General features: G+C 56.3%; 29 protein-coding genes and 4 pseudogenes. 15 read left to right on the top strand and 18 right to left on the bottom strand.

The features are described 5' to 3' along the window. Positions 1 to 15: 15 nt before the first annotated feature. The gene (locus tag MA07_RS02110) at positions 16 to 882 is read left to right on the top strand and encodes a UTP--glucose-1-phosphate uridylyltransferase (RefSeq protein ID WP_036346368.1); all 867 of its coding nucleotides are present in this window, start codon (positions 16 to 18) and stop codon (positions 880 to 882) included. Between the two features lie 345 nt (positions 883 to 1227). On the opposite strand, the gene MA07_RS31125 is transcribed toward MA07_RS02110, so the two are convergent. Continuing rightward, positions 1228 to 1713, bottom strand: coding sequence for a hypothetical protein (locus MA07_RS31125; RefSeq protein ID WP_152568689.1), 486 nt, complete (start codon positions 1711 to 1713; stop codon positions 1228 to 1230). Positions 1714 to 2311: 598 nt separating this feature from the next. Here MA07_RS31125 and MA07_RS28470 point away from each other — a divergent pair. Next, positions 2312 to 3269: pseudogene (locus tag MA07_RS28470) on the top strand (IS630 family transposase). 12 nt (positions 3270 to 3281) lie between these two features. Here MA07_RS28470 and MA07_RS28465 read toward each other — a convergent pair. The 4 genes from MA07_RS28465 to MA07_RS30395 form a co-directional block, all read right to left on the bottom strand. After that, positions 3282 to 4301: an acyltransferase gene (locus tag MA07_RS28465; protein ID WP_036346360.1), complete on the bottom strand. Its 1020-nt coding sequence runs from the start codon at positions 4299 to 4301 to the stop codon at positions 3282 to 3284. A gap of 725 nt (positions 4302 to 5026) precedes the next feature. Next, positions 5027 to 5194: a transposase gene (locus MA07_RS30405; protein ID WP_200879313.1), complete on the bottom strand. Its 168-nt coding sequence runs from the start codon at positions 5192 to 5194 to the stop codon at positions 5027 to 5029. Positions 5195 to 5350: 156 nt separating this feature from the next. Next, a complete protein-coding gene (locus MA07_RS30640; RefSeq protein ID WP_244445130.1) occupies positions 5351 to 5476 on the bottom strand; it encodes a transposase in 126 nt (41 codons plus the stop codon). Continuing rightward, positions 5425 to 5970 carry a transposase gene (locus MA07_RS30395; RefSeq protein ID WP_200879312.1) on the bottom strand — a complete coding sequence of 182 codons (546 nt, stop codon included), beginning with the start codon at positions 5968 to 5970 and terminating at the stop codon, positions 5425 to 5427. The genes MA07_RS30640 and MA07_RS30395 overlap by 52 nt, the downstream gene beginning before the upstream one ends. Before the next feature lie 326 nt (positions 5971 to 6296). Between MA07_RS30395 and MA07_RS30390 the strand changes: the two genes are divergently transcribed. From MA07_RS30390 to MA07_RS28440, 7 genes and pseudogenes are all read left to right on the top strand, one after another. Beyond that, positions 6297 to 9080, top strand: coding sequence for a family 16 glycosylhydrolase (locus MA07_RS30390; RefSeq protein WP_081928722.1), 2784 nt, complete (start codon positions 6297 to 6299; stop codon positions 9078 to 9080). A 759-nt stretch (positions 9081 to 9839) separates the two neighbouring features. Then, positions 9840 to 11054 (top strand): IS256 family transposase, encoded by a 1215-nt coding sequence (locus tag MA07_RS02075; RefSeq protein WP_036346358.1) that lies wholly within the window; start codon positions 9840 to 9842, stop codon positions 11052 to 11054. Positions 11055 to 11163: 109 nt separating this feature from the next. Then, complete coding sequence (locus MA07_RS28450; protein ID WP_280114225.1) at positions 11164 to 12333, top strand: sulfatase; 1170 nt, start codon at positions 11164 to 11166, stop codon at positions 12331 to 12333. A 176-nt stretch (positions 12334 to 12509) separates the two neighbouring features. Next, positions 12510 to 13076 (top strand): annotated as a pseudogene (locus tag MA07_RS30635) (transposase); the annotation flags it as partial. A gap of 688 nt (positions 13077 to 13764) precedes the next feature. Continuing rightward, entirely contained in the window at positions 13765 to 14541 is a 777-nt protein-coding gene (locus tag MA07_RS28445; RefSeq protein WP_081928719.1) for a response regulator transcription factor, read from the top strand. A gap of 526 nt (positions 14542 to 15067) precedes the next feature. Beyond that, entirely contained in the window at positions 15068 to 15649 is a 582-nt protein-coding gene (locus MA07_RS02055; RefSeq protein ID WP_036346350.1) for a histidine phosphatase family protein, read from the top strand. 1761 nt (positions 15650 to 17410) lie between these two features. Beyond that, on the top strand, positions 17411 to 18196 hold the full coding sequence (locus MA07_RS28440) for a response regulator transcription factor (RefSeq protein WP_244445129.1): 786 nt from the start codon (positions 17411 to 17413) through the stop codon (positions 18194 to 18196). Between the two features lie 431 nt (positions 18197 to 18627). On the opposite strand, the gene MA07_RS02035 is transcribed toward MA07_RS28440, so the two are convergent. From MA07_RS02035 to MA07_RS02015, 5 genes are all read right to left on the bottom strand, one after another. Then, entirely contained in the window at positions 18628 to 19110 is a 483-nt protein-coding gene (locus MA07_RS02035; protein WP_036346344.1) for a TadE family protein, read from the bottom strand. 124 nt (positions 19111 to 19234) lie between these two features. Further along, positions 19235 to 20602, bottom strand: a complete 1368-nt coding sequence (locus MA07_RS02030) for a TadE/TadG family type IV pilus assembly protein (RefSeq protein WP_081928716.1) — start codon at positions 20600 to 20602, stop codon at positions 19235 to 19237. An 11-nt stretch (positions 20603 to 20613) separates the two neighbouring features. Next, positions 20614 to 21585: a type II secretion system F family protein gene (locus MA07_RS02025; RefSeq protein ID WP_036346340.1), complete on the bottom strand. Its 972-nt coding sequence runs from the start codon at positions 21583 to 21585 to the stop codon at positions 20614 to 20616. A gap of 8 nt (positions 21586 to 21593) precedes the next feature. After that, positions 21594 to 22589 (bottom strand): type II secretion system F family protein, encoded by a 996-nt coding sequence (locus tag MA07_RS02020; RefSeq protein ID WP_036346380.1) that lies wholly within the window; start codon positions 22587 to 22589, stop codon positions 21594 to 21596. Between the two features lie 20 nt (positions 22590 to 22609). Next, on the bottom strand, positions 22610 to 24091 hold the full coding sequence (locus MA07_RS02015) for a CpaF family protein (protein WP_036346338.1): 1482 nt from the start codon (positions 24089 to 24091) through the stop codon (positions 22610 to 22612). A gap of 244 nt (positions 24092 to 24335) precedes the next feature. Between MA07_RS02015 and MA07_RS02010 the strand changes: the two genes are divergently transcribed. Continuing rightward, complete coding sequence (locus MA07_RS02010; RefSeq protein ID WP_052002743.1) at positions 24336 to 24866, top strand: pilus assembly protein N-terminal domain-containing protein; 531 nt, start codon at positions 24336 to 24338, stop codon at positions 24864 to 24866. A 33-nt stretch (positions 24867 to 24899) separates the two neighbouring features. Here MA07_RS02010 and MA07_RS02005 read toward each other — a convergent pair whose 3' ends face one another. The 5 genes from MA07_RS02005 to MA07_RS01990 all read right to left on the bottom strand — a co-directional run bounded on the left by MA07_RS02005 (position 24900) and on the right by MA07_RS01990 (position 28831). Then, positions 24900 to 26255, bottom strand: coding sequence for an AAA family ATPase (locus MA07_RS02005; protein ID WP_052002742.1), 1356 nt, complete (start codon positions 26253 to 26255; stop codon positions 24900 to 24902). Positions 26256 to 26300: 45 nt separating this feature from the next. Continuing rightward, positions 26301 to 27068, bottom strand: a complete 768-nt coding sequence (cpaB, locus tag MA07_RS02000; RefSeq protein WP_036346336.1) for a Flp pilus assembly protein CpaB — start codon at positions 27066 to 27068, stop codon at positions 26301 to 26303. Between the two features lie 55 nt (positions 27069 to 27123). Next, complete coding sequence (locus MA07_RS01995; protein WP_036346334.1) at positions 27124 to 27636, bottom strand: prepilin peptidase; 513 nt, start codon at positions 27634 to 27636, stop codon at positions 27124 to 27126. A gap of 133 nt (positions 27637 to 27769) precedes the next feature. Next, complete coding sequence (locus MA07_RS28435; RefSeq protein ID WP_081928714.1) at positions 27770 to 27943, bottom strand: Flp family type IVb pilin; 174 nt, start codon at positions 27941 to 27943, stop codon at positions 27770 to 27772. A 360-nt stretch (positions 27944 to 28303) separates the two neighbouring features. Then, entirely contained in the window at positions 28304 to 28831 is a 528-nt protein-coding gene (locus MA07_RS01990; protein WP_036346332.1) for a tetratricopeptide repeat protein, read from the bottom strand. 224 nt (positions 28832 to 29055) lie between these two features. Between MA07_RS01990 and MA07_RS01985 the strand changes: the two genes are divergently transcribed. After that, positions 29056 to 30555 (top strand): type II and III secretion system protein family protein, encoded by a 1500-nt coding sequence (locus MA07_RS01985; protein ID WP_200879311.1) that lies wholly within the window; start codon positions 29056 to 29058, stop codon positions 30553 to 30555. A 965-nt stretch (positions 30556 to 31520) separates the two neighbouring features. Here the strand turns inward: MA07_RS01985 and MA07_RS28425 are convergent. The 3 genes and pseudogenes from MA07_RS28425 to MA07_RS28415 form a co-directional block, all read right to left on the bottom strand. After that, a pseudogene (locus MA07_RS28425) lies at positions 31521 to 31754 on the bottom strand (transposase); the annotation flags it as partial. A gap of 71 nt (positions 31755 to 31825) precedes the next feature. Further along, positions 31826 to 32659 carry a hypothetical protein gene (locus MA07_RS01980; RefSeq protein WP_152568688.1) on the bottom strand — a complete coding sequence of 278 codons (834 nt, stop codon included), beginning with the start codon at positions 32657 to 32659 and terminating at the stop codon, positions 31826 to 31828. A gap of 2020 nt (positions 32660 to 34679) precedes the next feature. Beyond that, the gene (locus MA07_RS28415) at positions 34680 to 34832 is read right to left on the bottom strand and encodes a hypothetical protein (protein ID WP_200879310.1); all 153 of its coding nucleotides are present in this window, start codon (positions 34830 to 34832) and stop codon (positions 34680 to 34682) included. 1295 nt (positions 34833 to 36127) lie between these two features. Between MA07_RS28415 and MA07_RS31120 the strand changes: the two genes are divergently transcribed. From MA07_RS31120 to MA07_RS01930, 4 genes and pseudogenes are all read left to right on the top strand, one after another. Then, positions 36128 to 36250, top strand: a complete 123-nt coding sequence (locus MA07_RS31120; protein WP_280114224.1) for a hypothetical protein — start codon at positions 36128 to 36130, stop codon at positions 36248 to 36250. 919 nt (positions 36251 to 37169) lie between these two features. Then, positions 37170 to 37589: a hypothetical protein gene (locus MA07_RS01965; protein ID WP_036346324.1), complete on the top strand. Its 420-nt coding sequence runs from the start codon at positions 37170 to 37172 to the stop codon at positions 37587 to 37589. 4879 nt (positions 37590 to 42468) lie between these two features. Further along, positions 42469 to 42945 carry a hypothetical protein gene (locus MA07_RS01935; RefSeq protein WP_152568687.1) on the top strand — a complete coding sequence of 159 codons (477 nt, stop codon included), beginning with the start codon at positions 42469 to 42471 and terminating at the stop codon, positions 42943 to 42945. Positions 42946 to 43037: 92 nt separating this feature from the next. After that, positions 43038 to 43222, top strand: a pseudogene (locus MA07_RS01930) (IS110 family transposase); the annotation flags it as partial.

Genomic DNA, 43222 nt, shown 5'->3' with positions numbered 1-43222 from the left:
TCTATGGCTCATTCAATGAAGCGTATCCGCAAAGCAGTCCTGCCCGTCGCCGGTCTCGGCACCCGGTTCCTGCCCGCCACCAAGGCTGTGCCCAAGGAGATGCTGTGCGTCGTCGACCGTCCCGTGGTGCAGCACGTGGTTGACGAGGCCCGCGCCGCCGGGATCGAGCATTTCATCTTCGTCACCGGGCGCAACAAGGCCGTGATCGAGGACCATTTCGACATTGCCTACGAGCTCAACCGCACCCTCGAGGGCCGCGGCAAGACCAAGGAGCTGGAGATCCTGGCCAAGGATCAGCCCCAGGCCGGCCAGACGAGCTTCACCCGCCAGCAGGAGCCCTTGGGCCTCGGCCACGCGGTGTGGTGCGCCCGGGAGCTGGTGGGCGACGAGCCCTTCGCGGTGATCCTGCCCGACATGCTCAGCCGCGGCTCCATGGAGCAGATGATCGCAGCCTATGAGAAGCACGGCGGCAATATCATCGCCGTGGAGGAAGTGCCCGAGGACCAGACCCACCAGTACGGCATCGTCTCGGTCGGCCAGGAATTCGGCCAGACCTTCGAGATCACCGGCATGGTGGAGAAGCCCCCGAAGGGCACCGCGCCGTCGAACTACATCATCTCCGGCCGCTACATCCTGCAGCCCCAGGTCTTCGACCTGCTCTCGAACCAGGAGCGCGGCGCCGGCAACGAGATCCAGCTGACCGATTCCATGATCCGCCTCATGAAGGAGCAGCCCTTCTTCGGCATGAAGTACCAGGGCAGGACCTACGATACCGGCTCGAAGATCGGCTTCCTCATGGCCAACGTGGCCTATGCCCTTGAGCGCGAGGAGCTCTCGGCGGAATTCCGCCGCGAACTCGAAGCGCTGCTGCGGCAGAAGTAGGCGGGTTCAAATCTGAACGCGCCGCTGTCTGTAGCCGTTGCGTGCCACGCCGTGTCCAGTAGCAGTGGAGTGGGTGCTGGAATCCGATCTCAAAAAATGCCGGCGCTCCCGATTGTCATGGGCTGTTGCAGGCAGCCAGCGACTTCTCGCCGAACGGCAGCTTCACCAATTTTCTTTTGAGCACGTCTGGTCTGATGAGTCAGGACCTGATCGCCTGGGCCAGCAATTGCTGGCCCAGGCGATCTGATGAGGCAACTTGATACGTACCGCTACCCGAAGAAGTAGCGGACTGGACAAGTCTCCTCACGGTTCATATCAAGTGCTACAACGTTTTGACAAACGCACTCATGCAAGGAAGTAGTCAACCCCGAGCCTGAGTTGGTCTGCAGTCGTGTCAGTCGTATGGATTTGGAAGCTGCCGTAGTATTTTGTTCCGGAGTAAAGGCTATAGTAGCCCTTAGAGGTGTCTTCAGTAAAGCTACCATCGGCAGCGTAGACGCGGTGAAAACCAGCAAACTGCAGCGATGCGTTTTCACCAACGAAACCAAAGCTAATAGTATCTCCCCCCGCTTTCCCAGCTCCCTGGAAATCAGCGATCTGATCCACTACTCCCCCGGCGGGCTGCAGATCCCAACTGTAAAAGCGGAACTCATCAGAGCCGGCGCCTCCCCATAGAAAATCCGCTCCCTTACCACCCTCGATGATGTCGTTTCCCGAACCGCCAATGACAACATCATTGCCGTCCCAACCATACAAGTGATTACTTGAAGTGCTGTGCCTAAAATCCAGAATGTCTGACTGTTGTGTGCCAGCTACCCACTTTGTTGCCACGTGAAGCTCCTGTTGAGGGTTAGAATGTTTGCCTTCGGATTTATTATGCGGCCCTGGTAAAAGGCAGCTGTTGGTGGAAATACCCAAGTTTGCCGAGATGCTGTATAGCACTGTTAGGCATATGTAAGGTTCTTTGTAGGTAGGAATTCTTACTTGCAAACTAAATCGCTCGATTATAGAACGCATCGCCCTTGTGCCCCAGTGATTCGGGAGCGGTGCTGCCATGCGGGTTGTCTATGCCAAAGATCCTCTGCAGGACTCAAACTTACGGGATCGACCCGGCCCTATTAGGCTTTACTTGCGCTCCCTGTAAGGGGAGTCATGCTGCCGGAAGCGCAATGGCCGAGGCTGGAGCCTTTCGCTGAGCAGGCCATACGAAGTACAAGTCCCCGGCAGAGCGTTTGAAGCGATCTTCTGGCGCATGAGAATAGTGCCAAGTAGCGTTCCGTACCCGCTGAGCCGGGTCGATAGTGGCGAGCGGCCCAGCTCATTGTGCGCTGGCGTGTCCGAGTACCTAGAGCACCGGACGCGAAATTCGACTCCCGGGGTTTTGGGCTGGCGCGATCTGTGATTCACTCTCTGGAACGGGAGGTGGATCATGGGTCACTGCTATTCTCTCGATCTGCGGGTGCGGGTGGCTGACTTTGTCGCGGCCGGTCATTCCTGCCGGGCGGCAGCCCAGCATTTTGACGTCAGCGAGAGCTTCGCCATCAAGCCCGTGCGGCGAACGCGGGACACCGGCTCGCCGGCACCGGCCCGGCAAGGCCGCCCGCCGGGACGCGGCAAGCTGGTGGCTTATGAGACCTTCCTGATCGAGACGGTCGAGGCTGAGCCCGCCATCACCATGCCCGAGCTGGCGGCCCGGCTGCTGCAGGAACACGGGGTCGTGGCTGCCCCCGCAATGCTCTCGCGCTTTCTGTGCCGACATGGCTTCACGTATAAAACAACACCTGATGGCGGCGGAGTGCGCACGCGCCGATGTGCGCAATGAGCGCCGGGTCTGGCAGACCCAGCGTCAGCCCCGCATGCGCCAGGAGCCACACCGGCTCGTGTTCCTGGACGAGACGTACGTCAACACCAAGATGACGCGCCTGCGCGGACGATCGCGCAAAGGGCAGCGGCTGCGCATGAGCGCTCCCTTTGGCCACTGGAAAATCCACACGTTCATCGCAGGGCTACGGTGCCATGAGCTGTGTGCCCTGTGGGTCATTGATGGCCCGATCACCCGGTTGGCGTTTGAGGCTTACATCGAGACACAACTCGCGCCGAGCCTGCACAAAGGTGACGTGGTAATCCTCGACAACCTGGCGGTCCACAAGAGTGAAAAGGCCGCCCAGTGTCTGAAACAGCGAGGCACCTGGTTCCTGTTCCTGCCGGCTTATTCGCCCGATTTCAATCCGATTGAGCAGGCCTTCGCTAAGATCAAGGCACACCTGCGCAAGGCCGAGGCCCGCACCTTTGACGCGCTCTGGCGCGGCCTCGGCGACATCTGCAATTTGTTTGAGCCGCAAGAATGCTGGAACTTCCTCAAGGCCGCCGGATATGCGTCCGTTTAACCGTCCGATGCTCTAAGCCATCCGTTGCACCGAACGGTGAGGGCCTGACCTGATTTTGCGGATGAAGCTGGTGATAGGCCTCTCTACTAGTAAAAAGCAGAGGATTCCCGCCGCAAACCCGCCTACGGTTGTCACGAGAAAATTTCCTGTGCCTTGACCTGCTAACCCGAGCTTCTCAACGATTATCGCAACACCTAGAAAGCCGAAGGAATGGGCGAGATATATCGAATATGACGCATCTCCTAGAAACTTTAGCACCGGAATGGTGGGTACTAATCCTCGTTGCTCAAGAGCGATCGAACCTGCAACAATACATGCAGCGGGAAGCCCCCAAATGAGAAGACGCTCCTGAGTAAGGTTCTCAAGCCAATGCGAGCAAAACAACATGAAAACTCCGCTTATCAGCAATGTACTTGCGCCGCCTCTACTTGGAAGCTTCGCGCTAGTCAAAGCCTTGCCAAGCCAAATACCTACTAAGAACTCTATAAGTAATGGGGATGTATACGTGGCTGCAAGCGTATTAGTCGGGGCAACCGCACTCCCCAGAAGCACGAGGCTACCAATCAGCGCCGTGAAGCCGATCAGCCGAAACCGCACAGGAAGGAATAAAATCAGCGCGAACAGGCTGTAGAAGAACATTTCGTAGTTCAGCGTCCAGCCTTGTATAAGGATTGGATGTACTTTGCCATTTGGCGCGACGTGAGGAATGAATAAAAGTGACTGAAGTACATGCCAAGGGGCCGGGCGTTCAAGAGGAAACAAATTTGGTCGGGCCGCCGCCGCAATTGTTAAAAAAATCGTGACTGACCAATAGAGTGGTACTATTCGAATAGTTCTCTGGATAATAAATTGCTTAGGCGTATCATTTTTTTGATTGCTTACAATCCACATTATGAGCCCGCTGATGACAAAAAATATGTCAACTCCTGCGTTGCCTAGACCAAAATTCAAATTGTAAATTAATCCAGCATGAAATAATACAACTGCACTTGCAGCGAGCCCGCGTAGATACTGAACTGACAAAATCTGCAAGAGATTACTCCAGCGATTACCATATATGAGACAATCGTCAATAGCGGTGGAATGCACTTAAGGCAACGCTCAACTTAGTCACATCGGTGCTTGTGTCATTACAGACTAAGGGCTACGCAGAGAATGCCAATGATCGATGCGGCGTTCGTCCTATGCGTCACACTTTAAACTGTCGCGGAGGCGTTCGGGCACGTTGCAGGTGCTGTCGGTCCAGTCCAGGCAGGGAAGCGGTGCCTTACAGCAATGCTGGCAGATACCACGTCGGCTATGAAGTTTCGCGATGGTCCAACTATCTGCGAACGGTGCACCTCCAGATGGGAGAGACGGCAGCGACTCCGCGGACAGAATATGGGCTCCTTACCGAAGTGGTGCATCCAGTAAGTCATGCTGCCTTGGGCAGCAGGGCGATACCGGGTGAGCGGCGAGGCCGATGGCGGCGTTTACCCCAGACGAAGGGATGGCAGTGCGCATTCCAGTAGACGGTGGCGCCGTAGATCGCATCGACGATCTCGTCCCAGCTCTCAAACCGCCGGCCTGCCAATGCCAGGGAGCGCAGGATCTTCTGCCAGGGTGCGATCAGGTTGAGTTATGAGACCTGTGCGCGGATGTCCAAACTGCGGCTTTGATGATCATGAGAGATGTCCTCCACGTCTTTTCTGTGAGACCGACAGCTTCAAGGTGCTTTGCTCTTCTTTAGGGTATCTCCAGGCGCACTTCGCCCCTGATCAGGCAGCCTCCGGCATCCTCAAGATCACAGCCGTTCGCTTCATGTTGTAGGCGATGGCTGTCAGTCTGACCTGCAGGGCTGCTTTGGCCAGTCCGAGCCAGCGCATGCGCCGCAAGCCGTAGCTGCGTTTCCAGGGGCCGAATATTTTCTCAATCCGGCAGCGCACGTGTTGGACATGATGGTTCCAAGCCCGCAGTTGCCGCACTTTGCCCCCAGCCGGACGACCTCACACGCCAGTTTGGACCACCTGTGGGCGTCAGCCTTTGGCCTGCACCGCAGAGGCAAAAGGTGTTCCGCGGTACGCGCTATCGGGGTACACATCTCAAGGGTTCTCCGGCAGGGCCTCACCTCCAGTTCGGCCATCGTGGACGTTGCCGGGTGTGAACACGAGATCTTCTACGAGAGCCGTATCGGCATCGGCCGCGAGATGAGCCTTGAAGCCGTGAATCGCCTCGCGCCGCTTGTGCCGGCCCAGGCGGCCTCGGTATCCCGGTAAGTCGCCGAGGCAATCACGGTTGCATCAATCAGCGTGCACTGTTTGATAATAACCGATTGGGTTCTGAGCTGGTGCGTCACCTCATCGAACAGCATCTTGTCAAGACCGCGCAGGACCAGCTCGCGCCGGAAGCGCACGAAGGCGGTGCGCTCTGGCGTAGGCCCATGGGCGGCGAACCCGCAGAAGCGCCGGAACGAGGCGCGGTCCTCCAACGCCTCAGCCAGCCTTACATGGGAGGGGTCGTGCCAGACCGCCAGCAGCAGGGCACGGAACAGGGTCAGCGGCGGCCAGGCGGGTTCGTCTTTGGCCGCGGCGTAGATGTCGACCAAGCGGCGATCAACAGAGGGCCAGTCGATCAGCAACGACAGTCGGTCCAGAGATGAGCGGTGAGAGATCGGATCTGCGATGAACGCGAAGACTTCCTGCCCAATCTGACGGCGTGCCATGGGACCGCTCCCGTCATGTCCAGCCGCTCTATTGAAGCATCCAACCCGCCAAAGGTCGAGCTACGCGCGCACAGGTCTCATAAAGTAATGCCGCAGAGTCGATGCGGCGATGCGCAATGAACCAAACAGTCTAGTCTGCTTGGTCGAATTGCGGTCGTTCCCTGCTTCCTCCAAAAAAACACATCAGGTTATTTTTGGACAGCGAGTAGGGTTAATAAGAGAGTAGACCAGTAAGTGGCCGCATAAAGCGGGCAACAACCGACGCCTAAATTCGGCGCACGGAGGTGACTGGGCTGCGCAACCCTGATCGAACATGGGGGCTCGAAATGGCGCAGTATATCAACGCACTCGGTGTCGCGGTTGGCAACAACTCTACAGTCTCGAAGCACTTTTTTGCACGTGCTGATCAGCAAGTACTTTCTGGAACAACCGGTAATGATGCCCTTTGGGACGAAAACAAAGCTGGGGTGACGCTCACCGGCGGCGTCGGCGATGATACATATTACATCAAATCTTGGTCTACTAAGCTTATTGAACAATCTGGCGGCGGTGATGACACGCTCGTCACTTGGATGAATTATGTTCTGCCGGAGAACATTGAGCACCTGTCGGTAAACGGGGATCTGCGTTATGGCTACGGTAATTCCCTGAACAACATCATTGCAGGCGGCGCTGGACGGCAAACCCTTGATGGTCGTGAAGGCAACGACATCCTAATCGGCGGCAGCGGCTCCGATACCTTCATTGTGTCCAAAGGCAATGGAAGCGATGTCATTGTCGATTTCCAGGCGGGTGCAGGTGGGGATGTCCTGCGCCTCATGAATTACGGTTTCACCACGCTGGCCTCCGTCAAGAACGCGATGGTCCAGGTCGGAGCCGACGTGCGGATGGACCTAGGGGGAGGTGAAGTTCTCGTCTTCCGCAACCAGACGATCTCTCAGTTCACGGCCGACAACTTCGCTCTCTCCATCGATACCAGCGGATTCAAGCTGTTGTTCTCAGAAGAGTTCAACACAAGCCTGTCCCTCTTCAACGGCACGTCTGGAACCTGGAAGACCACTTACTTCTGGGGAGACAGAACTCTCAGCGGAAACAATGAGCAGCAGTTCTATGTTGATCCAAGCTACAAGAACCTTGGCCTCAACCCTTTCTCGGTTGCCGACGGCGCTCTCACCATCACCGCCCAGAAGGCCTCCCCTGAGGTTCAGGCACAGATCAACAATCTGCCCTACACATCAGGCGTGATCACCTCCGAGCAGTCGTTCTCCATGCAGTACGGCTATTTCGAGATGCGTGCCGAGCTGCCCGCTGGTAGTGGTCTGTGGCCGGCCTTCTGGATGCTACCGATCAACGGTGACTGGCCACCGGAACTTGACATCATGGAGGTTCTGGGAGGCGATCCCAACGTCCTTCACACGACCGTGCACACAAAGGAGACCGGCTCGCACAAATCGGTGGGCGTTGCCTCCGGCGTCGTGGATACCTCCGGCGGCTATCACAGCTATGGCGTCAGCTGGGCCAGGGACAAAATCACGTGGTACTTCGATGGTGTGAAAGTATTCGAGACGGCAACACCCTCCGATATGCATCAGCCCATGTATATGATCGCCAACCTTGCGGTAGGTGGCTGGGCCGGCACTCCCGGCGCGGACACCATTTTCCCAGCCGAGATGAAGATCGACTACATCCGCGCCTATCAGCTGCCCGTGGATCATCCTGTAATCACCCAAGTGCCCTCATCGTGGGTGCCGCTCTCTGAGCTGGCCTTCGGCACGGTCAATGGCACCGGGGCTGTGACTCTGTGGAACTACTCCAACACTCTGTCTGCGACGCAGCAGAAGGTGAGGCTTGGGAACGACTGGAGCCGCATCGTCAACGGCAATGCGCTAGACAATTGGATTGAGGGCGGGGTCGGGCAGTACCAAGAGTATGATGGCAATGGCGGAAATGATGTCCTGAAGGGCGGCCTTGGTACCGACGTGTTCAAAATTCAGAATGGGGACGGCAATGACACAATCTTGGATTTCAGCAACGTGGTCGGCAACACCGACAAGGTGTACCTTGATGGCTTCCACTTCCGTCATTTCGAGGATGTAAAGCCCTTCCTCACCCAAGTCGGAGCCGATGTGATCCTGCGGCTTGATGCTGATCAGGCACTCAAGTTTGCGAATACCACCATCGATAAGTTCTCTGCAGAGCAGTTCGCTTTCTTCAATCCGGTGTCGCTCGTCGACGATACGGCATCTACCACCACACAACCCCTCACCACAGCAAAACCTGCGTTTAACCAAGTTGCAGTGATCACCGGCGACATTGCCCGCACGGTTGTTGAAGATTCTGGCTCGATTCTAAGGACTGCCGGCAAACTGATAGTGACTGACCTAGATGCCGGACAGGCGGGAGTGCAGGCTGCTATTCTGACTTCAACGCTTGGTAAGTTTGTTATCGCCGCTGATGGCAGCTGGACGTACTCTGCGGATAATGCCCAGAGTGCAATTCAAACTCTCAACGCTGGTCAGCAACTGACCGACACCTTCCAGGTTCGGTCAATCGATGGCAGTGCCTCCAAGACGGTCACGGTGACCATTCAAGGTGTTAATGAGCCTTTCGCCAGCCTTGTCACTCAAGCCGGCACGTCGAAAAAGGACCTAATGGTTGGCGGTGCGGAGAACAATGAGTTTAAGGGTCGTGGCGAGAATGACACTCTGTCAGGCAAAGGTGGTAATGACCGGCTTTGGGGTTCAACCGGCAAGGATATACTGACGGGTGGGGCAGGTAATGACGCCTTCGTGTTCGATACAAAAGCGAACAAGAAGACCAACTTGGATACCATCACAGACTTCAACGTCGCCGATGACAGCATTTGGCTTGACAATAAGATCTTTACTAAGCTGGGCAAGAAGGGCTCTGATGCTGCGCCGGAGCCGTTGAACAAAAGCTTCTTTGCGATCGATAAGGCGAAGGACAGCGACGATTACATCATCTACAACAAGAAGACGGGACACCTTTTGTACGATGCAGACGGTTCAGGCGGCAAGTACGAAGGACTTGAGATAGCTCTGCTGAAAAAGGGTTTGGGCTTGAGCCACAAGGACATCTTTGTCATCTGATTCAGGCTGAGATCGTTCTATGCATTGATGTGAACCGTTGTCGACAATTGGGGGACGATAGACCCTCATTTCGCTGCATCCTTTCCAAAATATGTCAAGTTCGGAAGGGATGCCTTCTCTGTTGATCGGCGAGCGCTTACAACTCATCCAGACCTGCGGCTGACCGAAGACAGGATCAGGGGCGCATTCCGCACCCTCGAGGCAGTCGGGTCTCTGGATCGAGCGATTGCCAGCGGATCGACCCACAAAAAGACCAGTAACGGCGAGCTGTGCCGCAAGCCGATCCTCTCCTGGTTCGGAGCGACTGCGCTCCTGCCAATGCCTTCATTACCGCGAACAGACGCGAAGCGGCTGCCCGTGGCAGGCATTCCAGCGAGCGGAGGTCCCTGGGCCCTCAACTCCTAAAAGGTCTTCTACGTTCAAATTTTGAGCCCCTCCGCCTAAATCCCCCGAAGCCACAGGCGTATCGGAAACCTCTGTGCCTATGGGGAGTTCAGGAAGGAAAGCGACCTTCCTCCATACGTGTTAGAGCCAAACCCTCGACTTGAGGCTGCCTTGGACCGACTGTTCCAAGGCATTCGGCAAGGCCGAGGCGGGTGAGGGAAAGGCAGTGCGAGGTGAGATTCAAACGAAGAGCAGGGGCAAGCAGTACAGATAGAGAGATCTGAGGTCATCAGCGTTCGGCTGAAAACCCTCCGCGGAGGGGACTATCGGGAATTTCGTGTGGGGCCATTACGATGATCATGAGGGAGACATCGCATGGCACGCCGCAAGGAACCCCGCATTCCCGACCACCTGCTCGATCAGTTGCTGGGAGGCGCTGACGCCCAATCGGCCTTTGCCAAGGATGGCCTGCTCGACGCGCTGAAGAAGGCACTCGCCGAGCGGGCGCTCAATGCCGAGATGGACCACCATCTCGGCCAGGACAGCGAGGCCGGCAACACCCGCAACGGCTATGGCCGCAAGAGCGTGCTCACCGACACCGGCAAGATCGACTTGGCGATCCCGCGCGATCGGCTGGCCACCTTCGATCCGCAGCTGATCGCCAAGTACCAGCGCCGCTTTCCCGGCTTCGATGAGAAGCTCGTGTCGATGTACGCTCGCGGCATGAGCGTGCGTGAGATCCAAGGCCATCTGCGCGAGCTATACGGCATCGAGGTCTCGCCGGATCTGGTCAGCGCGGTCACCGACGCGGTGCTGGAGGAGATCTCCGAGTGGCAGAACCGCCCCCTGGAGGCCCTCTACACCCTGGTGTTCTTCGATGCCATCCGGGTCAAGGTGCGCGATGAAGGCACGGTGCGCAACAAGGCCGTCTATCTGGCGCTCGGGGTGCGGCCGGACGGCGCCAAGGAGATCCTGGGGCTATGGATCGAGCAGAGCGAAGGGGCCAAGTTCTGGCTGCGGGTGATGAACGAGTTGCGGACCCGCGGGGTGGAGGACGTGCTGATTGCCATGGTGGATGGTCTCAAGGGCTTTCCCGAGGCGATCACGGCGGTGTTTCCCGAGACCCAGGTTCAGACCTGCATCGTGCACCTGATCCGCTCGTCGCTGGCCTTCGTGTCGTACAAGGATCGCAAAGCGGTGGCCGGAGCCTTGAAGGAGGTCTACCGGGCCAAGGATGCCGCGGCCGGCCAGGCAGCCCTGGAGGCGTTCGCAACCTCGGCTTGGGGCCGCAAATATGAGGCCATCGCGGCCGCCTGGCGGCGCAACTGGGCGGCGGTGATCCCGTTCTTTGCCTTTCCCGACGCGGTGCGCCGGATCATCTACACAACCAATGCCATCGAGGCGCTCAATGCCAAATTGCGCCGGGCGGTGCGGGCTCGAGGCCACTTTCCCACCGACGAGAGTGCGTTCAAGCTGCTGTTCCTGGTCTTGAGGCAAACTCAGAAAGAGTGGAAGATGCCGCCACGGGAGTGGAGCATGGCGAAAGCGCAATTCGCCATTCTCTTCAAAGGCCGTTTCAGGCTGGGATGATGAACCCGGCCCTTACACGGAAATTCCGACAGACCCGTGCCCCGGACGTAATTTGCTAGCAGTTCCCTTGACGCGCCCCGCCGCGGGCCAGTCACCTATCCGAAACGTCGTGGTTATAGTTCTTGAGTCCGTGGCAGCCCAATATCTTGACCTGTATGGAGGCTCATACGCCATTACACCGGTTCTCTCGAGCTTAGCTAATGAGTCCCTTCTTGTGCGTAACGCTTATTCACATTCCGTAGCCTCGCACATTTCGATGGCATCGATCCTAAGCTCTACCTATCCATGGATTAGCCTGAAAACCATCACAAAGGATGCTCCAAATACGCAGCTTACTTACCTGCCAAATCTTCTCAAGGGCTATGGATCAAGAACAGCATTCTTCCATTCTAGTGATACGCGCCATTCTGGTGTTGACCACTTCTTGCCAAGGACTGGTTTTGAAACCATCCAGGATTATCGAGAACGTAGCTGCGACAGTATCATCGTAGATGAGTCCGAGTTCTACTCCCAAGCTACCCCTGACTCTTGCACTTTCCAAGCAATGCGTGATTGGATAGTCTCAAGCCCCGGCAAGCCATTCTTCGCCATGCTCTGGACGCTCCAGCAACACTACCCTTACTTTCGGACAAAGGAGACTAGAAGCTATGACTTTCCTACTTTGAGGGACGAGAAATGGACAGCCGAGCACAAGGCGCCATACCTAGATTCCATTGCAGAAGCCGACACCCTAATCGGAAATCTCGTTAACGATCTCAGAGATCTAAAACTATTGGACGAGACATTGATTATAGTTACGGGAGATCATGGGGAGGCATTTCAGCAGCACGGCAGTTTTGGCCATGGCAAAGGGCTTTATGAAGAGGAAGTTCATGTTCCGCTCCTATTGATCAATCCTAGACTCTTTCCTTTTCGATCAACAGAGCGAGTTGTCGGTCACATTGATATAGCTCCTACAGTTCTCGATGTTCTTGCCATTCCATCTCCTTCGGAATGGCAGGGCAAGAGCTTGTTTCAGCCAAAGCGCGAGGAGCCGATCTACTTCTTTACAGCATGGCTTGATTATAAAGTTGGCTATCGATTGGGTAGTCGCAAGTCAGTTGTCTCACTGCTATCTGATCAGGTGGAGACTTATAATCTCGATATGGATCCTCAGGAAAAGATAAACACATCTGCCAAAGACCCCACTATCAAAACCGTGGAAAAGGTTAGGATTATCGATTGGGTACACAATCAGAACAAGTTCATCCTGAGCAAGATGGCGCCCAAATCCCGATAACCCATACTATGCAGCGGTCACGCATTAGGTCCGGTATAAAACGACTCTGGAAGCGGCACCAAAATGTGAACGCAGTGCTTGAGATAGAGCATCGGACTGGAAGGCAGTGAAGTAGCCCCCGAATAGACCGGACGCGATCTCCCACCTCGCTAAGAGATCGGAGTAGTGTTGGTGCTATGACTGGTTCGTCCAAGATTGAGGTCCTTGACGGACCGCAACGTCGCCGCCGCTGGACGGCCGCCGAGAAGCTGGCCATCCGTCCAGGAGACCTTTGAGCCTGACGCTACGGTCAGCCTGGTGGCCCGCCGGCATGGAGTGGCGCCCAACCAGCTCTTCCGCTGGCGCAAGCTCGCTGCGCAAGGCGCATTGACCGCCACCAGTGCCCAGGAGGAGGTGGTGGCCGCCTCCGAGTATCGGGCTCTGCAGAACCAGGCCCGCGAGCTGCAGCGGCTTCTGGGCAAGAAGACCTTGGAAGCCGAGATCCTCAAGGAGGCGCTGGAGGTCGCCACCGGGCCAAAAAAGCAGCTGTTGCGCTCGCTGTCGTGGCCCAAGGGCGGTTCACGATGAGTGCTGTCTGCGCCACCCTTGAGGTCGCCCGCTCGAACATCGCCGAGCAGGTTGCCGGTCGGCGATCAAAGCGCCGGGGCCGGCTGCCGCAACCGGACGAGGATCCTGTGACGGCGATCAACGCCATCATCGGCAGCCTGCCGACCCACGGCTGCGGACGCGTGCACGCTCTCCTGACCAGCCAGGCGCAGGAGCAGGTTGGCCTACACTGCACACCCTACCAGCGCTGTGGCCTTGCTCAACTGAAGTAGTCCTCCAGAGGAACGACAGGGAGCAGATCCTCTGGGAGGGTTTTGGCAGACCTGATCGCAAAATGAACACATTAAATGATCACCCTAGCTTGGCCGATGGAACAGGATACCCTTTGCTAAGCCGCAGAGCACTCCCATCACGCACACCGATTAAGGGCAACCATAGATCATGCAGGCACCAATGCGCAGCCGTGAACATAAAGTGGAGCATATTGCACGGGAGTTCTACCGCTCCATTCGGCCCAAGGACCTATGGAATGATGAGCCTGAGGCGCTTAAGGCATACTTTCGGCAGTGCGCATCAAAAGCTATAGAATTTCAATCCACCCACGGTAATCAGCGGCAGGATGGGGATCTGGATTGGCGAAGCGAAGGTCTTTCGAAATTAAGAAATTGATTAATTTGTCAGCTGTATATATCCAATAACATAGTTTCCTAAGCAGGGCTGAAAAGATCTGGTAAGAGGCGCGGTAGGCACAACATGGTAACAGTGTTATGAGGTAAAGACGTTAACGTTTACCCATGTATGCGACACCGTGCGTTCTGGTGAAAACAAGAAATTAATCATATCGGGTTGGGTTACGCCAAAACGTCAACTCTGGGGCAATGATCGATGAACGGTGGTAAGCGTGTGGGACTCGTTGCTGACCACGACCCGTATTTCCGTGTTGCTGCCGCGGCAATCCTAACCCAGCAGCTTGGCTTCTCGGACCTAATCGAAGCGTCGTCTCTGGATGACGTGCTGGAACGGCTCACGGAAAATGAAGAGATCGAGGCTGCCTTACTGGACCTTACGATGCCAGGAATGCGCACGCCCACCAATCTCCGAGCCATTCGCGAATGCTTTCCGAGAGCACGCATTGCCGTGATCGCAACCTCCACCTCGCGCCAGGAAATCCTTTCAGCACTAGAGGCGGGCATCCATGGATACATGCTGAAGAGCTTGCCAGTATCCGATCTTGTAAAGGCACTCCGCACGGTGCTTGAGGGAGGCATTTACGTGCCGCCATGCTTGGCGGATATCTCACCCTCCGTGATCGAAATGCCATCGCCGTTAACCCCACGATCTGATGCAACAGCAGCATCTGAGACAGTGCCATCTGCTTCACTGCCCGTTGTCCGATCGACTGGTCAGGTTCATACATTGACTGCACGCCAGAGGGATGTTCTCGACCTTCTTGTCCAAGGCAAATCCAACAAGGAGATAGCGTTGGCCCTTAAGCTCGGGGAGGGGACGGTCAAGATTCACATGGCAGCGATCTTCCGCTACTTCGGTGTCAACAACCGAGCGGCTGCAGCTGTTGCAGGAGCGCGCCCTTATCCCAATCGACCACGAGGTGTTCTCCTCGCTGAGTCAACTGAGAGACCTTATGACCAATCTCATCATTAACGATGAGCTAGATTAAGGTTGACGGGTGAGCCTTATTCCCGCCGCCTTGGTGTCAATCCAGTGCACCACAGGTCTGCCGACTGGCGGGTCGTGCCTCAGCGCTGCCTATCGCTTGTCAGCGCTCGAGAGGGCAAACAATCGAATATCATTGATGCATCGTAGTTCTCCAACGCAGTACCGGCCTGTCACTGCAGCCCCCGTCGGCCTTGACAGTTTGCGGCTTTTGCCACAGTTGGAGCCACCTTCTATCTTGGATACCGGCGATATCGCCTCCGCGCCCTTACTGTGGTGATTGGGATCGTGGGTGGCTGGGACCTGCTCACACCATTGTTCCAAATCGCGACAGACACCTCGTTGATGCTGGAATGAAGACATCTGGCGTTCTCCTCGGACGAGCCCTCGGCACATATGTCAGCCGTCGCAAACGTTCCTCATAAAAGCTCTTCGTCGGGCTTGCCCGCTATGAGAAGCTCTGTAGAAAGCAAAACTTGTGTAGGCTCATCTTCCTTTATTTGTGGAGGCCAATGTGAGTGTTGCGTACTTTATCACCCACCCTGAAGTTTTCGTCGATCCAAGCAAACCCGTTCCTCAGTGGCACCTCTCGGACCAGGGTGTACAGCGTATGCGGAACTTTGCCTCCCGATCAGACTTGGGCCACCTCTCAGCTATTTGGGCGAGCACCGAAACCAAAGCTATTGAGGCTGCCGGCATCTTAGCGGGGCACTTTGGCCTGCCCGTGAACGTCCACCACGGGTTGCACGAGAATGATCGCAGCGCAACAGGCTTTCTTCCGCCGCCGGAATTTGACCGAGTGGCTGACACTTTCTTCGCGAATCCGCAGGAGAGCGTGCTGGGGTGGGAACGTGCCGTTGACGCTCAAGCCAGAGTGGCTGCTACCGTGGACGAGATCTTGCAAGGCTTTAAAGGTGCGAACATCGCATTCGTATCCCACGGTGGTGTGGGCACGTTGCTGCTGTGCGACTACCTCAAGACACCGATTAGCCGCGACTTAGATCAGCCATTTCAGGGACACTTTTGGGCATTTGAGGGGACGTCTCGTCGTGTCATCCACCAATGGCGTGAGATCGCATCCCGCGATCATAAGTAATTGCCTGCTCAAAGCCAGTGGGCAAGGCCCGCCTCTAAGCGCCTCTAACGCTTAGCTTAGAACTATGCTATAGCACTTAGAACGTGGGCTCTCCAGAACGGAGACTTCTATGTTTGTGTTGTACATATTCCTAGCCATTATCGGCGGGCTATCGACTGCCCTGATGCTCTGGTGGCACTATGGGGTCTTCGAAACACTACTTGGGATGTCGTTTGTAGCAAGCTTGCTCGTCTTGGGAGCTGCGTTTCTGGCTGCCTCTCGTCCCAGTTAGACAGACCAACGACGACATTGAGCACTAGGCGCAATTGATTCGCGAGCTGTGACGTTCTCCTGCCTATCTAAATGATAGAGGCTGGGCCGAAAGCGTACTGAGATTCGGCTAATCTCGCTCCATACCATCTTCAAAGGTCTTCGCGGCATGCAAATGATGCTGATATTCATTGTATTGAAGTGATCGAGACGCTGCTGTGCTGGATGAAAACCGAGCAGATACAGTAAATACACAAGCCCATTAGGTTAGCGTAAGTTTTAGGCCAGAATATAAACTGAGACACTACCCCGTTGGGAAGATAATATTTCTCTAGTCTTAGCATCAGTAGGACTCTAAGGCTAAGTCTTTTAGAAAGCGGAGAATTCCTGCCCTCATAGTGGCTTGGCTACAGGGCCAGTGTCTTCAGTAACCTTCGGCGGCCTACATCCCCGTGAAAAGCGCTGCATGCTTCGAGACGTTTGGGGCTGTTGGTTGCGCAGGTGTGATCAGGACTGACGCCTGCCTGCCGGAGGCGGACACATCGTTTGCAAACGCAAGAGCAGCCATACGGGCCTCTTTCTCTGTCCTATAGCTTTGGAGGGTACGCCCTTGGCTGGAGAGTGTCCAGCAGTGCGCGTTCTCCTGTTTAACCTCAAAACGCAACATGGCGCCGCCTTGTCAGACCGTAATTGTAGAACCTTGCGATGCAATAGCCTTAAACACTGGCGTTCGCACCTGCAACAATCTCGAAAGAGGTACGTCGAGACCTCCACAGGAGTCTAGCGAAGATATGCAATACGATGTTCCTCTAGAGTTCTGACAGTCCTCCAAACTCAACGGAACATTCGCTCGCCGCAAAGTACAACTGGACCTCCTTCGCCGCATGCAGTGATTGAAAAAGTATGGCGTTCGCGAGCAGCTGTTGAGTATCGGGCTATTCTTGGACGACAGTGCGCTTCTGGAGCTGGTCGTGGCCGTCATCGTGATGAGCCACGCCTCTGCTGATAGAGCCCTGCGCATCCTTTCCCGCTCAAAGCATCTTGATGTTGCATGTTACAGTAGTACGATGTGCGAACTAGAGCACGCATTGAATCGTCTGGGCTGACTGTCCAGTGTAAAGTACCCTGGTCTGCTCGCCGCGACGTGGTGAAGCCGGTTTATGAACACTTTAAGTCCTTGCTGTTGAAACCCTTTGAGCATGATCTGCCTGGAAGACTTTGCTCTGTCTTCGCCCAGATTTCAGATCGCACGCTACCCACACGACAGTGAACACAAGGCAAGATGCTTACAGGGGAGCCAGAGCAGACCGATGAAGCGTGCCAATCGGCTACCCATTTGATCCTCGTGCGGCACCCGAGGAGTTTATACAAGCTGGTGCACCTCGCCTCCTTAGAAATCACCGCCGAATGAGAGCCCATCTCTGGCCTGTAGAGCTAACAAGAAATTTACCTCAGAACACCATAGTAGCTCGAACAACACATACTTTGGGGCTAAATCCAATGAGTACTGGCATGCGCGTAGGGCTCATTGCTGACAAGGACGCCTATTTTCGACTTGCTGTGGCTGCAGTTCTTACCCGCCACTGCGGCTTCTCGGAGGTACTAGAGGCATCGTCGTTTGACGATGCCGTAGAGCGTCTCACCGACAACGCTCAAATCGAGATCGCTCTGTTGGATCTCTCAATACCGGGAGCTCGAACCCCGACCAATCTGCGCTCTATACGAGAGTCTTTCGCCAACACACGTGTTGCCGCAATCTCGGCATCGACGTCACAGCGTGACATTCTCCAAGCACTTGAAGCGGGCGTTCATGGATATATCGTGAGAAGCCTCCCGATTGCTGACCTCGTGAAAGCCCTGGGCACTATTCTTGAAGGTGGTGTCTACGTGCCGCCATGCATTGCTGACATCTCTCCCGAGCTGCCCGGATTGAAAGAGCAAGGCGACGAAACTATCACTGCTCATCTAAGCACTCCCCAACCTGCTTCAATTGACCTCCTAACCTCGAGACAGAGAGACGTCCTCGACCTTCTTGTACAGGGTAAGTCTAACAAAGAAATAGCACTTGCTCTCAAGCTTGGCGAAGGAACCGTGAAAATCCATATGGCCGCAATCTTTCGCTACTTTGGCGTGAACAATCGGGCAGCAGCAGCTGTTGCGGGAGCTCGCCCTTATCCGAACCGCCCGCGTGGCATCCTGAACGAGGGGCCAAGCAGGGGAGGCAGGGGTACAGTCGGATCCGCTGTCGGTGGGTTTCACCGACTCAGCGGCGCCGAACCGAGGCGGGCCGCTATCTGAAGCCCCTTCGGAGTTCTGCCACCCTAAGGCTAAACGCCAGGCGGGCACCTGACAGTTGCCACCGCATTATAACCAGTTTTAGGGATAGCACGCTGTGGCAGATAGCTGAATCGGCTTCCGGATCAGCACAGCGTTGAGATTGAAGGTCACTGTGGCGCTTACCAAAGATCCGCATGCCGCAGCCGTGAGGGTGAACGCGGGAGACGGGCCTGGAGCAAAGTAGCGTTCTTTCGGCGCAGGGCAGACCTGCCTGACTGAGGCGCACCGCGCCCCTTCCTCAACTGCGTAGTGCAGACTGGCCGACGTCATACCGAGCAGCGATATATTGATAATACCAACCATCAGGGTCAGCAGCGGAGGAACGACGAGGGCGAACTCAATTGCCGTCGCTCCTGATTCATTCTCCGTCACACGCCTCCAGACCGAATGCATCAGAGCAGTCTCATGTAGGAAGTACTCTGGATTGTTGTTCCGAAGAAGCGCGCAACCGTGAGGTCGGCAAATACAGGCTTGTACGAGTATGTAACGCTAACGGAGATGTAGTTGCCGGGTTGTAAATGGGGCATGGCTGTCGCTGAGCAGTCAACGGGCCGAGCGTCGAGAGTTCCGACAGGCTTTAGAGCACCGGAAACATCAAGACAAAAATATCCCTCAGAGAGGAATCCCGGCGGCAGCGTAACCCCATTGCCCAGCGAAGTGCCTTGCGCAGCCGCTGTCACCGAGGCGCCCAGGCCGACGCAAAGCTTTGTAGCCGGAAGCTTAGTCGGATCGCACGTCTTCCAAGCTGCCTGAGCACCCATCTGGGCGGCATTCTCTACCTGCATCCGCTTATAGATATAGTTCGCGACATCAAACGCGTTCAGCATAATGAGGCACAGCGCGCCGGCCACGAGGGCGAACTCGGTTCCAGCCATGCCTCCGCGACAATCCAAAAAAGCCAGGAGAGAAGCACGAGCCGATACGGCTATCGAGACGCACTGCTTTGTGGTGCAGACTATCCAAGGAACTGAAAATCTGCGGGTTGTCATCCTCCAGACCTCACCCAACCAATCGGCCGCGTCGATACGACGGCAGGTCTAAGCCTGCATCCATGCAATCGGATCCGTTGGACAGGATCAATCCAGTCCCATTGACGGTCAGATTATCGACAACAAGGCTGAAGCACGAATTACCGCTGCTAGATTTGTTGACGGCACCGCTGAACGTGACGCTTGCGTGAGGCAAGTAAACTAGCCCGGTGATATTCCACGTCGGGCCGCTGCCGGCCGACGTAATATCAACTCCCGTTGTCAGGTGCGGCGCTTGGTAAATCGCAACGCCTTTCCAGGGGCCGGTCTTCGGCGCCGAAATGTCGATTCCACCCTTGTTGGTGCCGGTGACGATATGGCTGTAGCCACCGCCGTTCGACCCCGCGAAGACAATGGTCACATCGGTTCCGCGCAAGGTGTGACCCACCGTATCGAGCTGCCCATTGTAGATCACGATGACAGTGTTGCCGGGCCGAGAGCCGATTGTGACATCCGCCTTGAGTGTGAGATTGCCACACACAGTATAGACGCCACTAGGCGGAATGGCTGGAACGGAAGTCCAGTGCTCCCCGGGGTAAGTGCCGCAGGGATTAAGAGGGATGTTGGAGGCAAGATGCGAGTATGGATCGCCGATTCTGGGAACAGGTCCTCGATTCGGTGCTCGGCCGCAGCCGGACGGATCCCCGGAACTCGAGTCGGCATAATCTGCGATCTGGTGGCTGCCGTTGCAGGTCAGATCATTGTTGGACATAATTCCGCAATTCGTCAGGTTGGACTTTGATCCGCCATTGACCACGATGTCATCGAACTTCGCCCCGTCGTTTCCAAGGGCGAGAACACAATAGGTGCGGGGTGTCGGCACCCTCAACGCCAGGGCCGTTGCCTGTAGCGAGGTCTGGCGCGTGGTGCTCGCCTTGCCATCTTTGACGATCTCGACCGTCACATTGCCGCTAAATCCGACAAGATGCGAGAGGAGCAACGGAACGGATCGGGTGATGGTCACGCCGTAGCAGTTCGACCCACCCGCTGGACAGGGTGCCTTGTTGGTGAGGGTAATTGACGTGTTCTTCTGACCATTCACGAAGCCGTATCGGGCTGCGACCGCGAGACCTTCAGCTGCGTAGGTATCGGTTCCGTTCGTTGCAGCTGCGACGGCTGCGGAATCAGCTGCGTTCTGCAGAGCCCGCTGGGTACGGTACCAGTGAGAGATCTCGATTCCGATTCCTGTTGCTCCGAGCAAAGTTGGAAGCGCCAGCGCGGTGGCAAGTGCCACATTGCCTCGGTTGTCGCGAGCGAACGCTTTCAATGGAGCGGCAACGCGCCTCAATGCTCTTTGAAGGTCCATGCGCAGGACTACGACAGCTGGGGTGATCGTCATCTCTCCCGCCCCTAGTTCATGGTCGTGATTTGAATGATTGCAGGCGTGAGGATCACCCCGAAGAGGACAGGCAGGAAGAACACGATCATCGGCACTGTGAGCTTAGGCGGAAGCGAAGCTGCCTTCTTCTCTGCTTCACTCATGCGCATGTCCCGGTTTTCTTGCGCGAGAACACGCAGGGATTGGCTGAGGGGTGTGCCATATTTTTCAGATTGAATCAGGCTTGTGACAACGCTTCTGACACAGTCCAGCCCCGTTCGCTCGCCAAGGTTCTCATAAGCCTTTCGGCGATCTTGAAGATACGACAGTTCCGCCGTTGTAAGGCTAATCTCCTCCGCAAGTTCGGGACATTGGGAGCCGACCTCCTCTGAAACTTTTCTGAAAGCAGTTTCAATTCCCATCCCGCACTCTATGCAGATGAGAAGCAGGTCGAGAGTGTCCGGCCAAGCTCGGCGTATTGCCAACTGACGCTTGGTGATCATGTTCTTAAGATAAAGAAGGGGCGCATAATAGCCCAACCAGGCTGCTGCGAGTATCAGAGCGAGCTTGACGATCAGTGGATGCTGAAGATCGAGAACGACAAAGATATAGAAAGTGGCCAAGACGAGCATGACGACTGGCATGAGCACACGTGCAGCCAGGAAAGTCACAATCGGACCCCGGCCACGGTAGCCAGCCATACGAAGTGTTCGCACCAACTCTCCGCTTTCCGTCTCCTTCAAGAGGCTGAACTTCTCGACGATGCTCGCGAAGATCCTTCTCGGCTCTTGGTCGAGCCTGAGCGTACTGGGTTGCCTGTTGAGCCTGTTTCTCTCCCGCACCCTAATTCCTTCGCGCTCGAGATGGACCTGGGCCATCCGGGCACTCAGCTGGTCCTTCGCAAGGTAAGGCCAAGCCACCAACAAGGCTGCTGAGAAGGCTGAGAGTGCTGCCAAGAACGGGATCAGTATATCCGTGTTGGTGATGAAAGTGCTGATGTACATAGTGGCACTCAAATCTCGAAGTTAATCATCTTGCGCATCACCAAAATCCCGATCGCCATCCAAAACGCGCTTGCAGCAAGGACGAGTTTGCCCAGAAATGTCGTGAACAGGAGGGCAATATAATCCGGCGATGTGAGATACAGCAAAAGCCCAACCACAATCGGCAAAGATCCGATGATCATGGCGGACGACTTTGCCTCGGCGCTCACCGCTCTAATCTTTGCCTGCATCTTCTTCCGCTCGCGCAGGACCTTTGAAAGGTTTGCAAGTGTCTCAGACAAGCTCCCGCCCGTACGACTTTGTAGCGCAATAACGATTGCGAAAAAGGTAGTCTCTGGCAAAGGGATCCGGTCAGGGAGGCGTTGGACAGCCTGATCCATAGGCATTCCCATTGTCTGATCCTCCACGATTAGTTTGAACTCACTCCGTACGGGCTCCTGCGCCTCCGCCGAGATGATCTTGAGACAATCGACAAGAGGCAGCCCGGCTTTGACGCCGCGTACGATCACATCGACAGCGTTCGGAAACTCTTCTGCGAATTGCTTGAAGCGAAGCTTGCGTTGAACATCAATATAGAGGTGAGGCAAAAGGAGGCCGCCAGCAATAGCAAACCCGAGAGCCGGCACAAGACTTACATCAAATCCGCCAAGTAGGGTCACGAGAGCGGTCAATCCTACGATCATACAAGCGACATAGTAGGTTTGTCTGCTCCAAGTCATACCGGCCTGCCGCATTCGCCCCGTAAGGGTCGGCCTCGCCCCTTCCTTCACCTTCTGCTTGTCCTCGATTTCACGTAGGGTCGCCTCAACGATGCGTCTACGCTTGCCCTCATCGAATTGCGGCCGCCGATCGACAGCCGCGCCGGGCGCGGCGACTGCCTCAAGCCGCCTCAGGGCTTGCGCTTTCCCAAAGACCCGGGTGGGAAAGAGACACAGAATGATCCCTCCAACGCTGGCGGCAGTCAGCAGGGCAATGACTACAGGAAGGGTTTCAGCTGCCAGCATGCTCCACTCCTCTGCCAAACTTAAAGGCCGGATTGTTCAGCTGCATCCAATGCAGCGGCGAGACGTTTTTCCTCCCCGAAGTACCGTGCGCGATCCCAAAACCGCGGGCGGCCGACCCCTGTTGAGCGATGAGTCCCTAAAATGTTACCCTGAGGATCCTCGCCCTTCATGTCGTAGACGAATAGATCCTGGGTGATGATGACGTCACCTTCTAGGCCAAGAACCTCTGTGATATGCGTAATGCGACGGGATCCATCACGCAGGCGGGCTGCCTGAACGATCACGTCGACGGAAGAGGCTATCATTTCGCGGATGGTTTTTGAGGGAAGGGAGTATCCTCCCATCGTGATCATTGACTCTATGCGGCTCAGGGCCTCGCGCGGCGAATTGGCGTGCAACGTACCCATAGAACCGTCATGACCCGTGTTCATGGCCTGAAGAAGATCAAACGCTTCAGCGCCACGGACCTCGCCGACGATAATGCGCTCAGGCCGCATTCGAAGGCAGTTCTTGACCAGATCGCGCATGGTCACCTGCCCCTCACCTTCGATATTCGGCGGGCGAGTTTCAAGTCGTACGACGTGCGGCTGTTGCAACTGGAGTTCGGCTGCGTCCTCGCAGGTGACAATTCGTTCACCTGGCTCGATGTAGCGGGTCAGGCAGTTGAGCAAGGTCGTCTTACCCGAACCAGTTCCTCCTGACACGATGACGTTGCAGCGAACACGGCCGATGATCTGAAGAACGTCAGCTCCCTCCTGAGTGATACTGCCGAACCTGACCAGTTGGTCGAGGGTCAATTTGTCTTTCTTGAACTTTCTGATCGTCAGCGTAGGCCCATCAATGGCCAGTGGAGGCGCAATGACGTTGACACGGGATCCGTCAGCCAAGCGGGCATCGCAGATTGGGCTTGATTCATCAACCCGACGGCCGACTTGGCTCACGATCCTTTGACAGAGATGGAGCAACTGTGCGTTGTCGCGGAACCGAATATCGGTTTTCTGAATTTTTCCACCCACCTCAATGTAAACGGTGTCGGCCCCATTGACCATGATATCGGCGATGTCATCGCGCATCAACAGAGGCTCAAGCGGGCCATAGCCGAGAACGTCGTTGCAGATGTCTTGGAGCAGCTCATCTTGCTCCGCGATCGACATCACAACCTTTTTCGCAGCAACGATATCCTTAACGATCTCCTCAATCGCGTTGCGAGACTCTTGGGTGCCCATCTTTGCCAACTGGGATACATCGATTGCTTCAATGAGTGCAGCAAAGACTTGGGTCTTCAGTTCGTAATATTGGTCGTCCTTCCGCTTCACCGGCTGGCCAACGGGGGCTGGGTTCGCGGGAGCGGAACCGGCAAGATGCCTCACGGGATCCAGGTTGACGATCGACAGATTGGGGGCGCTCGCCGAGACGACCTCGGGCTTGTTTGGGCGGGCCACAACTTGAGCAAGCGTCGGGCCCTTTACGCGCTCGTCCTGTGCCCCCCTTTTTCCGAACATGCCGGCTCCTTGATGTACGATCACCCCTGCACGGCTTCCGCCGCTGGCAGGCCTCTTAGCCCTCTCGGACCTGCCTAAGCTGTGATGAAAATTCCCTTATGAAGAGTGTATCAGGACGGGTAACAACGAACCATTCAGCTTGTTGGTCTAGAACGGCTCGTCCTGTTTTCTCCAAACAGCCTAATTGCTTGATCCGCAAAATCATCGGATTCAGAGTAGGGCTTTAACCTTCCGGGAGAGTGGTATGACGTGCAACACGCGAACCGTCGCGGTTTCGGCCGGAGCACTCCTGCTTGTTTGCTTCACCGGGCCGGTTATGGCGGATGGAGTGCGCCATCCTGAGGTGCGCCGGCTCGCGCCAGTCGAGGGGGGGCTTGGAGACAGCGTTATGGAAGTCAGGGTGACGATCGACTTTGCCCGCGTTCTGACCTTCGCGGAGGCCGCACGTACCGTCATCATAGGCAGTCCTGGCATAGTCGATGGAACGTTGAATGACGATCACACTATTGTATTGACCGGGAGGGCTCCGGGAGTGACCAACCTCATCGTTTTAGGGGAGGGCGGTCGCGAGGTTCTCAATGCGATCGTCAGCGTCACCCAGAGCAGCCTTCAGACGACAACGATCTACTCGGGCGGTGAGCTCAAGACATTTTCATGTACCGGCTCGTGCACACCCATTCTTACGGTCGGCGACGAGAGCGCGCACTTCAGCAAGGCTCGAGGTCAGCTCAGAGAGCGGCAGGATACCCTTAGCGCCGGGACTGTCCCCAGGTAGCCATCCGGTCCTAGAGAGCACGCCCCAGGGTGGTTATGAGCGCCTCAACTTCTCTATAAGAGAACGCAGGCCAATGCGCGCCCTGTTGTTGTTGCCCTTCACGGATTGGCGCGATGTCAGCTTCTCCGCAATTCCTGCGAACGCCTTCGTGGATGTGGCTCTTGCGGACACCTCGGCAACCATCTGGCCGTTGTTCGCCGCGGTCCCAAACAGATGAGCGTCGAATGGAATACATGCCTCCGCACCAAGTTGTACCGCCTCGGCAAAGGCTTTCGGGGCTATCTCAGGCTTCTTCGGCATTCCTACCTGATTGAGAACGATTTTGGGAGGAGGATCGCTCGGACGCATCTTCTTCAAGAAGTCGACAAGGCTCCTGGTGCTTTTGAGACTAGCCAGGTCCGGCGTTGCCGTGATGATGATTTCATCGGCGGTTCTTAATGTGCTTCTCGTCCATGCCGTCCAGTGGTGTGGTAGGTCTAAAACAAGAAATGGTACGCTGGCCTGCGCAACCTCAACCAATCTTTCCACCATGGCTTCGTCCAGATCGAAGGCCTGGTCGAGGGTCGCCGGCGCAGAGAGAAGACTCAGGTGATCACCGCATCTTGTGAGGAGCCTATCAAGCAGGACCTCGTCGATGCGGCCCGGATCCTGAAGGGCCTCTACGATGCTCGACCCGCCATCGATGTTGAAGTTGAGGGCTGCAGTTCCAAATGGAAGATCCATATCGGCGACGATGACGTCCAACTTGGTGTGGCGGGCCATAGACCAAGCGATGTTGTGAGCGACCGTTGATGATCCGGCTCCTCCTTTGGCCCCGATGAACGCATAGACTTGGCCGAACTTGCTTGACGCCGCCTCGCTATAGATCTGGCTGATCGTCGTGATCAAAGTGCTGGGCTGAACCGGCGCAAGGATATACTCGCTGATTCCGCGCTTCATGATCTCTCGGTAGAAGCCAATGTCGTTAGCGTAACCAATCGCCACCACTTTGGTGCCCGTATCACAAACGTCTGCGAGACTATCGAGCTCCGAAAGGAATTCAGCTGCGGAGGACCGGCTCTCGACGAGGATGAGGTTTGGTGTTGGAGTCTCTTGGTAGAGCCCTACGGCCGCTGCGATGCCGCCGAGCTGCACGGTTGTCTGAGCTCGAGACAGCAATCTATCAGCCGCTGCACTCTCGATGACCGCTGCGACCTGCGGATTGTCGCAGAACGCGTGGATTGTCATACGGGGAATGCGCCCAATCTTGCCGACTGGCTCAACGGAGGAAAAAGCAGCCTCGGAGTTTGACTTTCCAAGTTGAACGAGAGAACGCGCGTGAACGTCAGGATGTCGCTCCAGAATACCACAAGTCGGCTCTTCCATCAGGTCTAACGTCATATCCGACATATCGGGTCCGTCTTCCTGCGATGCTTCTCGAGAGATTGATACAGATTACTGCGTTCGGACGAGTTCGCTGCGGCCCGCGCGCAGGATCCGCACGGTAGAGCCGGCATCACTCTTCACAAGGGCCGCTTCGCCGGCGTCGGCTGCAGACCGCAGGGCGAGAGACAGAGCGCCGGTCGCCTGCCCCGATGCTACGATCTCTGTTTGATCAGGGCTAAGTTCGAGCGTAACAGTCTTGCCAATGACGGCCGCGTCGCTTTTGGTTTCGTCGGCTTTCTGGTCGACGGCCAAGACACGGATGTTGACGAGGAGGGTACGAGAGAGGTTTTCGTTCTGATTTCCAGCCTGCCGAGTGAGTGTTTGAAGGACATCAACGCGATCATTCGGCAAGATGAAACCGCCTGCTGTGCTTTCCGCCGACACTCGGATCGCCACAGCGCGCTTTCCTGCGGGAAGGAGTGCAGCCAGCAATCCGGATGATCCGCGGACCAGCTTCTCCTCGCGGATCGGTTCTCCCGCCACGAGGTGGTTGCGAACCACCGCACCTTTGAGACCTGTCAGAGCATCCGGCTTGCTCTTACGGCTGACGAAACCGGGCGGGATCGAGTCCTTGGGCCAACTCTGCCAGCTCAAGTTCCCCTCATCGATCGTATGGCCTTGCGGCAGATCAATTGAGGCAACCAGAACATCCTCCATAGGAATAGAAGAGGCTAGGGCGGCCGGAGCAGCGGTGTCCGCCGGTTGCATCGACAGGGCAAGCCATCCTGCAAGACCGCCGGAGCCGATTGCCACCATAAGAATGATGATGCGAAGCATGCCATCCTGCCTTATTGCGGATCGTGAGTTAGAATGGACAAAGAGATCCTGTTCTTCAGATGAGGTTCGCCCAGTGCGAACTTGGATAGACGAAGAGCGCTGCCGAGGCGATCGCCACTCCATATGGCACACCGGTCTTCCGGTCGTGTAAACGAGCAACCCAGCTTATGTTAAGACAGAATGCCGGGAGCAGCATGACACGGAATTGAAGAAGGGCCAGTGTCAGAACACCGCCAAAAATTGCCGAGTAGATCAGATAGAGGGAGGCGTTATCTGCACCTAACCAGAGGGCGACCACTGGAGCTAGTTTGGCATCGCCGCCTCCGATCCATCCGAAGGCGAAGAGGGTGAATGTGCCAACCAGCATTGCGCTTGCAACGGCAGCACTCAACCCAATCTCTGTTATCGACCAACCGGCGAGGGGAGCCAAGAGCGCAAAAAGCCCCAACAGGATAAGAACGAGGCTGTTGCGGATCTTCATAGTGACGAGATCCATCGCTCCTGCCCAGGAAACAGCCGCGATGAAGCCTGCGCTGGCGGCCTGTGCCGCGATGGCCGAGATTGTCACTGTTGCCCCTTTTATCTCGTCAAAGTTATTTTGTGATCCTAGGCTTGTTTAAACTTAGCGGAAGAGAAGTATCAATTCTCTTCCGATTGAAAGGCGGTATAACTCGGTCCGAATGAACCTCGTTGACCAAGCCTTACTTCGCAGCGTCTGCGACCTTGTCGAACAGGCCTGTGAGAGTGGTGCCCATCTTGCCGTCTGTTTTGAAGACGCCGATGATAACAACTGCTAGTCCAGCAGCGATAAGTCCGTACTCAATGGCAGTGGCGCCGGACTCGTCCTTGGCGAAGCGGGTGAAAAGTGACTTCATGATGTTGTTCCTCGACCTGGTTGCTTAGTTTGCTGACCCCGGGCAGGGCAGCGTTCCCACAAGCTCCCGTTCGGATCGTGCTCAGACCTGAACTCCGCGCTTGTGTTGTCCTATTTAAGAGTTCTTTCGGCAGCCTGGTCTATTCAGCTTGATAGCCTAGAGCATTAACCAAACCATGCTCGGCTAAATGGCCTAGTCGGCAAGCGGATAGGGCAGTTGCGTTGCTCGGCGCATTTACCCAGCAGTCGAAAAAGCCGATTGCGGTCGGTGCTTCGCAGGTGCACGCGGCTTCTTCTGGGTTCGTTCGTGGGATGGTGGTCCTCCCTAGCCCGAGAACCGAGAGTCTTGGGTTAGAACCATCTATCCTTGCTTTGAACCGGAACGGCTGGCGTTGTCTCGCAGCAACTCCAAGTTGTTATTGATCGTCAGGTTGGTCGGATCAAGTTCGTGCGCCTTAAGGAAGTTGCTGCGCGCCTTTGCGACGTCTCCGCGTAGGAGATAGGAATAGCCGACGTTGTTGTAGTACTCGGGCCGCTCCGCCATAGATCGAGCGGCCTCGCTATAAGCGCGATCCGCAAGGTCAAAGCGCCGAACCCGATCATAGGAAGCTGCAAGGCCGAGCCAAGCTTCCTGATTGTTCGGCATGACCTCCACTGCCCGTTCATAATAACGTGCTGCAGTTCCATAGTTGCGCTGTGAAAATTGGACCTTTGCAACCTCCAGCACTTGATCGTCCGGGTAGGGTTCCACAGTCGCCGGAAGGTCAGGCCCGGCAACGCTGTTGCCGAAGCTGGAGAGACTGAGATCCTGGGTGCTGTTGCAACCTGTAAGTAGCACGGCTGTGAGAACCAGCATGCAAAGCCGCCATGCGTGTTTGAAATTCTGCATCTCTTGCCCCTGTACCCAGTTCTTATCAGTTCTTGTCCGGAACAGCGTTCGCCTGTGCCGCAACAGAATAAATTTCCAGGCAAGTCGGATTAGACGCGAAATTTCTTTACGCGACGTTAACCATACCGCCTCACATCTTGTGAGGTCTAGACTACCGGCGTGGAGCGGCCCGCGTGTCGGGTCGCGTTAGGTCAACAGCTGAACGGCATGAACCGGATCCTCGTATGATGAAGAAACATTTCTGGTCCGGCTGGTGGAGAGATCGTTCAATCTGGTCCGCTTTGGTGATTGTTCTCACCGTGGCTGCCGCCAGTCTCCTGGCGGGATCGCCTACACTGGCGCAGGAGCGGCTGCTGCGATTTAGCAATGGCCGCGCGCTGTCGGGCGTTAACGTGGCAAAGGGACAATTCCTCACGGCGAAGACGACCGCGGATATCACCAAAGTCATTGTGGGTGATCCAGATATTGCAACAGCGGTTCCCCTAACCGGACGCAGCTTCTATGTGCTGGGGAAGGCAGAGGGGCGCACGAACATCGCTGTCTATGCGACAGATGAATCGCTTCTCGGTACTGTGAGCGTCGAGGTGGGCGCCGATATGCCGGACCTTGAGGTCTCGCTTCAGCAGGCTCTTCCGCAGGCGAATGTCAGGGTCGAGACCATCAATGGAAGGTTGCGTCTGAGTGGCACGGTTCCAGACGCGATCTCGCTTCGCAAAGCGCTGGAAATCGCCGGTCAGTATGGTGCTGACGGCGTCATTAACGCTCTGAGGGTTAGCGGCGGACAGCAGGTCATGCTTGAGGTTCGCTTCATCGAGGCCAATCGCAACGCCGGACGCGAATTGGGCGTGAGTTGGTATGCTAGGCGTGAGGGCGGTTCGAGGGGAGGGGGATTTACCTCGGGAGGGGTCAGTTCCGACCCGTCGCCTGGTCTCATTCGCTTCAGTCCTACCCTTCCAAGTGGAAACCTGCCATTCGGTACTTTGGTCGCCCAAGTGCTGGGGGGCGGTATCAGCGCCGACATTCTCGTTCAGGCACTGGAGGAGAAAGGTCTCGCGCGCCGACTTGCGGAGCCGAACCTAATTGCCTTGTCTGGGGAGAAGGCCAGCTTTCTCGCCGGGGGTGAAGTCCCGATCCCGGTCGCTGCCGACGACAACAGGGTCACTGTCCAGTATAAGGAGTATGGGGTTCGTCTGAACTTTACCCCGACAGTTCTCGACAATGGTTTGATCAACCTGAAGCTTGAACCAGAGGTCAGCCAAGTTGACGAGTCCGTCCGGATCAACACAGGGCTCATCTCCATTCCATCATTCATCACGCGCCGGGCCAGTACCATGATCGAGGTGCGGGATGGACAGAGCTTCGCGATGGCGGGATTGCTTCAGAGCACCCACACGAAGAACCAAGAGCAAATTCCATGGCTTGGCCAGGTCCCGATCCTCGGCGCCCTGTTCAGATCATCGTCCTTTCAAGAGCAGGAGACAGACCTCGTCATCATCGTCACACCTCATTTGGTTAGACCATCCAAACCAGGTCAGCCACTCAAGACTCCCTTGGACTCGAGCAAACCGGCGAACGACGTAGAATTCTTTCTTTTCGGCAAGCTGGAAGTTGATGGCGACACCAAGCGCCGTTTCGCAGATGGGACGGGTATCATCGGCCCATATGGGCATATCGTCGAAGTACAGTCGGACAAACGCAATGCTAAGAAAAAGATCACCAAATAGTCGGCACCGGTTTGTGGTGGCAGTTGCCGGCCTTGCTATGTCTGGGTTCAGCGGCTGTGTCGATTATACGAAACGGCGGGATACCCTGACCCTGTCAGCTGGTGAGGCCCAAGCATGGAACAGGGCTGTTCATGTGGCGGACCCTTGGCCACCATCTGCAGGGAACACTTACATCGATGGTGACGGGCAGCGTGTTTCACGGGTCATTGAAGACTATGGGAGAGGAACCAGGAGCGGTCCTGCGCCACGTCGAACAGAGACCTCCTCGGAAAAGGCGGCTGACAAGACAGAGCCTCAAGGTGATGCAGCCGAGCAGTGATCCAAAAGCCAAGGCAATTTAAGGAAACGTCCTCGCCTGCGTCAGCCCTCGGACTAGTCACGCGATGGCGGGTCAACCTCAAAGTTCAATCGAACTGTATCTTCCGAAACTCCCATAAGCTGTGCGAGTTGTGAGCGTGCATCTTTGAGAATGGTGTGAATACGGGGATTCAAGATCTCAGGGGAAGAGTGCTCGGAAACAGGCAAATTATGTAGGAGCATGACACCATGCCTCTTATCGCGCGACCACCGGATTCGAGCGCGGGAAGAGAGACCCCTTTTCGGAATGCTCAGCATGAACTCGGGCGGGAGTTCGAGCGGGTGGTGGAGGAAAATCTGGGCTCCTGCATCCGAGAGGTCTCGAACCGTACATTCGATGTCAGACGATCGCCCCTCGATTTTTATACGGCCTTCAAGAATTGTTGGCGCACGTCTGCGCAAACGTCGGTCCCTCACTAATGCCCCCATTAAGTGACGCGCAGGTTGCTGCGATTGTCAAATAGACGTCTAGCACCTTAAACTAAACGAACAGTTACCTTAGCAGATAAAGCTGATACAGCATTGCAACTTTCCTTGGGTAAGCTCATACTCAACCTTGCGGGTTGTTGCTAATGGCCTGCCCCATGCGGGTAATCCGGGTGTGATGTTCATTCAGGGTTGGTCTGGGCGCCAGCTTGGAAGCAGGGATTAGAACCTCTGGTACGGGGGCGGTAGCCCAGGGATAAGTGTGGGCGCCAACTCCCGATGATCACCTTCGCCTCCTGCAGGGTGTAGAAGATCTCTCCCTTCAGCAGTTCATCCCGAAGCTTCGAGTTGAAGCTCTCGCAATAGCCGTTCTCCCATGGGCTGCCCGGCTCGATGTAAGCCGTCCTGGCTCCCACAACGCTGCACGGGTAAACCCCGGCTGCGGTCACAGCCGGGGAGCGTGTTAAGAGGTCCGCACGCTGTAGGTTTAGCGGTCCTTGTCACTCATGCCGTTTGGGCTGCCATCGTTGCCTCCGTTCCCAAAGCCATTGTTGCCATGACCATCATTGCCCTTGCCGCCGTTGCCCTTGCCGTCACCACCGTTCGAGTTGCCAGGAGCATTGTCGTGCGACCCGTCAGCGTTGTTGCCGGGTGTGCCGCCTGAGTTGCCAGGCGCATCATCCTTGCCGTTGCCGCCACCATTGTTGGCACCCGAGCCGCCATTACCTTTGCCGCCGCCCGTGCTGCCGGCGCCACCGGTGTTTCCGTTGTTGTCGGCAACAGTACCGCCATTGCCTGTGGTCCCGCCGGCTCCACCCGAGCCTACAGTGCCGACACCGCCCGCTGAGCCGCCAGCGCTAATCGTGCCGCCGGAGCTTCCAGTGCCCACGGTTCCACCAGCGCCAATCACACCGCCTGTGCTGACGTTGCCACCGACACCAACATTGTCGCCGGCCCCGACATTACGTCCCGCGCCAACACTGCCGCCGGTTCCGATGTTGCTGCCATTCCGAATGGGTCCGGAGGATCCGCCGACCCCGATTGCAGGGCCGTTCGTGCCACGACCATTGATAGATCCGGTGTTCAGATCATTACGGTCGTTCAGCCGGTCCATGCGCTGGCGCAGAGCCTGAGGCCTGACAGCACAGCTGCAGACCTCCTGACCCTGCACAATCCGGAGCCGACAGTTATGATACATGGATGGATTGGCAACTGCAGGGACGCACTGCTGGCCGGTTTGAATGATTTGCGCGGAAGTTGAGACAGAAGATCCTAAGAACAGAGCTGCTCCAGATAAGGCAAGAACATAAGAACGCTTCATGATTCACCTACGTTAAGCTACATGCACGGGGTGACTGCACAACGACAGTCGTCATGCACTAAAGACGCGCGAAAGTAGAGCCCGTTCCTACCCAATAACGTCATAATCCTAAGGTATTAGTATGGGGAAAGATCGCTGCTAGCATGAATAATCATATCGATAATTCTATTATTATTGATATAAATTGATCCGCAACAATAAATAAGCCCCTGAGGACTATGTAACGACCATCAGGGGCTTTGAAGTTTTGGCTTGAAGGCGGTAGGTGAGCGCCTCCGTTACATGAACGGCTGAAACTGCTAAAGAGTTCCTCTTTCTAGCTGCGTCAATCCACCAGAGTTGAGCCACCGGATGGCCGGGCCGCGGCTGCCGCATAAAGGAAGTTCCTCTCCACGCGCCGCGGAACCAGATTGCGCCCTACGCGTCGGATTAAGCGTAAGGCGGACAAATCGGAGTGGTTCAGAGCACCCATGTCTCGTCTGTAGTAATGCAGGAATTCTGCCCTAGTGCTTGTATAGAGGCGAGCATGACAGATGACGAAACTGAGATTGTGGCGGCGGAGTTGGCCAAAGCTGGCGGGGTCTCCTGGCATTCAGGGCAGGAGCGCGGCCCTTTGAAACTGGTCATGGATCGCTACCGTGACCGAGCCCGACTAGCTATTGCGACCCTCGACCGCCTCCGAGCCGCTAAGCAAGCCACTTCCCCCGGGGAACTCAGAGCTGCGCAGCTGGGAACAGGCGTAGAAGATAGCGCAGAGCCGGCTCCAGAGAATGCAGTCTCTGCTGGAAGCCTCGTATTGTACCGTCCTCCGGGAGACAAAAGAACTTATCCATGTCGGGTTGAGAAGGTTGAAGGAAGCCGCGTGTACCTTGTCCCCGAGCTTCCAACATGCACGGGGTGGGTGGATCTTAGCAACCTTTCACCCCCAGCAATTCAGTAAGGCGACCAATTCATGGCCAGTGTTACGAATAGCAAGTCTGCGTCAACTGAAACCCTCCCTCAATCAGACCTGTCGGTCGTTTCATTGGACGCATCTGGGCCAAGCAATTCGATGCGGGCGCGGTATTATTTCAATCTCACGGATGGCGAGACCATAATCCGTGACGAGCAAGGTATTGAGGCGTCCGGCATCCAAGCCGCAGTGGTTTCTGCCCTAGAGGCCGCAGAGGAGCTTCGCGCCCAAGATCCTTCTAACTGGGATGAATGGCAGGGGTGGAGGCTTGAGATTGTCGATGCCTCCGGTAGAGCAGTGCAAACAATCCCGCTTGACGCTCGCTCCGCTCATTAGTTGAAATGCTCGAAAGCATTGGCCCGGCTGATAAGGAGGGTTTAGCTAAGATATTTCGATTCAGAAGTCACGTCGCATACTGTTGTGGCAGGCGTTAGGGAGCGGAAAGTTTAGGCTATCCAATGGCAATGCCGCTGGCCACCCTAAGATCCGGAACTGAGGCGCGAACTAGGCCGTTGGCACCATGTCCGGCCATTTCGGCGGGACTGCAGACCGGAGAGTTCATGCCTCGCTACTTCATCGACATGCGTAGCCGTTTTTGGATGCATTGAGGACCTGGAGGGCATAAACCTGGCGGATGCCGACGCGGCGCGGGACGAAGCCCTGATAGTTGCCACTCACAGGTTCCGCAGTACATGGCAGGATATGCCGTCTGGGTCCGGGGACGAGATTGCCATCGAGGTGGTTGCTGAAACAGGACAGAGGGTGCTGGTGGTTCCCTTCTGGGAGATAAAGCAGCATCTGGAGGTGCTATGACCTAGAGGCGCTACTCGTCCGAGGTATGCCTCTTCCCCAATGAGCAGCCACCGGTGTCTAGCTCTCCAGGCAGAAGAAGTGCACTCATGATGACGACCTGAAGTTGCCCCTACAGGTCCTGACTCAGCGCCTCCTTCGGGAGGCGCCTTTTTGTTCCTGCCTCTGAAAGCCATTGACGGTCGAGAGTGCCTTCTTCCACGATCAGGAACAGGGCGGCACGCAGCACAACGCTTCCAGCTTCATCCCTTGCGCTCATTACGAAACTGCGGTGATTGCCGTCGGGGCGGGCATCTCTGGCGGCGCCTTCTGCGCCGCAACTCTAGTTGCCGCGAAATCCTGCGTCTCCAGTCCCTCCTCATCCGAAGCGAGGCGCTCTCCATCGAAGGTGTCGAAGAAGTAGCGGCGCATTCCCGGGCCTGAACTCTTGGTTGCAGGTATCGCCGCCCCTCTGCACGATGTGTTCAGCCTCTTTAGGAAAATATCGCGACAGGGTGCCGATACAGTAGGTATGGCAGAGGCGCGTTACCCTTTCGGGCGCAACCTCATTCCATGTCTTGTTGGCACGGTTGTTCTCCCTGACTGGTCGCACCAGCGGCCCACTTGGAGCGCCAGCAGAATGGGCGCTCTTTCTTTCTCGGCTCCAGACCTATGCTGTGTTAGCGTGCGTCGACGCACATCCGCCAAGCTTAAGAACAGGCATGTTCCACGCTAGTTCTTCAGGGTTAGGAACAGGAACATGCGTGCGATCCTCAGCTTTTTGTGCTCACCATCTCGGCAGTCGCCCACGCTGACCACTGCTGGGCTGAAGCCACGAAATTCGAACAGGGTAGAGTATTACCGCGCCGTGTTGGCGGAGATAGCCAACTACGACACATCATCCATGAGGCCGCCGATGGACTTACCCGAGAGCATCCACAAGGCCATTAACGCATGGGAACAGCCACGTACTTCGTGACGCTTCACAAGTGCGACCGCACAGGTGAGCATCCGTCTAAGAGGTTCATGAGTTGGCGTCCTGATAAGCTCAAATCTGTAGCCGGTCCCATCAGGAGGACAGCCGGTGTCACCACAGCGACTGTAACCAGCGCCACGAAAGAAAATTGCCACGAACTGTCCCTCTTACGGGACTGCAGGAGCCATTTGGAGATCACCGGCGGTCCCACCACAGGTACACATATAATCTACCAGATGGGGTCCGGGGTGGAGGAGGCGAGAGCGCGCTCCGGCGTCGTGGTCACTGCCCCCACGAGGACGTCGCCATGCCTCGTGACTGTCAGCGTCTTACTCTTGAGAGCGGGCCCAAACTGGATCTGGCGAGACGTATCCCGACCGGCGCTGGCAAGCCGGGCAGTCATATCCAACGTGTGCTCACCTATGGCTTGGGCGAAGCCATCACGGCCATTCTGAAGCTATCCGACTATGGTGGCTTGCTGGATCTATTGTTTCCAGGACGACAGCAGGCATTCTCTCTCGTATCGCACCCGAGGCACTTTGGCGGGCTGCAATGGTACGCAGTCTGCTCTAGGACCGGACGGCGGGTGCGGGTGCTCTACAGACCATTGGGAGCGACATACTTTGCCAGCCGTTATGCTTTGGGCCGCAGGGCCGCCTATGCCTCGCAATTCCTAGACCCAATCGGGAGAGCATGGCGCACAAAAGCGAAGGTAAAGGCAGCTCTGCTCGGCGACGACGATCCTGGATGAATGGGATCTGCCGCCGAAGCCAAGGGGACGCGCTGGGCGGCGAAGTACGATGCGGCAGAGGAGATGCTCGATGCGCAACTTGCCATGGCGGCAGCGCGGCTGATGAGCAAATTTAGCAGCTAGCGCTCTCCGTCAAGGTTTGGTGAGGAATTGCTCTGCGCTATGCAAGCATTTGTTAATGTGTCGGGCGCAGCCTCTTCATGTGCCAGCACGGCACGGTTGTTTCCTCTGAAGCCGGCCGTGAAAGGCGGCCTCCCTTGAGCGTCAAACGTAACTGGCGCTCTTTCTTTGAAGGCCGCTCTGTCAATGAAGACGGGGCGCTTTGGCCGAGTTGGGCCCCACCGTCAGCTACCAATAGAGCGACGGTTTTACGGATGAGCATCGAGTGCCCATTACAGGACGACGCATCCCTATGTTAATAGAGAGGAATAGTCATGATTATCCGCATTCTCACTGCTACTAGCCTCCTACTTGCTGCAACTGTCGCCATTGCCGCGCCTACGAAGCCGAAGCCGGTCTCGGCTGTGGTCATCACAAACTCCCGCGAGGTGCAGGCGACGGAGGTCGCTATTGGGGCAAATGGGCAAACAGTTCGGCTGGCAAAGCCACTCGCCCCGAAAGCACAAGCCACTCTGAGGTTGCCGAAGATGGCGGGCTGTATGGTGGTTGTGGCGGCGGTCTTTGAGGATGAGGCAACGTCAGAACACTCTGAGCTTGATGTGTGTAAGGACAGGACCATCCGTTTCACAGATTGATTTCCGTTACTCCCGAATAGGACCGCCGTAGAGGGAATACACTTTTCTAAGACGCGGTGAGCGCGGTCTCAGCTGCGGTGCTAAGGCGCCAAAGTTCGCTGCGCTCTCCGGTCATTCAGCCCTTCGATAACGACCTGAAAGACCCATATCTCTGTGACCCACATTCGGTCCAGTCATTAGGTATCATTGTGCGCCTAGATGAGAGACCGACATCCTGTCAGCTGCCGCAACAATGCCTCCGACCGATGTTCTAATCTGGTCACCGGGTTATCTGAGGAAGATACTCCATGGGCGGTTTCCTTCCGCACCTGACGTCGGCCGATTGGGCAATTGTCATTGCTGTCATCCTTGTGCCGCTTCTCATGGTTTTTGGCCTCTATGCGATCCGCACCGAGATCCGGGATGCCCTGCACATTGAGGCCAAGTCGGTCAGACTCAAGACCAGCAAAGCGGAGCGCCAAGAATGGCGTAAGCAGGCAACGTCTCCGGAGATGCTCAATCTCCTGGACGACCTCGAAACGCTCCTGCGCCTCGTCCATGCTGATGACGTGTTTGCTCGACAGGAGCGAAAGGAGGCCGTTCGCCTCGCCTGGGTGAGTTATCGAGTTCCAGTTCGCGTGGCCCTGTTTGGCGGCCTTTTGCTCGGCGGCATCATCTCCACCGTTTTTATGATAATCGCTCAAGGCCCCTCTAATCCAATGCCGTGAGGTTTGGCGCGTCCGTATGGGTGCTGACAGTGCTATATAACTTCCCGCGTTTGAGAGGGCAGACCTGGATCTTGCCTCTAGCGTGTTGGGGCTTGCGAGAGCCGTCCTAGGAGCAGCCTCAATGAGGGTGCTGAGGCTAGACGCAATGGCAGAAGTCTTTGGGAGTTTTAGTATGGCATACATGACGCCACAAGAGCGCGCTGAGAGCCTCCGAGACGCGATCCATCTATATATTGATTTGGTTGAAGGCTGTGAGGCTGGGCCGACTTGGAGGTTAACAGATAGGGGTTTCGCCAAGATTGCGTCCGTCATTCGTGAGGCTGAAAACGACGCATTCGAGCGAGCCGCGGAGTTGTGCGAGGCGGTGCACCTCGGCAGCCGGACGCGGTACAGTATGCTTCTTGGACCGGATTATCTGGTGACGCGAAGTCTCCTATCACGGGAGCTTGCTGCTACCATCCGGGCGTTGAAGCATACGTCTTCAGAATTCTAGAGCAACGGGCCCGCCATCGGATAATGATTCGAAGCGGGAAGCACTTCTGGAACAAAGAGATAGCCTTGATGCACTGGCTCTGTCAGAACCGCCATTGCTCTAGCGACTGGAAACAGGCCAGGAACGTTGACAGCTTAGAGTTTCATCTCGGCTGAGGAAACATTGACACCGAACAGCTTGGCCACTGGCCGGGTTGGCGACATTCTTCCCCATATCGGGAGGGTGGAGCCATGGTTCGAATCCTCTTATTGATTGTCGCATTGGCCCTGGCTGTTTCCGTAGGAGCGGAGGGGGGCACCCATCCCTTAAACATAGCGTCTCGGCTCAAGAGCGAACACCGCAGTCTCAGGCTACGCAAGAACAGGATGAATTACAGTCGTGCGATGTGGCCGTCCGGGAGTTCGTCCAAGGGCGGAGGGAGGCCGCGGCACTTCCTGTCAAAGGGGTCAAGGTCGACGGTTTGCGGATGACCTTGAACTTCGTTCACCCGTATGGAGAAAGCGGAGATACGCCTCCGAATTTGGCTTTTACGCGAGGTGAGTCGACTGAGGAGCGCCCTAAGGCGTTGAATAAGGCGAAGCAGAAGGCCCGAATGCTGACAGAGGCGGCCAAACCGGGGAGCGTCTGGTATGTGATTGTCCTCAAGAAGGAGGGCAGTCAAGCTGATGACAGCCGTAGTCCAGCCAGCATACAGGCAGGCGAATTCCAACCCTCTGCCGATGCTGTGGTCATGGCCAGTATTGAGGGCCGTTGCATCACTGTCTCGCAATACGAAGCTATCCCGCTCAGCAACGTGACTAGCGAGTTGCGGCAGTTGTTAGGTCAGCGGGACCAGGAGTCATCGCCGCCCGGATCCTCCTCGCAGCCGCCTCCATCCTGATGCACGCTGTGCTATGGTTTGTGGGCGGCCGACCAGCCGCGAATTTGAGCTTGAACTACGGAGACTGTGCGATGGCACATCGTGAGCAACACGGGAACCGGGAAGCGAAGAAGCCCAGGAACGATAAAGAAAGCCGCAGCGCTGAGGGCAAAAAGTGGGACGTCACACAGGTTGTGGAGGAAAAGCCACGTCTAAGCATCAGACGCTTGCCTGGAGCGGAACGCTAGCCCTATTGTCGCGTTGCTCCTCCGATCTAGGAAGGCTCACAGTAGGTGCATCCATCCCATCCCTCCATCTCCCTGGGAATGGGTGCCAAGGCCCAGCAATGGTCGGGCCTTTTCTTTTCAGCCACGCTGAAACCAATACTCTGCCCAGGGCTTGGGACTGTGTGATGGGTTGATGTCTCGCTTCTGAAGCCCCATCACCCGCAAACGAATTGGCGTAAAATTGTCGTTGTGGGTTCCTGACGGCGCCAATTATGAATTCCCTAGACCGGGCACCCGCCCCGGTTCTGAGACAGGGAGGCTAGCATAAAGACACCATCTGAGCCGAAGCATGCCTCCACGCTATCAGTTTAAGTGTCGGAGGCATCCTTCCGCTCGACAATCTGAACCAACCAGCCGGGTTGACCCGGATAAACGCGACTAGCAAGTGACTTCGTGTCACCACGGGCTCTTTCCTCAGGATCGGGCCCGTTTGTTCGTGTGGAGACGGAGCGGGTGACCATGAAGCTTGGAACCTCTCCACCTAAGCTGCGTTACGGCTTGGTTGCGTAGCGTATGCGTTCCCGACCTAATGACAGGGACACACACTATGCTCGAACAGCCCGTTCATGGCTTTGCCATACGCGTTGATGACATTGTTGCCAGTACCGGGGCTATCCTCCAGAGCCGGCATGGCCATGCCAGCAATCCCGAGGACCGCCCGCTCTCGGGCAGAAGCAGTTCTCACAAGATCACCTGAATGATAGCTCGCAGCGTAGCCGTATTTGTCGTCAGGTGATGGCCGACCTGCTGCCTGGCTGCCCTGCTTGGACTCCCCTCAGTACGTGGAGGTGGAAAGTGTTCGTTTGGACCGCACTTCTGATCCTGATGCTCTCATTCCTTGCCTGTGGGCCTTTCCACGACAGCATACCGGCTGCGGTTGAACCTCTCGCCCAACTAGCAGCCGTTCTCAGCCTCTTTGTTCTGGTCTGTGCCGTGGAGGATGGAGGGCGCAACAAGGATAGTGGCGGGTAGTTGTGCAGTCGAGCACATGACCGCAGGCTGACGTTAGGCTCATGGTGGTGTTCTCAACCGAAGTTGAGGATAACCCAAGCGCAGATGCCAAGCGCAGGCAGCAGGCCTATCCATTCGAGAGCAGGCGCCGACCGGTTGTTGTCGAGATAGCCATTTGTGGTTTTCAGTGAATCCAAGTTGTAGTTCACAGCATCCTCCCATGAGGCGCAACGCAATTCAGCGTTCATGCAATGGTCAAATATGCGTCGAATTGGGAATTTTTCCGTGTGCTCCGACACATCACGCGCGAGCGGCACCATCTTGGTCAGATACTCGCCAGCAGAAGGGCTGCTCCAATGAAGGAACTGAGGGAGGCAATAAAGAGGAGCGCTGCACACTGAAGAGACGGGCCCGTGTTGGTGCTCTCACTAGGATTTGAAGCAATGCCTACTACGGCTTCAGGGCGTCGAGTGGCATTCATAAGCCTCTCCTGCATCTGGGTTGACGATGTATGGTCAGCAAACGCAGGCAGCTTCCGGTCTATTCCTTCACGAAGTTTATAGGAATGTGTCGAGAGCACCGGTTGAGGCTCTGAAATCATCCAGCTATGGCAGCGGTGCAACTGATGATGCAGCTTTAGCCAGGAGATTTCGATTCAGAAGTTGGCGGTCGCGTTTCAACGCCAGGCCGAAGTTCAAAGTGTTCTATCTGGGTTCAACCCTGACAACTAGAGCTGCCTTCGTGCGTTGTTCTTGAGCGCTTTCACGCGCGGAGGGACACGCCTATGGATGTCTCGGTTAGGCTGGAAGACAGGTCTAGGCATACTTGGGCCGTTTACGTCGATGACGCCTGCATCGCACGGGGCTTGCCGCGTGCTGAGGCGAATCGGATTCGAGGGCAGATCCAGCGAGGTGAGCTTAAGCCGCGCCTAGGCTAGACAGGCTCCCGCCGCTCAGACGGCAGGTCACCAGTACTCAGTCATCCACACCTGTCCACAGGCTTGCCTGTGGGGGATGGAACCTGTCGACAGCTCGGCTTATCTGAGAAGATGCTCAGTTTATGTTCTTTCGAGAGCCTTCATTATGAAAACCGCGGCCGAATACAGAAAACATGCTGAAGAATGCCGGGTCCTCGCCAAGCAGGTACCTGAGGGGGAGCAGCGCGATCAGCTTCTGGAAATGGCCCGCACTTGGGACAACTTGGCAAGAGATCGGGAAACGTTGGTCCGGAACCATCCCGAACTCGACACCTCAAGGGGTCCGCCTAAAGCTCACACTCCATCAAAGTAGCGGTTGAGGGCATTTGATTTCGCCTGACCCACAAATTTGGCTGAAATCTCCGGCTCCGTTTCACTTAGGTGAAGGCCGGAGGCTGCAAAGGGCACATTGTCTAAACTGTGGATTAGTCTTATTTGGCCATTAGGAACAATCCGCCTCCAAAGACGAGCAAGCTCCAAGCTTCTAGAAAGCTCCCCGCCAGTTGCCCCCGGCGGGGAGCTTTTCGTTGGAAGGAGATGGAGATCTCTTGGGATGACGTGAACCGCACGGGTAAAACAGGGATCCACTTCGTCACGGGGCTGGGGATCGAAGTTTTCGTGTCGCAGAGAGCCATTGAGAACTGGAGGAGCGACCCAGAAGGGCGTCACCACATGGTCGAGATCGCAACCAGCCTTCGGAAGATCTACAGTCTCGGGACTCTCGAGCTAGCTGAAAATTCCGGCCCCGGTTAACTTGGGTTATGAGGGGCCCCGCGCAGAGGTGTAAGCTCCAGGATGTTCCCCAGTGCATCCTCCCTCTGGCTCTGGATCCTGCTCCCTCCCGGCCCCGGCCAGCGAGGGAGCTTTTTCATCGAAAGATGAGAGGGACCAAAATTGGTACCATTCCCAGCCTCTCTCAAAAGTCGTCAGGGGTCGCCGCGAGACCGTGTTGCACTCAAGTCTTCGTGCTGGGCGCCCCTGATGAAGGGTGCGCTGATAAGCACGGCCGGTCCATCCCATTAGCAGACTTAAACTGGTCCGAGGCATACGCCATGTACGGCACAGTTCGAGCAGCGGTACTGTGACCATCAGCTCCCCAAGCGTTTTCCAATATTTGTGCTGATATGGGGCCGGCCGGAGTGCCATATAGACTGCCTCTTTACTGGGTCACTGTCATGATCGGTGATGGAAGCTTCCCAATACGCTGAAACAACACCTTATCCAGTTCCGTAAAGGGCATCACGGGCAATTCGCGGACAATCTTCTCACGCGCGCACGTGCCTGATAGGGTGCCTTGCTTCTTGGAGGGCGCCGTGCGGCAGATGGGGCGAAAGGTGCTTATCGGTCTCAGCGCCGCCGCCGCTTTGGCAGGTCTCGGCCTCTGGCTGAGTTCAAACCGTATCACAGAAGAAGATGAGGCCCTGGTCGGCAGCATCCTTGAGACTCGGGGGGCGGTCGTCCCCTTCAGCCAGATTTACCCAGAGAAATGGGATCACGTCTGCTGGCTCGGCGACTATTCCTTCCCATCGGCATGGATCCTCCGACTCCTGCCTCAGGCTCCCTCTCGGCTAAAGTTTGTCCCCCGTGACCGATGGTTAGATGAGGGGCAGCGTGCCCTTGTGTTCGTCGATAGCGCAGCGGCCAAAGCGAGGGTTTCCTTCTTCGACTATCGTAAGCTCAATCCACCGGACGAGCCGAATTGTGTTGCGCGTGACCGTGCAATATTCCGAGTCGAGACCGTAGAAGCCCCCAATCTGACCTACACAAAGCTCGTGATCCCGAGCGACTAAATTCCATAGATGATGGAGTGGACGACGCCTGCTCCCGGCAGCGCCCTATGAGATAGGGTGATTGCCTCAGCGCCAGACAGGGAGCCGCTCCAATGCAAGTCACGACAGTAGGTCTCGATCTCGCCAAGCATGTGTTCCAGGTTCATGGCATCGATCGGAACGGACAGGTTCTGATCCGCCGTCAGCTCCGCCGAGGCGAGCTCATCGGCTTCTTCCGCCGCTTGCCGCCCTGCCTGATCGGCATGGAAGCCTGCTCCACCGCCCACTTCTGGGCGCG

This window comes from Microvirga sp. BSC39 (assembly GCF_000739015.1).
Lineage (GTDB): Bacteria > Pseudomonadota > Alphaproteobacteria > Rhizobiales > Beijerinckiaceae > Microvirga.
This window is presented reverse-complemented; position numbering and strand designations above follow the sequence as displayed.

Bases quoted from the DNA above. Each gene is read 5' to 3' on its own strand.
- MA07_RS02110 (WP_036346368.1), top strand. From the start codon at position 16: ATGAAGCGTATCCGCAAAGCAGTCCTGCCCGTCGCCGGTCTCGGCACC.
- MA07_RS30395 (WP_200879312.1), bottom strand. From the start codon at position 5,970: ATGGCACGCCGTCAGATTGGGCAGGAAGTCTTCGCGTTCATCGCAGAT.
- MA07_RS30390 (WP_081928722.1), top strand. From the start codon at position 6,297: ATGGCGCAGTATATCAACGCACTCGGTGTCGCGGTTGGCAACAACTCT.
- MA07_RS02075 (WP_036346358.1), top strand. From the start codon at position 9,840: ATGGCACGCCGCAAGGAACCCCGCATTCCCGACCACCTGCTCGATCAG.
- MA07_RS28445 (WP_081928719.1), top strand. From the start codon at position 13,765: ATGAACGGTGGTAAGCGTGTGGGACTCGTTGCTGACCACGACCCGTAT.
- MA07_RS28440 (WP_244445129.1), top strand. From the start codon at position 17,411: ATGCGCGTAGGGCTCATTGCTGACAAGGACGCCTATTTTCGACTTGCT.
- MA07_RS02035 (WP_036346344.1), bottom strand. From the start codon at position 19,110: ATGGCTGGAACCGAGTTCGCCCTCGTGGCCGGCGCGCTGTGCCTCATT.
- MA07_RS02030 (WP_081928716.1), bottom strand. From the start codon at position 20,602: ATGACGATCACCCCAGCTGTCGTAGTCCTGCGCATGGACCTTCAAAGA.
- MA07_RS02025 (WP_036346340.1), bottom strand. From the start codon at position 21,585: ATGTACATCAGCACTTTCATCACCAACACGGATATACTGATCCCGTTC.
- MA07_RS02020 (WP_036346380.1), bottom strand. From the start codon at position 22,589: ATGCTGGCAGCTGAAACCCTTCCTGTAGTCATTGCCCTGCTGACTGCC.
- MA07_RS02015 (WP_036346338.1), bottom strand. From the start codon at position 24,091: ATGTTCGGAAAAAGGGGGGCACAGGACGAGCGCGTAAAGGGCCCGACG.
- MA07_RS02010 (WP_052002743.1), top strand. From the start codon at position 24,336: ATGACGTGCAACACGCGAACCGTCGCGGTTTCGGCCGGAGCACTCCTG.
- MA07_RS02005 (WP_052002742.1), bottom strand. From the start codon at position 26,255: ATGTCGGATATGACGTTAGACCTGATGGAAGAGCCGACTTGTGGTATT.
- cpaB (WP_036346336.1), bottom strand. From the start codon at position 27,068: ATGCTTCGCATCATCATTCTTATGGTGGCAATCGGCTCCGGCGGTCTT.
- MA07_RS28435 (WP_081928714.1), bottom strand. From the start codon at position 27,943: ATGAAGTCACTTTTCACCCGCTTCGCCAAGGACGAGTCCGGCGCCACT.
- MA07_RS01990 (WP_036346332.1), bottom strand. From the start codon at position 28,831: ATGCAGAATTTCAAACACGCATGGCGGCTTTGCATGCTGGTTCTCACA.
- MA07_RS01985 (WP_200879311.1), top strand. From the start codon at position 29,056: ATGATGAAGAAACATTTCTGGTCCGGCTGGTGGAGAGATCGTTCAATC.
- MA07_RS01980 (WP_152568688.1), bottom strand. From the start codon at position 32,659: ATGAAGCGTTCTTATGTTCTTGCCTTATCTGGAGCAGCTCTGTTCTTA.
- MA07_RS28415 (WP_200879310.1), bottom strand. From the start codon at position 34,832: ATGCGCCGCTACTTCTTCGACACCTTCGATGGAGAGCGCCTCGCTTCG.
- MA07_RS31120 (WP_280114224.1), top strand. From the start codon at position 36,128: ATGGGATCTGCCGCCGAAGCCAAGGGGACGCGCTGGGCGGCGAAGTAC.
- MA07_RS01965 (WP_036346324.1), top strand. From the start codon at position 37,170: ATGGGCGGTTTCCTTCCGCACCTGACGTCGGCCGATTGGGCAATTGTC.